Annotated in this window: 33 protein-coding genes and 1 pseudogene (1 of these 34 only partly in view); 11 read left to right on the plus strand and 23 right to left on the minus strand. The window is 73.3% G+C overall.

Features of this window, described 5'->3' with window-relative positions:
* Positions 1-61: 61 nt before the first annotated feature.
* On the minus strand, positions 62-1585 hold the full coding sequence (locus ACXJMZ_RS22900) for a D-alanine--poly(phosphoribitol) ligase (RefSeq protein ID WP_457031953.1): 1524 nt from the start codon (positions 1583-1585) through the stop codon (positions 62-64).
* A gap of 433 nt (positions 1586-2018) precedes the next feature.
* Here ACXJMZ_RS22900 and ACXJMZ_RS22905 point away from each other — a divergent pair, with 433 nt between their 5' ends.
* The 7 genes and pseudogenes from ACXJMZ_RS22905 to ACXJMZ_RS22935 all read left to right on the plus strand — a co-directional run bounded on the left by ACXJMZ_RS22905 (position 2019) and on the right by ACXJMZ_RS22935 (position 27447).
* Positions 2019-17951, plus strand: coding sequence for an SDR family NAD(P)-dependent oxidoreductase (locus ACXJMZ_RS22905; RefSeq protein WP_457031954.1), 15933 nt, complete (start codon positions 2019-2021; stop codon positions 17949-17951).
* 75 nt (positions 17952-18026) lie between these two features.
* Positions 18027-23172: pseudogene (locus ACXJMZ_RS22910) on the plus strand (KR domain-containing protein); the annotation flags it as partial.
* A 3-nt stretch (positions 23173-23175) separates the two neighbouring features.
* Positions 23176-23892: a mycofactocin biosynthesis peptidyl-dipeptidase MftE gene (gene mftE / locus ACXJMZ_RS22915; protein ID WP_457031925.1), complete on the plus strand. Its 717-nt coding sequence runs from the start codon at positions 23176-23178 to the stop codon at positions 23890-23892.
* 420 nt (positions 23893-24312) lie between these two features.
* Positions 24313-24807 carry a hypothetical protein gene (locus ACXJMZ_RS22920; RefSeq protein ID WP_457031926.1) on the plus strand — a complete coding sequence of 165 codons (495 nt, stop codon included), beginning with the start codon at positions 24313-24315 and terminating at the stop codon, positions 24805-24807.
* Positions 24808-24937: 130 nt separating this feature from the next.
* Complete coding sequence (locus tag ACXJMZ_RS22925) at positions 24938-25549, plus strand: class I SAM-dependent methyltransferase (RefSeq protein WP_457031927.1); 612 nt, start codon at positions 24938-24940, stop codon at positions 25547-25549.
* 165 nt (positions 25550-25714) lie between these two features.
* A complete protein-coding gene (locus ACXJMZ_RS22930) occupies positions 25715-26806 on the plus strand; it encodes a histidine kinase (protein WP_457031928.1) in 1092 nt (363 codons plus the stop codon).
* Positions 26794-27447, plus strand: a complete 654-nt coding sequence (locus ACXJMZ_RS22935; protein ID WP_457031929.1) for a response regulator — start codon at positions 26794-26796, stop codon at positions 27445-27447. The genes ACXJMZ_RS22930 and ACXJMZ_RS22935 overlap by 13 nt, the downstream gene beginning before the upstream one ends.
* 123 nt (positions 27448-27570) lie before the next feature.
* On the opposite strand, the gene ACXJMZ_RS22940 is transcribed toward ACXJMZ_RS22935, so the two are convergent.
* Positions 27571-28563 (minus strand): LysR family transcriptional regulator, encoded by a 993-nt coding sequence (locus ACXJMZ_RS22940; protein ID WP_457031930.1) that lies wholly within the window; start codon positions 28561-28563, stop codon positions 27571-27573.
* 160 nt (positions 28564-28723) lie between these two features.
* Between ACXJMZ_RS22940 and ACXJMZ_RS22945 the strand changes: the two genes are divergently transcribed.
* Complete coding sequence (locus ACXJMZ_RS22945; RefSeq protein ID WP_457031931.1) at positions 28724-29170, plus strand: DUF3291 domain-containing protein; 447 nt, start codon at positions 28724-28726, stop codon at positions 29168-29170.
* 46 nt (positions 29171-29216) lie between these two features.
* Here the strand turns inward: ACXJMZ_RS22945 and mftF are convergent, their stop codons facing one another.
* The 13 genes from mftF to ACXJMZ_RS23010 form a co-directional block, all read right to left on the minus strand.
* The gene (gene mftF, locus ACXJMZ_RS22950) at positions 29217-30614 is read right to left on the minus strand and encodes a mycofactocin biosynthesis glycosyltransferase MftF (protein ID WP_457031932.1); all 1398 of its coding nucleotides are present in this window, start codon (positions 30612-30614) and stop codon (positions 29217-29219) included.
* Complete coding sequence (locus tag ACXJMZ_RS22955; protein ID WP_457031933.1) at positions 30611-31411, minus strand: mycofactocin-coupled SDR family oxidoreductase; 801 nt, start codon at positions 31409-31411, stop codon at positions 30611-30613. The genes mftF and ACXJMZ_RS22955 overlap by 4 nt, the downstream gene beginning before the upstream one ends.
* Entirely contained in the window at positions 31405-32214 is an 810-nt protein-coding gene (locus tag ACXJMZ_RS22960; protein ID WP_457031934.1) for a mycofactocin-associated electron transfer flavoprotein beta subunit, read from the minus strand. Before ACXJMZ_RS22960 ends, ACXJMZ_RS22955 begins: the two co-directional genes overlap by 7 nt.
* A gap of 5 nt (positions 32215-32219) precedes the next feature.
* Positions 32220-32528: a ferredoxin family protein gene (locus tag ACXJMZ_RS22965; RefSeq protein WP_057230130.1), complete on the minus strand. Its 309-nt coding sequence runs from the start codon at positions 32526-32528 to the stop codon at positions 32220-32222.
* Entirely contained in the window at positions 32525-33892 is a 1368-nt protein-coding gene (locus tag ACXJMZ_RS22970; RefSeq protein ID WP_457031935.1) for an FAD-dependent oxidoreductase, read from the minus strand. The genes ACXJMZ_RS22965 and ACXJMZ_RS22970 overlap by 4 nt, the downstream gene beginning before the upstream one ends.
* Positions 33885-34838: a mycofactocin-associated electron transfer flavoprotein alpha subunit gene (locus ACXJMZ_RS22975; RefSeq protein WP_457031936.1), complete on the minus strand. Its 954-nt coding sequence runs from the start codon at positions 34836-34838 to the stop codon at positions 33885-33887. The genes ACXJMZ_RS22970 and ACXJMZ_RS22975 overlap by 8 nt, the downstream gene beginning before the upstream one ends.
* Entirely contained in the window at positions 34835-36793 is a 1959-nt protein-coding gene (locus ACXJMZ_RS22980; RefSeq protein ID WP_457031937.1) for a mycofactocin system FadH/OYE family oxidoreductase 2, read from the minus strand. Before ACXJMZ_RS22980 ends, ACXJMZ_RS22975 begins: the two co-directional genes overlap by 4 nt.
* Positions 36790-38739, minus strand: a complete 1950-nt coding sequence (locus ACXJMZ_RS22985; protein WP_457031938.1) for a mycofactocin system FadH/OYE family oxidoreductase 1 — start codon at positions 38737-38739, stop codon at positions 36790-36792. The genes ACXJMZ_RS22980 and ACXJMZ_RS22985 overlap by 4 nt, the downstream gene beginning before the upstream one ends.
* A gap of 2 nt (positions 38740-38741) precedes the next feature.
* Positions 38742-39944, minus strand: coding sequence for a mycofactocin radical SAM maturase (gene mftC / locus ACXJMZ_RS22990; protein WP_457031939.1), 1203 nt, complete (start codon positions 39942-39944; stop codon positions 38742-38744).
* A 30-nt stretch (positions 39945-39974) separates the two neighbouring features.
* Complete coding sequence (gene mftB / locus ACXJMZ_RS22995) at positions 39975-40244, minus strand: mycofactocin biosynthesis chaperone MftB (protein ID WP_200948297.1); 270 nt, start codon at positions 40242-40244, stop codon at positions 39975-39977.
* Between the two features lie 11 nt (positions 40245-40255).
* On the minus strand, positions 40256-40366 hold the full coding sequence (mftA, locus tag ACXJMZ_RS23000) for a mycofactocin precursor MftA (protein WP_457031940.1): 111 nt from the start codon (positions 40364-40366) through the stop codon (positions 40256-40258).
* Between the two features lie 137 nt (positions 40367-40503).
* Positions 40504-41010, minus strand: coding sequence for a flavin reductase family protein (locus tag ACXJMZ_RS23005; RefSeq protein ID WP_457031941.1), 507 nt, complete (start codon positions 41008-41010; stop codon positions 40504-40506).
* A gap of 257 nt (positions 41011-41267) precedes the next feature.
* Positions 41268-41450, minus strand: a complete 183-nt coding sequence (locus ACXJMZ_RS23010; RefSeq protein ID WP_457031942.1) for a hypothetical protein — start codon at positions 41448-41450, stop codon at positions 41268-41270.
* A gap of 236 nt (positions 41451-41686) precedes the next feature.
* On the opposite strand from ACXJMZ_RS23010, the gene ACXJMZ_RS23015 reads away from it, so the two are divergent.
* A complete protein-coding gene (locus tag ACXJMZ_RS23015; RefSeq protein ID WP_457031943.1) occupies positions 41687-42679 on the plus strand; it encodes a LuxR C-terminal-related transcriptional regulator in 993 nt (330 codons plus the stop codon).
* A gap of 22 nt (positions 42680-42701) precedes the next feature.
* Here the strand turns inward: ACXJMZ_RS23015 and ACXJMZ_RS23020 are convergent, their stop codons facing one another.
* From ACXJMZ_RS23020 to ACXJMZ_RS23055, 8 genes are read right to left on the minus strand one after another with little or no spacing between them, the layout of a single operon-like run.
* Positions 42702-43547: a 4'-phosphopantetheinyl transferase family protein gene (locus ACXJMZ_RS23020; RefSeq protein ID WP_457031944.1), complete on the minus strand. Its 846-nt coding sequence runs from the start codon at positions 43545-43547 to the stop codon at positions 42702-42704.
* Positions 43544-43783 (minus strand): phosphopantetheine-binding protein, encoded by a 240-nt coding sequence (locus ACXJMZ_RS23025; protein WP_057230139.1) that lies wholly within the window; start codon positions 43781-43783, stop codon positions 43544-43546. Before ACXJMZ_RS23025 ends, ACXJMZ_RS23020 begins: the two co-directional genes overlap by 4 nt.
* Positions 43767-45683 (minus strand): HAD-IIIC family phosphatase, encoded by a 1917-nt coding sequence (locus ACXJMZ_RS23030; protein ID WP_457031945.1) that lies wholly within the window; start codon positions 45681-45683, stop codon positions 43767-43769. The genes ACXJMZ_RS23025 and ACXJMZ_RS23030 overlap by 17 nt, the downstream gene beginning before the upstream one ends.
* Before the next feature lie 13 nt (positions 45684-45696).
* Positions 45697-46719 (minus strand): 3-oxoacyl-[acyl-carrier-protein] synthase III C-terminal domain-containing protein, encoded by a 1023-nt coding sequence (locus tag ACXJMZ_RS23035; RefSeq protein WP_057230141.1) that lies wholly within the window; start codon positions 46717-46719, stop codon positions 45697-45699.
* Positions 46716-49679 (minus strand): type I polyketide synthase, encoded by a 2964-nt coding sequence (locus ACXJMZ_RS23040; protein WP_457031946.1) that lies wholly within the window; start codon positions 49677-49679, stop codon positions 46716-46718. Before ACXJMZ_RS23040 ends, ACXJMZ_RS23035 begins: the two co-directional genes overlap by 4 nt.
* Positions 49679-50002, minus strand: coding sequence for an acyl carrier protein (locus ACXJMZ_RS23045; protein ID WP_057230143.1), 324 nt, complete (start codon positions 50000-50002; stop codon positions 49679-49681). The genes ACXJMZ_RS23040 and ACXJMZ_RS23045 overlap by 1 nt, the downstream gene beginning before the upstream one ends.
* 29 nt (positions 50003-50031) lie before the next feature.
* Positions 50032-51777 carry an acyl-CoA dehydrogenase family protein gene (locus ACXJMZ_RS23050; protein ID WP_457031947.1) on the minus strand — a complete coding sequence of 582 codons (1746 nt, stop codon included), beginning with the start codon at positions 51775-51777 and terminating at the stop codon, positions 50032-50034.
* Positions 51771-53591, minus strand: a complete 1821-nt coding sequence (locus ACXJMZ_RS23055; protein ID WP_457031948.1) for a fatty acyl-AMP ligase — start codon at positions 53589-53591, stop codon at positions 51771-51773. Before ACXJMZ_RS23055 ends, ACXJMZ_RS23050 begins: the two co-directional genes overlap by 7 nt.
* A gap of 248 nt (positions 53592-53839) precedes the next feature.
* Between ACXJMZ_RS23055 and ACXJMZ_RS23060 the strand changes: the two genes are divergently transcribed.
* Both ACXJMZ_RS23060 and ACXJMZ_RS23065 read left to right on the plus strand, forming a co-directional pair.
* Positions 53840-56578 carry an AAA family ATPase gene (locus ACXJMZ_RS23060; protein WP_457031949.1) on the plus strand — a complete coding sequence of 913 codons (2739 nt, stop codon included), beginning with the start codon at positions 53840-53842 and terminating at the stop codon, positions 56576-56578.
* A 193-nt stretch (positions 56579-56771) separates the two neighbouring features.
* Positions 56772-57671: the 5' portion of a polyprenyl synthetase family protein gene (locus ACXJMZ_RS23065; RefSeq protein WP_457031950.1), read on the plus strand. 57 nt of this gene lie beyond the right edge of the window; 900 of the gene's 957 nt are visible here — the first part of the coding sequence; its start codon is at positions 56772-56774; its stop codon lies beyond the right edge, outside the window.

Below are 57671 nucleotides of genomic sequence, written 5' to 3' on the forward strand. Positions count from 1 at the left end.
ACCTGATACGCCGACGGCCCCGACCTCCCAGGAGGTCGGGGCCGTTCGGGTTGACGTGGCGTCAGACGACGCTGGCCGCCAGCACCTTGCGGTCGATCTTGCCGTTCGGGGTGACCGGGAGGCTGTCCACCACCCGCAGCTCGTGCGGGGTCATGTAGGCCGGCAGGGTCTCCTTGCAGAAGGCCCGGATCTCGTTCTCGCTGATCTGCTCGGCGTCCTTGGCGGTCACCACGAACGCGCCGAGCACCGGCTCCTTGTCGGCGCGCGGCAGCACCAGTGCGGCGGCCGCGGTGATCCCGGGGAACTCCAGGATCCGGCGCTCCACCTCGCCCAGCTCGACCCGGTTGCCGCGGATCTGCACCTGGTTGTCGGCCCGGCCGCAGAAGTACAGCTCGCCGTCGGCGCCTTGGTAGGCGAGGTCGCCGGTGCGCAGCACCAGCTGTCCTGACTTGGGGTTCAGCGGGTCGGGCACCTGGGCCGCCCGGGTGGCCTCCAGGTCGTCCCAGTAGCCGGTGAACATCGACGGGGCGCGCAGGTGGATGTGGCCGACCACGCCGGGCTCGGTGACCGGCACCTGGTCCTCGTCCACGATGGTCATCTCGGCGCCCGGGTAGGCGAAGCCGATCGAGAGCTTCTCCAGGTCGTCCGGGAGCGGGTTGGGCACGTCGGTGAAGGAGGCGGCCATCGACTCGGTGGCGCCGTAGCAGTTGACCAGCCGGGCGGTCGGCCGGGCCCGCTGGAGCAGCCGCAGCTCGGGCAGCGGGAAGTCCTCGCCGCAGAACAGCACGCCTCGCAGCTTCTCCAGCTCGGCCAGCCCGGCGAGTTCGTGCCGCAGCACGCCGCGCCAGATCGACGGCACGCCGTTCACCTGGGTCACCTCGGCCTCGTTCAGGAAGGCCAGAAAGCGCCGTGGCCAGGGCAGCGCGGCGCGCGGCACCGGCACGACGGTGGCACCGCTGCCCAGCGCCAGGCCGATGTCCAGCAGCGAGAAGTCGAACTGCAGCGGCGAGGTGGTGGCCACCCGGTCCTCGGTGCCGACGATGCCGGCCGCCAGCATGCCCCGGTAGAAGGCCACCACGCCGCGGTGGCTCATCACCACGCCCTTGGGCCGTCCGGTGGTGCCCGAGGTGAAGATCATGTACGCCGGGTCGGTGGCGGACGCCTCCCGGCGGTGCCGCACCCGGGCCACCGGCGGGCGCTCCACTGACAGGCCGTTCGGCCCGAACCTGGCGGTGCCGACCTCGGCCGGGATGCCCTGCCGGTCGCCGGTCGGGCTCTGCAGGTGCAGCGCGGGCGCGGTGGTCGAGATGATCGAGTGCAGTCGCTTGTCCGGGGTCTCCGGGCTGACCGGGACGAACGCGACACCGGCCTTGGAGCAGGCCAGCAGCAGCGCGATCGCGTGCCCTGAGGTGTCCGACTCCAGGATCACCCGGTCCCCGATGTCCAGGCCGAGATCCACCAGTGCGGCGGCGTACCTGTCGACCCGGTCGGCGAGTTCCCGGTAGGTGGTGGTGACCAGCCCGCCGACCCCGTCGGATTCGACCACGGCGGGCCGTTCCGGAGCGAATGCGACCGGGGCGAGCATGAATTCATGAATTCGCTCGGCAGGCCGCTGCGCGTAATTCTCGGCACTCAAGTTCACGTGAATCAGTCCCCTGTCGGCTAGAGCTATCCAGGGTTTTGGTACCACGGATGTGCCGCCCCTTGTACACCCGTAATCGCAGTCTGGGGCCCCTAGGGGGCCTTAGGGGCTTGGGCGCGTGTTCGAGTTTCCGTAGTGTGCATTTCTGTGGCTGCCCGTGCGTGGCCTGCCGGCGAAGACGGATAAAGTGGAGCGTATCTCGATGAGCGAGTCTGGGAGTTTCGTTTCCGGTGACGGGCAGACGCCGGTGGACCGGTCCGAGCTGGTCCGTCGACTGGAGGCACTGCCGGTGTCGGAGCAGCGCCGCGTGCTGCTCGACCTGGTGTGTGAGCAGACCCTGGCGGTGCTGCGCAGAGTGCGCCCCGGCACCGACCCGGTGGTCGACGTCGACCGTCCGTTCAAGGAGCAGGGCCTCGACTCACTGGGCCTGGTCGAGGTGCACGCCCGGCTGAACGCGGCCACCAACCTGGCCCTGCCGGTCACGGCGGGCTTCGACCACCCGACCCCCGCGCTGCTCGCCGAGTACCTGCGGGCCGAGGCGCTGGGCCTGCCGGAGGACGCCGGGGTGTCCACCCTGGCGGCGTACGCGGACGACGAGCCGATCGCCATCGTCGGCGTCGGCTGCCGCTTCCCCGGCGAGGTGACCTCGCCCGAGGCGCTCTGGCGGATCGTCAGCGAGGGCCGCACCGTCTCCGGCGACTTCCCGGACGACCGTGGCTGGGACCTCGACAACCTCTTCGACCCGGAGCCTGGCGTACCGGGCCGCAGCTACACCCGCAAGGGTGGATTCCTTTACGACGCAGCCGAGTTCGACGCCGACTTCTTCGGCATCAGCCCGCGCGAGGCACTCACCATGGACCCGCAGCAGCGGGTCACCCTGGAGGCCGCCTGGGAGGCGCTGGAGCACGCGGGCATCGACCCGACCGAGCTCCGCGGCACCCGGGCCGGCGTCTTCCTCGGGGCCGGCGCGCACGAGTACGGCGTCCGCTCGCACGAGAGCCCGGCGGGCCTGGAAGGCTATCTGCTGACCGGCACCTCGCTCTCCATCGCCAGCGGCCGGGTGGCCTACACCCTCGGCCTGGAGGGCCCCGCCCTCACCATCGACACCGCCTGCTCCAGCTCGCTGGTGGCCCTGCACCTGGCCGTCCAGTCGCTGCGCCGGGGCGAGTCCTCGCTCGCGCTGGCCGGTGGCGTGACGCTGATGGGCAGCCCGGCGATCTTCACCGAGTTCAGCCGCCAGCGCGGGCTGGCCGAGGACGGCGTGATCAAGGCCTTCGCCGAGGCCGCCGACGGCACCGCCTTCGGCGAGGGTGTCGGCGTGCTGGTGGTCGAGCGGCTCTCCGACGCCCAGCGGCTCGGCCACCCGGTGCTGGCCGTGGTGCGCGGCACCGGCATCAATCAGGACGGGGCCAGCAACGGCCTCACCGCCCCCAGCGGCGCCGCCCAGCGCCGGGTGATCCGCGACACCCTGGCCACCGCCGGGCTGACGGCCGATCAGGTGGACGCGGTCGAGGCGCACGGCACCGGCACCACGCTCGGCGACCCGATCGAGGCCCAGGCCCTGCTGGCCACCTACGGCAAGGGCCGCTCCGCGGACCGGCCGCTCTGGCTCGGCTCGGTGAAGTCCAACATCGGCCACACCCAGGCCGCCGCAGGCGTGGCGAGCATCGCCAAGGTGATCATGGCGCTGCGGCACGAGGTGCTGCCGCGCACCCTGCACGTGGACGCGCCGTCCAGCAGCGTCGACTGGTCCGCCGGGGAGGTCCGGCTGCTGACCGAGGATCAGGACTGGCCGCGGGACGCCGAGCGCCCCCGCCGGGTCGGTATCTCCTCGTTCGGCGTCAGCGGCACCAACGCGCACGTGATCATCGAGGAGCCGCCGGCCGTCGAGCCCGCCGAGGCGGTCACGGCTGAGGGCATTTCGACCCCCGTGCCGGTCACCGTCAGCGCCAAGAGTGAGCAGGCCCTGCGCGGCCAGGCCGAGCGGCTGCTCGCGCTGGCCGAGGCCGACCAGGAGCTCACCCCGGCCGACCTCGGCCACTCGCTCGCCACCACCCGCGCCACGCTCGCCGAGCGGGCCGTTCTTGTGGTCCAGGACCGCGACGAACTGCTCGCCGGTCTCCGGGCGTTGGCGGCCGACGCGGAGATCCCCGGGCTGTTCCGGGGCACCGCGCCGGCCGGTCGGCTGGCCTTCCTGTTCACCGGCCAGGGCTGCCAGCGGCTGGCGATGGGCCGGCAGCTGTACGAGACCTACCCGGTCTTCGCCCGGGCGCTCGACCAGGCCATCGGCTACCTCGACCTGCAGCTCGAAATCCCGCTCTGGGACGTGCTGTTCGCCGCCGAGGGCTCGCCCGAGGCCGAGCTGCTGCACCAGACCTGCTACGCCCAGGTCGCGCTGTTCGCGGTCGAGGTCGCGCTCTACCGCCTGGTCGAGTCCTGGGGCCTGCGCCCGGACTTCCTGGCCGGCCACTCGGTCGGCGAGATCGCGGCGGCCCACGTGGCGGGGGTGCTCTCGCTGGAGGACGCCGCCACCCTGGTGGCCGCCCGGGGCCGGCTGATGCAGGAACTGCCCACCGGCGGCGCGCTGGTGGCGATCCAGGCGAGCGAGGACGAGATCCTGCCGCTGCTCACCGCCGGGGTCAGCATCGCGGCGGTGAACGGCCCGCGTGCGGTGGTGATCGCGGGCGAGGAGGAGGCGGTCCTGGCGATCGCCGCCCGGTTCGAGCGAACGAAGCGGCTGCGGGTCTCGCACGCCTTCCACTCACCGCTGATGGAGCCGATGCTCGAGGAGTTCGGCCTGATCGCCGGGATCCTCAGCTACTCCGCCCCGCGCATCCCGATCGTCTCCACCGTCACCGGCCGCCCGGCCACCGTCGAGGAGCTGACCTCGCCGGACTACTGGGTGCGCCACGTACGGGAGTCGGTGCGCTTCCACGACGCGGTGGAGAGCCTGGCGGCCAACGGCGTCCGGAGCTTCCTGGAGCTCGGTCCCGACGCGGTGCTGACCGCGATGGGCCAGGACTGCGTGCCCGAGCAGGCCGCCGACGCGGTCTTCGTCGCCGCGCTGCGCGCCGGACGGGACGAGGTCAGGGAGCTGGTCTCCGCGGTCGCCCGGATGCACGCCCGGGGCGGCGCGCTGGACGGCGACACCCCGTACGCGGGCCTGGCGCCGCGCCGGGTCCCGCTGCCCACCTACGCGTTCCAGCACAAGCGTTACTGGCTGACCGCGCCCACGGTCGCCGCCGATGCCGCCGGTCTCGGCCAGGACGTCGTGCAGCACCCGCTGCTGGGCGCGGCGGTCAGCCTGGCCGGTTCGGACACCGTGGTGCTCACCGGTCGGCTCTCGCTGCGGGCCCAGCCCTGGCTGGGCGACCACGTCATCGCGGGCACGGTCCTGCTGCCCGGCACCGCCTTCGTCGAACTGGCGCTGGCCGCCGGCGATCAGGTCGGCTGCGACCTGGTCGAGGAACTCACCCTGGCCGCCCCGCTGGTGATCCCGGCCGAGGGGGATGTCGCGCTCCAGGTGGTGGTCGGCGTCGCCGACGGCACCGGGCGGCGCACCGTCGAGTTCTACTCCCGGACCGAGGACGGTCCGTGGGAGCGGCACGCCGAGGCCGTGCTCGGCTCCGGTGCTCCCCTTCTGGATGCCGCCGAGCTCGCCGTCTGGCCGCCGCAGGGCGCCCAGCCGCTCGACGTCAGCGGTCTGTACGAGCAGATGGCCGGTCAGGGCTACGGCTACGGCCCGGCCTTCCGGGCCGTTCGGGCCGCCTGGCAGCTCGGCGGCGAGGTGTTCGCCGAGGTCGCGCTCGACCAGGAGGTCAAGGCCGACGCGTTCGGCCTGCACCCCGCGCTGCTGGACGCCGCGCTGCACGCCGCCGACCTGGCCGGTCCGGTCCCGGACGGCACCCGGGTGCCGTTCGCCTGGGCCGGGGTCGCGCTGCACTCGGTCGGCGCCTCCGCCGTCCGGGTCCGGATCACCCCCAACGGGACGGACAGCCTGGCGCTGACCATCGCCGACCAGGCCGGCCTGCCGGTCGCCCGGGTCGAGTCACTGGTGCTGCGCCAGGTCTCCGCCGAGCAGCTGGAGGCCGGGCGGGCGGGCCGCCGCGAGCCGCTGTACCGGATCGGCTGGCAGACGCTCGCGCTGCCCACGACCGAGGCTTCCGAAGGCTTCGTCCGCCGTCCGATCGTGGCCACGCCCGAGGGTGAACTCCCGGACGTGGTGAGGCTGGTGACGGCCGATGCGCTGACCGCCGTGCAGGACTGGCTGGCCGACGAGAGCGCCGCCCGGTTGGTGGTGGTCACCCGGAACGCGGTGGTGGCCGGGGACGGCGACCCGATCGACCCGGCCCAGGCCGTGGTCTGGGGCCTGGTCCGCTCGGCCGAGGCCGAGAACCCCGGCCGGTTCGTGCTGGCCGACCTGGACGGCAGCGCCGAGTCCGAGCGCGCGCTGACCGCCGCGCTGGCCTCCGGTGAGACCGAACTCGCGCTGCGCGACGGTGAGTTCCTGGTGCCCCGGGTGGCCGCACTCCCGGCCGAGGCCGAGACCGGCGACTCCCCGTGGGATGCCACCAGTACTGTGCTGATCACCGGCGGCACCGGTGGCCTCGGCGGCCACCTGGCCCGCCACCTGGTCGCCAACCACGGGGTCCGGCACCTGCTGCTGACCAGCCGGCGCGGCCCGGCCGCGCCCGGCGCCGCCGAGCTGTCGGCCGAACTGACCGAGCTGGGCGCCACGGTGACGGTCGCTGCGGTGGACGCCGCCGACCGGGCGGCGCTGGCCGCCGTACTGGCCGAGGTGCCCACCGAGCACCCGCTGACCGCCGTGGTGCACACCGCCGGTGTGGTCGACGACGGCCTGGTCGGCTCGCTCACTCCGGCGCGGATCGACTACGTGATGCGCCCCAAGGTGGACGCCACCTGGAACCTGCACGAGCTGACCGAGGGTCAGGACCTCAAGGCCTTCGTGCTCTACTCCTCGACCGCCACCGCCCTGGACGGCGCGGGGCAGGGCAACTACGCCGCCGCCAACCTGTTCCTGGACGCGCTGGCAGCACGTCGGAAGGCGGCCGGACTGCCCGTCACCTCGCTGGCCTGGGGCCTCTGGCTCGGCGGCGCGGGCATGGGCGCCGGCCTGGACGAGGCCGCCCTCCAGCGGGCCCGCCGGCTCGGAATGGCGGGCCTGCTCCCGCACGAGAACCTGGCGCTGTTCGACCGCGCCCTGAGCACCACCGAGCCCTCCGTCATCCCGGTCCGGATCGACCTGCGGGCGCTCCAGGCCCGCACCGACGGTGTCCCGCAGCTGCTCCGTGGTCTGGTCCGCGCGGTCCCGCGCCGGGCGGCCTCCGCCGCCGGCCGGTCGGGCGACGAGACCCCGCTGGTGCAGCTGCTCGCCGGGCTGGCCGAGGGCGAGCGGGTGGAGACCCTGCTCGACCTGGTCCGCACCCACGCCGCCTCGGTGCTCGGCCACGACAGCGCCGAATCGGTCAGCGCCACCCGGGCGTTCAACGAGCTCGGCTTCGACTCGCTGGCCGCCGTCGAACTGCGCAACCGCCTGAACGCCGCCACCGGCCTGCGGCTGAGCGCCACCCTCACCTTCGACTACCCGAACCCGCGCGCCCTCGCCGAGCACATCGCGAGCAAGGTCACCAGCACCCCCGCCACCGCCCCCCGCCGCGAGCGGGTGGCCGCGGTGGCCGGCGCCGACGACCCGATCGCGATCGTCGGCATGGCCTGCCGCTACCCGGGCGGGGTCACCTCGCCCGAGACCCTGTGGCAGCTGGTGGACGAGGGCCGGGACGTCATCGACCGGTTCCCGGCCGACCGCGGCTGGCCCGCCGACCTGTACGACCCGGAGCCCGGAAAGCCCGGCAAGAGCTCCAGCCGCGAGGGCGCCTTCCTGTACGACGCCGGTCAGTTCGACGCGGACTTCTTCGGCATCAGCCCGCGCGAGGCGCAGGCGATGGACCCGCAGCAGCGACTGCTGCTCGAGGTCTCGTGGGAGACCCTGGAGAGGGCCGGCCTCGACCCGCACGCGCTGCGCGGCAGTGACACCGGCGTCTTCGCCGGGGTGATGTACCACGACTGGGGCCTGCGGATGGGCCCGCTCCCCGAGGAGATCGCCGCCTACCACGGCAACGGCAGCCTGGCGAGCGTGGTCTCCGGACGGGTGGCCTACACGCTCGGCCTGGAGGGTCCGGCGGTCTCCGTCGACACCGCGTGCTCCTCCTCGCTGGTCGCGATGCACTGGGCGATCCAGGCGCTCCGGCAGGGCGAGTGCTCGCTCGCGCTGGCCGGTGGTGTGACCGTGATGTCCACCCCCGACACCTTCGTCGACATGAGCCGCCAGCGCGGCCTGGCCGCCGACGGCCGGTGCAAGTCCTTCGGCGCCGGTGCCGACGGCACGGGCTGGGGCGAGGGAGTCGGCATGCTGCTCCTGGAGCGGCTCTCCGACGCGCAGCGCAACGGCCACCAGGTGCTCGGCCTGATCCGGGGCTCGGCGGTCAACTCCGACGGCGCCTCGAACGGCCTGACGGCGCCGAACGGTCCCTCGCAGCAGCGGGTGATCCAGCAGGCGCTGGCCACGGCCGGCCTGACCACCTCGGACGTCGACGCGGTCGAGGGTCACGGGACCGGTACGACGCTGGGCGACCCGATCGAGGCGGGGGCGCTGCTGGCGACGTACGGCCAGGACCGTCCTGAGGGGCAGCCGCTCTGGCTCGGCTCGCTCAAGTCCAACATGGGCCACACCCAGGCGGCGGCCGGGGTCGGCGGCGTCATCAAGATGGTCGAGGCGATCCGGCACGGCGTCCTGCCGCGCACGCTGCACGCCGAGCAGCGGTCCGAGCAGATCGACTGGGAGGCAGGTGCGGTCGAGCTCCTGACGGAGGCTCGGGCCTGGCCGGAGACCGGCCGGGTGCGGCGGGCGGGCGTCTCGTCCTTCGGCATCAGCGGCACGAACGCGCACGTCATCGTCGAGCAGGCGCCGGAGGTGCAGCAGCCCGTCTCGGCGGTGACCGCGCCGACCGGTGACGCCACGCTGGTGCCGTGGGTGGTCTCCGGGCGGACCGCGCCGGCGCTCCGGGCGCAGGCGGCCGGGCTCCGTTCCTACCTGGAGACCCTGGAGGACGGTGAACTCGCCTCAGCCGCACTGGGGTTGGCCACCGGCCGGGCCGGTCTCGAGCACCGGGCGGTGGCGCTCGGTGCGGACCGTGCGCAGCTGGCCGAGGCGCTCGACGCGCTGGCGGAGGGTGCGGGTGCGGCCGACTTCGTGCGGGAGGGCAAGCTCGCCTTCCTGTTCACGGGTCAGGGGTCGCAGCGGTTGGGGATGGGGCGTGAACTGCACGCTGCTTTCCCGGTGTTCGCTTCGGCTTTCGACGAGGTTTTGGCTGAGCTGGGCGGGTCGCTGCGGGATGTGGTGTGGGGCTCTGATGCTGATGAGCTGAACCGCACCGTGAACACCCAGAGTGCGCTGTTCGCCTTCGAGGTCGCGCTGTTCCGTCTGGTGCAGTCGTGGGGGGTGCGGCCGGACTTCCTGTCGGGTCACTCCGTCGGCGAGATCGCGGCTGCGCATGTGGCAGGCGTGCTGTCGCTCTCCGACGCCGCGAAGCTGGTGTCGGCGCGTGGGCGGCTGATGCAGGCGCTGCCCGCTGGTGGTGCGATGGTGGCGATTCAGGCGACCGAGGCGGAGATCCTGCCGCTGCTGACCGAACAGGTGAGCATCGCGGCCGTCAACGGCCCCCGCTCGGTGGTGGTCTCGGGTGACGAGGCCACGGTGCTGGAGATCGCCTCGGGCTTTGAGCGGACCAAGCGGCTGAGCGTCTCGCACGCGTTCCACTCGCCGTTGATGGATCCGATGCTGGACGAGTTCCGCACGGTGGTCGGCGGGTTGACGTTCAACGAGCCGAAGATCGCGGTGGTGGCCTCGGGTTCATTCACCGACCCCGAGTACTGGGTCAGCCACGTCCGCGACGCGGTCCGCTTCGCCGACAACATCGGCCAGTTGGAGTCGCGCGGCGTCACCACCTTCGTGGAGATCGGCCCCGACGCCATCCTCACCGCAGCCGGCGCTGACTGCGTCAGGGAGGACTCCGAGGCGGCCTTCGTCTCCACGCTGCGCCGCGAGCGCGGCGAGGAGCGCGAGCTGCTGACCGGCCTGGCCCGCGCCCACGCCCGGGGTGTCGCGGTCGACTGGACCGCGCTGCTGCCCGGTGCGCAGCGGGCCCGTACCGATCTGCCGACCTACGCCTTCCAGCGTCAGCGGTACTGGATCGACCTGGTCGGGGTCGGATTCGGTGATCTCGGTTCGGCCGGTCTGGAGGCCGTCGACCACCCGATGCTGAGTGCGGCAGTCGTCTCGCCGGACAACGGCGGTGTGGTGCTGACCGGCAGGCTGTCGATCGACACCCAGGCGTGGATCGGTGACCACGGTGTGCTGGGCAATGTCCTGCTGCCGGGGACCGGCTTCGTCGAACTGGCCGTCCGGGCCGGCGACCAGGTGGACTGCGGCCGGGTGGAGGAACTGACCCTGGAGGCGCCGCTGATCCTGGCCTCCGGCGGGGCGGTTGCTCTCCAGGTGGTGGTCGGTGCCGCCGATGCGGCGGGCACCCGGTCGGTCTCGGTCTACTCCCGCCCCGAGGGCGGTGCCGACCAGGACTGGACCCGGCACGCCAACGGTGTGCTGGCACCCGAGCCGACGGCGCCCGAGTTCGAGCTGACGGCCTGGCCGCCGCCGGGCGCCACCGAGATCGACGTGGCGAACGCGTACGAGCGGCTGGCTGACCGCGGCTACGGCTACGGCCCGGTCTTCCAGGGCCTGAAGGCCGCCTGGCGCCGTGGCGACGATGTGTTCGCCGCCGTCGAACTGCCGGCTGGCTCCCACGCCGAGGCCGCCCGCTTCGGGCTGCACCCGGCGCTGCTGGACACCGCCATGCACGTGGACCTGCTGCTGGACGGCACGGCCGGGGACGAGGGCGAGACGCTGCTCCCGTTCTCCTGGAACGGTGTCTCCCTGCACGCGGCCGGGGCCAACGCGCTCCGGGTGCACATCCGTCGGGTCCGGGGCGCCGAGGTCTCCGCCATCGGTGTCGCCGACACCGCCGGGCAGCTGGTCGCCACCGTCGAGTCGCTGGTCTCCCGCCCGGTCTCCTCCGAGCAACTTGCCGCCAGTCAGGGTAAGTTGAACGAGATCCTGCACCGCGTCGACTGGCAGCGCAGCGCGCCGCCCGCCGCCGCACCCGGCACCCTGCCGACCCTGGCCGAGCTGCTGGACAGCGAGGTCGAGGTCCCGGCGGTGGTGGTCCACCGGATCGCCACGCCCGCCAGCGCTAATGTCCCGGCCGGAGTCCGGGCGGCTGTCGCCGACGCGCTCGGCGCCGTACAGAGCTGGCTGGCCGACGAGCGGTTCGACGGCTCGCGGCTGGTCCTGGTGACCCGAAACGCCGTCGTGGCAGGGGCATCGGGCGTCATCGCACTGGACCAGGCCCCGGTCTGGGGCCTGGTCAGGTCGGCCATCGAGGAGAACCCGGGCCGGTTCGCCCTGCTCGACCTGGACGGCTCCGCCGAGTCCGACCTGGCTCTCACCGTCGCTGCGGCCGCCGGAGAGCCGGAGGCCGCACTGCGGGCCGGGCAGCTCCTGGTGCCCCGACTGGTCCGGGCGGCGGTCGCCGAGCCGGCGCCGGTCTGGGACTCCACCGGCACGGTGCTGATCACCGGTGGGACCACGGGCCTGGGCGCCCTGGTGGCCCGCCACCTGGTCGCCGAACACGGCGTCAGGCACCTGCTGCTGACCAGCCGCCGGGGTGCGGACGCACCCGGTGCGGCCGAGCTGACCGCCGAACTGACCGAGCTGGGCGCCGAGGTGGCGATCGCGGCCGCCGACGTCTCCGACCGGGCGGCGCTGGCCGCCGTACTGGCCGGCATCACCGCCGAGCACCCGCTGACCGGTGTGGTGCACGCCGCCGGGGTGATGGACAACGCGCTCGTCGAGTCGCTGACGGTCGACCAGTTCGACTACGTGCTCCGCCCGAAGGCCGACGCCGCCTGGCACCTGCACGAGCTGACCGAGGGTCAGGCGCTGACCGCCTTCGTCCTGTTCTCCTCCGCCGGTGGCCAGGTGCTGGCCGCCGGGCAGGCCAACTACGCGGCCGCCAACGTCTTCCTGGATGCGCTGGCCACCCACCGCCGGGCGGCGGGCCTGCCCGCCACCGCACTCGCCTTCGGCATGTGGGCCGTCAACACCGGTCTCGGTGACGTCACCGACGCCGACCTGGACCGGATGAACCGCCTCGGACTGCCCGCGCTCACCGCCACCGAGGGCCTGGCGGCCTTCGACGCGGCGGTCGGCACCACCCACCCGCAGCTGGCGGCCCTCCGGATCGACCGGACCGGCGTGCTGGCCCGGGGCGAGGGCATCCCGGCCCTGCTGCGCGGCCTCACCGGCGGCCCGGCCCGGCAGCGGGCGCAGGCCGGCGGCCGACCGGCCGACGGCAATGCGCTGGCGGAGAAGCTGGCCGGACTCAACGAGGCCCAACGCGACCGGCACCTGCTGGAGTTGGTCCGCACCCAGGTCGCCGCCGTGCTCGGCCACGCCGAGCTGGACGCGGTCGGCGCCGACCGGGCCTTCAAGGACCTCGGCTTCGACTCGCTGGCCGCTGTCGAACTGCGGAACTCGCTCGGCGGGGCCACCGGACTGCGGCTGCCCGCCACCCTGGTCTTCGACTTCCCGACCTCGCGCGCGGTGGCCGACTTCCTGAAGACCAAGCTGGCCGGCAGCACCGCACCCAAGGCTCCGGTGGCCCGCCCGGCCGCCCAGGCGGCCGCCGACGAGCCGATCGCGATCGTCTCGATCAGCTGCCGGTTCCCCGGCGGCGTCCGCTCCGCCGAGGATCTCTGGCGGCTGGTGGCCGAAGGGGTGGACGCGGTCTCGGAGTTCCCGACCGACCGCGGCTGGGACATCGAGTCCATCTACGACCCCGAGCCGGGTCTGGCGGGCAAGACCTACGCCCGGACCGGCGGCTTCCTGCACGACTCCAACGAGTTCGACCCGGAGTTCTTCGGCATCATGCCGCGCGAGGCCCTCGCGATGGACCCGCAGCAGCGCCTGCTGCTCCAGGGTGCCTGGGAGGCCTTCGAGTTGGCGGGCATCGACCCGCAGTCGATGCGCGGCAGCCAGACCGGCGTGTACGCCGGTGTGATGTACCACGACTACGGCACCCGCCTCCCGTACGTGCCGGAGGAGCTGACCGGCTACATCGGCAACGGCAGCGCGGCGAGCATCGCCTCGGGCCGGGTCGCCTACACGCTGGGCCTGGAGGGCCCCGCCGTCACGGTGGACACCGCCTGCTCCTCCTCGCTGGTCGCGCTGCACATGGCCGTCCAGGCCCTGCGGGCCGGTGAGATCACCATGGCGATCGCGGGCGGTGTCACCGTGATGCCGACGCCGGAGCTGTTCGTCGACTTCAGCCAGCAGCGCGGGCTCTCCGCCGACGGCCGCTGCAAGGCCTTCTCCGGCGCCGCCGACGGCACCGGCTGGTCCGAAGGGATCGGGCTGCTGCTGGTCGAGCGGCTCTCCGACGCGGAGCGCAACGGGCACCCGGTGCTCGCCGTGATCCGGGGCAGCGCGATCAACCAGGACGGCGCCTCGAACGGGCTGACCGCCCCGAACGGCCCGTCCCAGCAGCGGGTGATCCAGAAGGCGCTGGACGCCTCCGGCCTCTCCGCCGCCGACATCGACCTGGTCGAGGGTCACGGCACCGGCACCCGCCTGGGTGACCCGATCGAGGCGCAGGCGCTGCTCGCGACGTACGGTCAGGACCGGCCGGAAGACCGGCCGCTCTGGCTCGGCTCGATCAAGTCCAACATCGGCCACGCCCAGGCGGCGGCCGGCGTCAGCGGCGTGATCAAGGTGGCGATGGCGGTCCGCAACGGTCTGATGCCGAGGACCCTGCACGTGGACGAGCCCTCGCCGCAGGTGGACTGGACGGCCGGCGACGTACGTCTGCTGACCGAGGCCAGGGAGTGGCCGCAGATCACCGGGCCGCGCCGGGCCGGGGTCTCGTCCTTCGGCCTGAGCGGTACCAACGCGCACCTGATCATCGAGCAGGCCCCCGCGCCCGCCCTGGTGACCGAGGCGCAGGACCGGGACGCGCTCCCGCTGGTGCCGCTGCTGTTCTCCGCGAAGAGCGCGAAGAGCCTGCCCGCCCAGGCGGCCAAGCTGCTGGACCGGATCCTCGGGGACCAGGAGCTGAGCCTGCTGGACGTCGGCTTCTCGCTGGCCACCGGCCGGGCCGACCTGGACCACCGGGCCGTGGTGCTGGCCGGGGACCGCGACTCGGCGGTCGTGGCGCTCACCGCGCTGGCCGAGCAGAGCGGACACCCCACCGCCGTCACCGGCATCGCCGCACCGGGCGGGCTGACCGCCTTCCTGTTCTCCGGCCAGGGCGCCCAGCGCCTCGGCATGGGACGTGAACTGCACGCCGCCTTCCCGGTGTTCGCGTCGGCCTTCGACGCGGCACTGACCGAGCTGGACGCCCACCTGGACCGCCCGCTGCGCGAGGTGGTCTGGGGCGAGGACGCCGAACTGCTCAACCGGACGGTCTACACCCAGACCTCGCTGTTCGCCTACGAGGTCGCACTGTTCCGCCTGGTGGAGTCCTGGGGCCTGCTGCCCGACATCCTGGTCGGCCACTCGGTCGGCGAGCTGGCTGCCGCCCACGTGGCCGGGGTCTTCTCGCTGGCGGACGCGGCCCGGCTGGTGGCCGCCCGGGGCCGGCTGATGCAGCAACTGCCTTCCGACGGTGCGATGGTGGCGATCCAGGCCACCGAGGAGGAGATCCTCCCGCTGCTCACCGACCGGGTCAGCATCGCGGCGGTGAACGCCCCGCGTTCGGTGGTGGTCTCCGGTGACGAGGCCGAGGTCGAGGCGGTGATCGGCCGCTTCGAGGGTCGTAAGACCAACCGGCTGCGGGTCTCGCACGCCTTCCACTCGCCGCTGATGGAGCCGATGCTGGACGAGTTCCGGCAGGTCGCCGAGAGCGTCGCGTACGGCGCCCCGGAGCTCCGGGTGGTCTCCAACCTGACGGGTACGGAGGCGAGTTCGGAGCAGCTCGGCTCGGCCGAGTACTGGGTGCGGCACGTCCGTGAGGCGGTCCGGTTCGCCGACGGGGTCGGCTTCCTGGAGCGCGAGGGCGTCACCCGCTACGTCGAGCTCGGCCCGGACGGCGTGCTGACCGCGCTGGCCGGCGGGACGCTCACCGGCGACGGCCACGTGCTGGCCGCCACCGCCCGCAAGGACCGCACCGGTCCCGAGGCGCTGCTCGCGGCGCTGGCCGAACTCCAGGTGGCCGGCAACGGCCCGGACTGGGCGGCGTTCTTCGCCGGGCACGGTGCCCGGCGGGTCGACCTGCCCAGCTACGCCTTCGAGAAGCGGCACTACTGGCTGGACGTCCCGGCGCTGCCCGGCGGCGATGTCGCCGGGATCGGCCAGACGCCCGCCGAGCACCCGATGCTCAGCGCAGTGGTGGTCTCGCCGGTGGACGGCGGGGTGGTGCTCACCGGCCGACTGGCGATGGACACCCACCCGTGGCTGGCCGACCACAACGTGCTCGGCACCCTGCTGCTGCCCGGCACCGGGTACGTCGAACTGGCGCTGCGAGCCGGTGAGGAGGTCGGCTGCGACCTGGTCGAGGAGCTGACCATCGAGGCGATCATGCCGCTCACCGCGACCGGCGGCACCGCCGTCCAGGTGGTGGTCGGCGCGGCCGACGCCTCGAACCGACGCACGCTGGAGGTCTACTCCCGGTTCGAGAACGCGCCGGACTACGTGGACTGGACCCGGCACGTGTCCGGCTTCCTGGCCCCGTCCGAGGAGACCGCGACGGTCCCCGCCGCCTTCGACGTCACCTACGGCTCCTGGCCGCCGGCCGGCGCCGAGGAGGTCGACATCAGCGACGTCTACGACTACCTGACCAGCCAGGGCTACTACTACGGCCCGCGCTTCCGGGGTCTGAAGGCGGTCTGGCGCCGGGGCGAGGACGTCTTCGCCGAGGTCGCCCTGCCGGACGACGTCCGGGAGGAGGCAGTCGGCTTCCGGGTCCACCCGGCGCTGCTGGACGCGGCGTTGAGCGCGACCGACTTCCTCGGCGGCTACCGCCCGCAGGACATCGGTTCCTCGCACCTGCCGTTCGCCTGGACCGGCGTCTCGCTGCACGCAGGCGGCGCCGCCCGGATGCGGGTGAAGCTCAACTCGACCGGCCCCGACGCGGTCCGGCTCGAGCTCGCCGACTCCACCGGCCTGCCGGTGGCCACCGTCGAGCAGCTGGTGGTCCGGGCCATCACCCCGGACCGGATCGCCGCCGGGGCGGCCGCCTCCACCGGGCTCAAGCAGCACGACTCGCTGTTCCGGATCGGCTGGAGCCACCTGCCGCTCGGTGCGGCGGGCAGCGCGACCGCGGCCGGCCGGGTGATCGTCGGTGACGCCGCCGGACTGGACCTGGACCTGCCGGTGTTCGAGAGCCTGACGGCCCTCGGCAGCGCGGCGGAGTCCGGGACCACGACGCCCGAACTGATCCTGCTGCCGGTCCCGTTGGGTACCGGTGACGTGCCGACCGACGCCCGTGCGGCGCTGGACGGTGTGCTGAGCACCCTTCAGCAGTGGCTGGCCGACGACCGGTTCGCCGACACCCGCCTGATGGTGCTCACCCGGGGCGCGGTCGCGGTCGAGGAGGACGAGCGGATCAACCTCGGCCAGGCCGGCGTCTGGGGCCTGGTCAGGGCCGCCCAGCAGGAGAACCCGGGCCGGATCCTGCTGGTGGACCTGGACAGCGGCAACGTGCCGGTCCAGCTCACCGCCCTGGGCGAGCCCGAGCTGGCGGTACGCGGCGTCGACGTCCGGGTTCCCCGGCTCGCCGGGGTCGCCGAGAGCGGCATTCCGCCGGTCTCCCCGTGGGACCCGGAGGGCACGGTGCTGATCACCGGCGGCACCAGCGGACTGGGCGCCCTGGTGGCCCGTCACCTGGTCGCCGAACACGGCGTCAGGCACCTGCTGCTGACCAGCCGGCGCGGGCTCGCCTCGCCCGAGGCGGCGGCCCTGGCGGCCGAACTGACCGAGGCCGGAGCGGAGGTCACCGTCACGGCGGCCGACGCCGCCGACCGGACGGCGCTGGAGGGCCTGCTGACGGGCATTCCGGCCGCCCACCCGCTGCGCGGCGTGGTGCACGCGGCGGGCGTGATGGACAACGCCCTGGTGGGGTCGCTCAGTTCGGAGCAGCTGGACAACGTACTGCGGCCGAAGCTCGAGGCGGGCTGGCACCTGCACGAGCTGACCAAGGAGCTCGACCTGACGGCGTTCGTGCTGTTCTCCTCCTGCGCCGGGCTGCTGGTCGGCACCGGGCAGGCGAACTACGGCGCGGCCAACCGCTTCGTCGACGCCCTCGCCGTCCACCGCCGGGAGCTGGGCCTGCCCGGCACCTCGCTGGCCTTCGGTCTGTGGACCCAGAAGACCGGCCTGGGCGGCGGCGTCACCGAGGCGGACCTGCACCGGATGAACCGGCTCGGGATGCCCGCGATGACCGGCGAGGAGGGCCTCGCACTGTTCGACGAGGCGCTCGGCCTCACCGAAGAGGCGGTGCTGGTGCCGATCCGGCTGGACGTGCCCGCGCTGGCGGCGGTGGCGGACGAGATCTCGCCGCTCTTCCGCGAGCTGGTGCGCAGTCAGAGCCGGAAGCCCGCCCGTACGACGAAGGCCAAGGTGGCGGCGGTGGAGGCCGAGCCGGCCGGTCAGCTCTCGCTGGAGCAGCGGCTGGCCGGTCTGGGCCGGACCGAGCGGGACCGGTTCCTGCTCGACCTGGTGCGCAACCACGTCGCGGCGGTCCGCCACGACGACCCGGCGGCGATCGACGTCACTCGGGGCTTCACCGAGCTGGGCCTCGACTCGCTGGCCGCGATCGAGCTCCGCAACCGCCTGCAGACCGCGACCGGCCTGCGGCTCCCGGCCACGCTGATGTTCGACTACCCGAACCCCGGTGCGCTGGCCGAGTTCCTGCTCACCGAGCTGCTGCCCGGCATCGACGACAGCGAGCCGGAGGCGCAGCCGCAGTCGGAGCTGGACGAGGGCGAGTTCCGCCGGGCCCTGGGGGCGCTCCCGCTGGCCGCGCTCCGGGAGGCGGGTCTGCTGGACGCGCTGCTGAAGCTGACCGCTCCGGCGTCCGGGGCGGGTGCCCCGGCGGCTGCGGCGGCTCCGGCGGCCGACATCACCACCATGGCCATCGACGACCTGGTGCGGGCCGCGCTCGCAGCCAACTCCAACTGAGACCCGCAGAGCGAAAGGTATCCCCACACCGTGGACGCGTCCGTGGACCAGATAGTCGAGGCACTCCGCAAGTCCATGCTGGACAACGAGCGCCTGCGTCAGCTGAACGGCAGCCTCACCGCGGCGGCCGTCGAACCGATCGCCATCGTCGGGATGGCCTGCCGCTATCCCGGCGGGGTGCAGACCCCGCAGGACCTCTGGCAGCTGGTGGCCGGCGGGGTCGACGCCGTGTCGGACTTCCCCGCCGACCGCGGCTGGGATCTCGACGGGGTGTACGACCCGGAGCCCGGCAAGGCCGGCAAGAGCATCGCCCACGAGGGCGGATTCCTGCACGACGCCGCCGAGTTCGACCCCGGCTTCTTCGGCATCGCGCCGAACGAGGCGCTCACCATCGACCCCCAGCAGCGCCTGCTGCTGGAGACCTCCTGGGAGGCGATCGAGAACGCGGGCGTCGACCCGCTGGCCCTGAAGGGCAGCCGGACCGGCGTCTACGCCGGGGTGATGTACCACGACTACGGCTTCGGCAGCAGCGACGGCAGCCTGGTGACCGGCCGGGTCGCCTACACCCTGGGCCTGGAGGGCCCCGCCGTCACGGTCGACACCGCCTGCTCCTCCTCGCTGGTCGCGCTGCACATGGCGGTCCAGGCACTCCGCTCCGGTGAGGTGTCGCTCGCGCTGGCCGGTGGCGTCACCGTGATGACCAACCCGGACATGTTCGTCTACTTCAGCACCCAGCGCGGGCTGGCCAAGGACGGGCGCTGCAAGTCCTTCTCCGAGCACGCGGACGGCACCGGCTGCTCGGAGGGCACCGGCATGCTGCTGCTGGAGCGGCTCTCCGACGCCCAGCGCAACGGTCACCCCGTGCTCGCGGTGGTGCGCGGCTCGGCGACCAACCAGGACGGCGCCTCCAGCGGCCTGACCACGCCCAACGGCCCCTCCCAGCAGCGCGTCATCCGGGCGGCGCTGGCCAACGCCCAGCTCACGCCCGCCGATGTGGACACCGTCGAGGCGCACGGTACGGGCACCACGCTGGGCGACCCGATCGAGGCCCAGGCGCTGCTCGCCACGTACGGCAAGGGGCGGGCAGCGGACCAGCCGCTCTGGCTCGGCTCGCTGAAGTCGAACCTGGGCCACACCCAGGCGGCTGCCGGGGTCGGCGGCATCATCAAGATGGTCGAGGCGATCCGGCACGGCGTACTGCCCCAGTCGCTGCACTCGGCGGACCGCACCTCCAAGGTGGACTGGGAGGCGGGCGGCGTCGAGTTGCTGACGGAGGCCCGGGCCTGGCCGGAGACCGGGCGGGTGCGCCGGGCCGGCGTCTCCTCCTTCGGGCTGAGCGGTACCAACGCGCACGTGATCATCGAGCAGGCCCCGGCCGTCGAGGCGCAGCCGGAGGTCGCGAAGGCCCAACTGCCGGACGTGCCCTGGGTGTTCTCCGGCCGGACGGTGGACGCGCTGCGCGGCCAGGCGGCCAAGCTGGCCGACCACATCGAGGCCGACCCCGAGCTGGGAATCGCGGACCTGGGCTGGTCGTTGGCCGTCACCCGCTCCGCCCTGGAGCGGCGGGCGGTGGTGGTCGGCGCGGACCGGGCCGAGCTGCTGGCCGGACTGCGGGCCGTCGCCGAGGGAGCCGAGGTGCCGGGGCAGGCCCGGCCGGGTGCGCAGGTGGCGTTCCTGTTCACGGGGCAGGGCTCGCAGCGGTTGGGGATGGGGCGTGAACTGCACGCTGCTTTCCCGGTGTTCGCTTCGGCGTTTGACGAGGTGTTGGCTGAGCTGGGTGGTTCGCTGCGGGATGTGGTCTGGGGCTCGGACGTTGAGCTTCTGAACCGCACGGTGAACACGCAGAGTGCGCTGTTCGCCTTCGAGGTCGCCCTGTTCCGCCTGGTCGAGTCGTGGGGGGTGCGGCCGGACTTCCTGGCCGGGCACTCCGTCGGTGAGATCGCTGCCGCGCACGTGGCGGGCGTGTTGTCGCTCTCTGACGCCGCCAAGCTGGTGTCGGCGCGTGGGCGGCTGATGCAGGAACTGCCTTCGGGTGGTGCGATGGTGGCGATCGAGGCTGCTGAGGAGGATGTCCTGCCGCTGCTGACCGATTTGGTAAGCATTGCGGCGGTGAACGGTCCGCGTTCGGTGGTGGTGTCGGGTGACGAGGCCACGGTGCTGGAGATCGCCGCTCGTTTCGAGCGGACCAAGCGGCTGAGCGTCTCGCACGCGTTCCACTCGCCGCTGATGGACCCGATGCTGGACGAGTTCCGTGCGGTGGTCCAGCAGTTGACCTTCGCCGAGCCGTCGATTCCGGTGGTGGCGTCGGGTTCGTTCACCGACCCCGAGTACTGGGTGAGCCACGTCCGCGACGCGGTCCGGTTCGCCGACAACGTACGGGAGTTGGCCGCCCGGGGCGTGTCCCGCTTCGTGGAGATCGGCCCCGACGGCATCCTGACCGGGCTGGCCCAGCAGAGCGTCGAGTCCGAGGACGCGGTCTTCGTCGCGGCGGCGCGCAAGGACCGGGCGGAGACCACCACGCTGGTGGCCGCGCTCGGCCGCCTGCACTCCGCCGGTGTGGCCGTCAGCTGGTCGGCGTTCTTCGCCGACTCCGGAGCCCACCGGGTGGATCTGCCGACGTACGCCTTCCAGCGCAGCCGCTACTGGGTGGACGCGCTGGCCGGCGGCAGCGCCGACGGTGACGTCACCTCGGTCGGCCAGGAGAGCGTGGAACACCCGCTGCTCGGGGCGGCACTCGCGCTGCCCGACACCGAGGGGCTGGTGCTCACCGGCAGGCTCTCGCTCGACGGTCAGGGCTGGATCGCCGACCACGACGTGCTGGGCAGCATCCTGCTGCCGGGCACCGGCTTCGTCGAGCTGGCGGCCCGGGCCGCCGAGCAGGCCGGGGCCGACCTGGTCGAGGAACTCACCATCCAGGCCCCGCTGATCCTGCCGGAGCGCGGCGGGCTTGCGGTCCAGGTCTCGGTCGGGGCGCCGGATGTGACGGAGCGTCGTTCGCTGCGGATCTACTCGCGGGCCGAGGCCGACGCCCGGGGTCCGTGGACCCTGCACGCCGAGGGCGTGCTCGCCTCCGGTGCCCCGGCCCCGGCGTTCGACTTCGCCGAGTGGCCGCCCGCCGGCTCCACAGCCGTGGATGTCCAGGACCTCTACTCGGTGCTGCTGGGCCAGGGTTACGCCTACGGGCCGGTGTTCCAGGGCGTCCAGGCGGCCTGGAAGCGCGGTGACGAGGTCTTTGCCACGGTCGCCCTGCCCGCCGGGTCGCACGACGAGGCAGCCCGCTTCGGTCTGCACCCCGCCCTGCTGGACGCGTCCATGCATGCGCTCAGCCTCGGCGAGGGCGGTGACGATCAGACCCTGCTGCCGTTCTCCTGGGCCGGGGTCACCCTGCACGCGGTGGGTGCCACCGCCGTGCGGGTCCGGCTGGTGCGGCCGACCGACACCACGATCAGCATCGAGCTGGCGGACACCGAGGGTGCGCCGGTGGCCACGGTCGAGTCGCTGACGTTCCGTCCGGTCACCCCGGAGCAGCTCGGTTCGGGCGCCTCGGCCCAGGCCGGTTCGCTCTTCCAACTGGTCTGGAACCCGCTTCCGTTGACCGCGCTCGGGGCCCCCGACCCGGTGGACTGGGCGAGCCTGGAGCCGGACAACCCGGTGGTGCCGGAGACCGTCCTGCTGGAGATCAGCGCGTCCGCCGTGGACCTGCCCGCCGGGGCCAGGGTGGCGGCCAACCAGGTCCTCGCGGTGGTCCAGGAGTGGCTGGCCGACGAGCGGTACGCCGACTCGCTGCTGGCCGTCGCCACCCACGGCGGGGTCACGGTGGTCGGCGAGCCCGGCGATCTCACCCAGACCCCGGTCTGGGGTCTGGTGCGCGCCGCGCAGGCCGAACACCCGGGCCGTTTCGTCCTGGTGGACATCGACGACCGGGCCGAGTCCCGGATTGCCCTGGCCGGTGCGCTGGCCACCGGTGAGTCCGAACTCGCCATCCGGGCGGGCGAGGTGCTGGTGCCCCGGCTGACTGCGCTGCCGGTCCCGGCCGACGCGGCCGCCCCCTCGCTGGACCCGGCGGGCACGGTCCTGATCACCGGCGGCACCGGCGGTCTGGGCGCGCTGGTGGCCCGGCACCTGGTGACCGAGTACGGCGTCCGGCACCTGCTGCTGACCAGCCGGCGCGGCCGAACTGGTCGCCGAGCTGAACGCGTTGGGCGCCGAGGTGACCGTCGCGGCCGCCGACGTGGCCGAACGGGCGGCGCTGGAAGGGCTGTTGGCCGGCATCCCGGCCGCTCACCCGCTGACCGGCGTGGTGCACGTGGCGGGTGTGGTGCACAACGGCGTGATCGGTTCCTGGACGCCGGAGCTGGTGGACTCCAGCCTCGCTCCCAAGGCCGACGCCGCGTGGTATCTGCACGAGCTGACCGCCGAAATGGACCTCGGACTCTTCGTCCTGTTCTCCTCGGCCGGCGGTCTGGTGCTGGCCCAGGGGCAGGCCGGGTACGCCGCGGCCAACGTGTTCCTGGACGGTCTGGCCGAGCACCGGCGGCTGGCGGGCCTGCGGGCCACCTCGCTGGCCTGGGGCGCCTGGGCGGTGGACACCGGCATGAGCCAGTACCTGGCCGAGGCCGACCTGCTGCGGATGCGCCGCCAGGGCCTGCCGGCCTTCTCGGCCACGGACGGTCTCGCGATGCTCGACTCCGCGCTGCGGGTCACCGACGCGGCCGTGGTGGTCCCGGTGCACGTGGACCCGGTCGCCCTGCGCGCCCGGGCCGACGAACTCCCGGCGCTGCTACGCGGGTTGGTCAAGGCGCCGACCCGGCGGCCGTCCCGCGCCGGGTCCCACCAGGGCGAGGGCCAGACCCTGCCGGAGCAGCTGGCGGGTGTCACCGGTGCCGAGCTCGACCGGGCCGTCCTCCAGGTGGTCAGGACCCACGCCGCCGAGATCCTCGGCCACCCGGGCCCGGAGGCGATCGACCCCGAGCGAGGCTTCCTGGACATCGGGTTCGACTCGCTCAGCGCGCTTGAACTCCGCAACCGGATGGTCACCGCGGCGGGCCGGAACCTGACGCCGATGCTGGTCTTCGACTACCCGTCGGCCAGTGCGCTCGCGGCCTACCTGCGGGAGCTGCTCTTCGAGACCGAGGAGCAGGGCATCGACGAGGACCTGGTGGACGCCAGCACGGACGAGCTGTTCGACATCCTGGACGCCGAACTCGGTATCACCGGCTGACCGTTGACCCCCGAACCGGCCCCGTCCCGCCCTGGCCCGCGCCGGCTGGCCGGGCTGACGTGGCCACAGGCGGCACGGCTGGCACCGTACTCGGTGCTGGCCGTGCCGCTCGGCGCGACCGAACAGCACGGCCCGCACCTGCCGTTCACCGTGGACACCGAGGTGGCCGACGCCCTCTGCTCGCGCTTGGCGGCGGCCCGGGAGTCGGTGGTGCTGGCGCCCGCCCTACCGTACGGGTCGAGCGGCGAGCACGCCGGGTTCCCCGGCACGCTGTCGATCGGGCAGCGGGCGCTGGAGCTGCTGCTGGTCGAACTGGTGCGCTCCGCCGACGACTTCGCCGGAGTGGTGCTGGTCTGCGGGCACGGCGGCAACGCCGCCCCGCTGCACCGCGCTGTGCAGCGGCTTCGGGTGGAGGGCCGCCGGGTGCTGGCCTGGTCCCCGTCCGGACCGCCGGACGACAGCCACGCCGGACGCACCGAGACCTCCGCCATGCTGGCCCTACGCCCCGCCGCCGTCCGCCCCGACCTGGCCGAGCCCGGCAACACCGCCGGTCTGGCCGAGCTGCTCCCCGCCCTCCGCACCGGCGGCCTGGCCGCCGTCACCCCGAACGGCGTCCTGGGCGACCCCACCGGAGCCACCGCTGATGAGGGGCACCGGCTGCTGGACGGCTGGACGACCGCCCTGCTGACGGCGTACGACGCCTGGACCGTCTCGCCCTGACTGCGGGCTGGGATCAGGTCGGCTCTGGGTGCGGGCCGAGGATGGCGGTGCGCGCTGCGGTGGCGAGGACCTGGCGGAGGCCGCGCTCCAGGGCGCCGGTTCCGAGGGCGCGGCCGGCCCGACCGAAGGCGTCCGCCCGCGGCCCTGCGGGTGCCCCGGTCACCGCTAGGTGGAAGGCCAACGGCCAGTCTTCAGGAGTTCTTCGAGGGGCTCTCTCGGCAGATCAGCGGCCGGTTCTGACGGCTGGTCGAACGGCGAGCCGGGCGCGGCGGGCAGCAGGAGCAGCGCGGCGGTCGCCGCATGCGGAAGGTGTACCTGGCATCACCATCAAGTCGGATAGGAGCGCTACTGCCTCGGGCGCGCGCGAACGACATGCTGATGTTGTGCCCGAGGGGCGGGCACGGGAGGGAGTCAGGTGTCATGGCGAGCACTCAGCTGACCGGCGTTCATTCGCTCCGTCTGGTCCGCGTGGACGCCGGTTCGGGCTCCGGTGTCCCGCGGATCCTTCCGAAGGCCGCGGCCGCTTCGACGTTCCCCCTGCTGCTTCGCCTGGCGGGCACGGTCCTCACCGTGCTCGGGTTGGCGATGATTCCCTGGCTGGTCTTCCTGCACACCGGGCTGCCGGCCACCGCTCAGGTCTCGAACTGGGCCTGGACGTGGACGGGTCTGGACAGCTTTCAGGCGCTCGGCCTGCTCTCCACCGGACTGCTCCTCAGGCGCGGCGACTGCCGGGCCTGCCTGACCTCCGCCGCGACCTCGGCCCTGCTGCTGGTCGACGCCTGGTTCGACACCATGACGGCTGCCCCGGGTTCGGACTTCAAGCTGGCGGTGCTGATGGCGGTCTTCGCCGAGTTGCCGCTGGCGGTGGCCTGCACGGTTCTCGCAACCCGGACCTTTCCTCGGCCGGGTCGCTGAGCGGACGAGCTCGTGACGTGATCGGCGCTTGCGGTCCGGTCCGTCTTGGCGCAAGCAGATTGTACACAAACCCAACTGATTGACCATCAGAGATGCTTCGGTGGCCCAATCGGACATTTGGCGAGGAACTATGAGGAATTCGCGGGCATTGATCGGCGCGGGCGCTGCCGCCGCCGTCGCCACCTGGTGGTTCACCGACTCCGCGCCGTACCCGTACTCTCAGCGCTGGCTGCTCGACCTGCCGCTGCCGTTCCTGACTCTGAGGCGTCTGGACCACGTGCTGCAGGCCCGGGAGGGCGAGAGGATCCTGGAGATAGGCCCCGGAACCGGCCTGCAGTCGCTGCACGTCGCACCGCAGCTGGGCCCGAACGGCCAGCTGGACATCGTGGACATCCAGCAGGAGATGCTCGACCACGTGGGCCGCCGGGCCAAGGAGCAGGGCGTCGACAACATCGTGCCGAACTGCGCCGACGCACATGAACTTCCTTTTGCGGATGGCTCGTTCGATGCGGCTTACCTGGTGACGGCGCTGGGCGAGATCCCGGATCCGGCGCGTACGCTGGCCGAGCTGCGCCGGGCACTGAAGCCGTTCGGGCGGCTGGTGGTCGGCGAGTTCTTCGACCGGCATCAGATCCGGCCGTCCTCGCTGATCAACCTGGCGGAGGGAGCCGGGCTGCGGGTCGCCCGGCTGTACGGTCCGCCGTTCGCGTACTACGCGGTGCTGCGTGCGATCGATGCCTGACGCCGCTCGGGCGGTTCCCGCCCGGCCGAACCGTAGGCTGGACGACCGTAGCCGTAGCGCCTCTCTTGTCCGACTGCAGAATCAGCAACGGTGGCACTGGTGCCACCATGGATTCGGGTGCCAGGCTCATGGCAGGCCCTCGTCGAGGTGTCCTAGTGTCGGATCATGATGATTCCACCCGTGCTGAGGCGCTCGGCGCTTCGGGTGCGGCGGGACACCGGCTTCCTGGCCCACCGGGCACTCCTCGGAGTGGACATCCCTCGGCCGACGCCCCCGCCGGAGCGGTGGTCGTGGGCGGCAGTCGCCCGACGGCTTTCGTCGACGCGTATCTGGCGCCAGCTCGGATACCACCTTCTCCTGGGCCCGCTGGTGGCCGCGTTGGAGCTGTCGGTGCTCGCGATGGCGGCCGCGGGCCTGGTGGGCGCCGTAACCTGCGGCTGGGTGTGGGCGCTGCCGGTGGGGGTCCGCCAGGACTGGTTCGGTTACGCGACGCAGGTGCCGTCCTACACGGTGGGCGGCATCGCCCTCCTGTGTGCCGTGCCCTGGACGGCGGGGGCGGTGGCCCGGACGGAGTCGCGATTCGCGTTGGCGCTGCTCGGGCCCAGCCGGGCCCAGCGGCTCCAGGAGCGGGTCGAGTACCTGGCCGGGAGTCGCACCGACCTGATTGAGGCAGTCGACGCCGAGCGCCGCCGGATCGAGCGTGACCTGCACGACGGCACCCAGCAGCGGCTGGTCTCCCTCGCGGTCAACCTGGGCCTGGCCATGGCCACGCGCCCCGACCTGCCGGGTGAGGCCCGCGAGGTGATCGCGGAGGCGCACCTCGAGGCGAAGGAGGCGATCGCCGAACTCAACGATCTGGTACGCGGGTTGCACCCAGCCGTCCTCGAAGACCGAGGGCTGGACGCGGCGTTGTCCGGGTTGGCCGCCCGGGTGCCATTGCCGGTGCGCCTGCGGGTCGATCTTGAGGAGCGGGTGGTGCCCGCTGTGGAGTCGGTCGCGTACTTCGTGATCTCCGAGGCGCTGGCCAACGTGACCAAGCACGCTCGCGCGACACGTGCCGAGGTGACTGTCAGGCGGGTCGGGAAGGTGTTGCGGGTGAATGTCACCGACGACGGACTGGGTGGTGCCGACGCCTCCGCCGGTACGGGGCTGAGCGGGCTGGCCAAGCGGGTCGGCTCCGTCGACGGGATCTTCCGCGTCAGCAGCCCCTTCGGGGGACCGACGACCATCGCGGCGGAGTTGCCGTGCGAGCGGTGATCGCCGAGGACTCGGTGCTGTTGCGGATCGGTCTGGTCAAGGTGCTGGAGATGGGTGGTTTCCAGGTCGCCGCGGAAGTCGGTGACGGGGAAGCGCTGCTGGCGGCAGTGGAGGAGCACCGGCCCGAACTCGCCCTGGTCGACGTCCGGATGCCGCCCGGCTTCACCGACGAAGGGGTGCGCGCCGCGACGGTGATCCGTCGGCGGTGGCCGCGGACGGCGGTGATGCTGCTCTCGCAGTACGTGGAGGAGCGGTACGTGGCCGACCTGCTGGCGACCAACACCAGCGGTGTGGGCTACCTGCTCAAGCAGCGCGTCGCCGATGTGGGGGAGTTCGTGGAGGCGGTGCAACGGGTCGCGGAGGGGGGCACGGCGCTGGATCCGCAGGTCGTCGCCCAGCTGCTGCTGCTGCGACGGGACAGCGACCCGCTGGACCGGCTGACCCCTCGTGAACGGGACGTACTGGGCCTCATGGCCGAGGGGCGCTCCAACGCCGGCATCGCCGAGGCGCTGACGGTCAGCGAGAGTGCGGTGGCCAAGCACATCAACAACATCTTCGCCAAGCTCGACCTGCCGGTGATCGACACGGACCACCGCCGCGTGCTCGCCGTTCTGCGCTTCCTCGGAGCGTCCCAGGCCTGACCGGCCTCTGGCGTCGGCACGGGCGGACAGCCCGGTTCTTCTTTGGCGGGCGGGCGAGAGCCGACGCCTGGGTGGGAGGGAAGACCGTACAGCGTCTGCGACCTGACGGCTCCGAACCCGGGTTCAGTCGCGGGCGGCAGGCTCCCGCCCGTCGGCCTCAGGGGCGGGGGCGGACAGCTCCCCGTGGTGGCCGTGCGGGATGTCAGCGGCGCGGCGGAAGCCGTGGGTGATGCTCCGAGGGCCGCAGCGGTGTGCCGTTTCGGTGAACGCGCGCAGGCGGGGGTTGTCGCGGGCGGTGGGCCAGACGAGTGCCCACTCGGTGAGCGGTGCGTCACGGATCGGCACGTACGTGATACCCGGATGCGTGTAGTACCAGGTGACGTGCTCGTTCAACGGGCTGACGATCTTCCCGGCGGCGATCAGGGCGAGCACTTCGTGGAAGGTCCGGGCCGATGGCCCACGCGGTACCGGGCGCCCCTGCGGAGTGTGCCGGGGCATCATCGCCTCGCCCCAGTAGTCGGGCGCCTCGGGGCCGGGGTCGAAGACCGTGCAGTCGCCGAGGTCCTCCATCGACACCGACTCCCGGTCGGCCCACTCGGATGCGGCCGGCACGCCGAGCACCCGGCCCTCCGTCAGAATGCCGGGGCCTACCGTCAGATCGGGCTCCCGTACCGGCAGCCACATCAGTTGGACGTCGACCTGCCCCGAACGCAGCAGGGCGAACGGGTCGCTGAAGTGGTACTCGGCCACGGAGACTTCGCAGTTGGCGTACCGCTCCACGAACGCGTCGATCACGGCCCGCATCTCGTGGCCCAGAGCACCCATGACGCCCAACCGAAGTGTCCCGCAGACGTCTCCAGCTGCGGCACTGGCCCGGGCGAGCCCGTCGTGGATCTGGTCGTACGCCTGTTGCAGGTCCGCACGCAGCCGGCGTCCGACCGGTGTCAGGGCGACCGTCCGGCTGGTGCGCTCGAACAGGGCGGCACCGACCCGCCGTTCCTGCTTGCTGATCGCCTGACTCACCCGCGCCTGGGAGACGTGCAGCCGTGTCGCGGTGCGGCCGAAGTGCAGCTCCTCCGCCAGCGTCAGGAAGATCTCGATGTCCCGCAGTTCCACGCCCCGCCCCCCGATCGATAACCGCACGGTTATCGGCGCTCCCGCGAAGTCTACGTTGATCCGGACCGGCGCAGGCCCGAGGCTGATGGCCACCGGACATCAGGACGACCCGTGCCGGCCTGCCTGCGCCAACAGCGCGTCACACAAGGAAGTCGATGCCATGCCCACCCTGCCCTGGACCGTCCCCAACCCGCCGGCGAAGAACGCCGATGCACTGATCATGGCGTCACGGTTCGAGGTGCGCAGCCTGAAGGACGTGCCGCGGTTCTTCCTCAACTCGTTGGCGGCGTGGCGCCAAGTCCGGCGCGCACCTGGAGCGTTCGGCGCATCACTGATCGCGCGCCCGCTGCGGCGCACCTTCCTGACCCTGTCCGCGTGGGACAACCGCGCCTCGCTCACGTCCTACCGCGACACCGACCCGCACCGCCGAATCGTCACGGCGATGCGCCCGACGATGAAGCAGTCGACTTTCGTGTTCTGGATGACCTCGGCCGACAGCCTCCCGATCAGCTGGACCGAAGCCGAGCGCCGTCTGGACGAGGAGGCCACCCGGCAGGAAGAGCAGAAGGCATCCCCGGGACGAGAGCCCCGGTCCGGCCACCGGTGATCGCGGCCCAGGGCCCGCCCGAGACGCACCGTCAGGCGACGGTGCGTCAGTCGGCGGGCCGCTGGACCCCGTCGCGACCCGGCCAGTCGGCCAGGTCGGGCAGCAGTGGGGCGACTGTACGGTGCCGTAGTGCGCCCCACCAGACCCCCGCGCCGTAGGCGAGGTCGTCGGCGATCCGGACCACCGTCCAGCGGGGGAGGTCCACCGGGGGGCGGTCGCGGTGCCAGTCGAGGGCGTGCCGGGCGAAGGCGGCGGCGAGCAGCGGGCGGCCCGCCCGGGTCGAGGCCAGCAGGGGGACGGCCACCGGCCACCAGGAGCGGGTGACGGCGTCGGCGAGCAAGCGTCCGGCGCCGAGGTGGCCGCGGGCGGCGAGTTGGAGCGACTCGCGGGCCGGGACGCCGAACGGGGCGAGCTTGCGTGGCAGCAGGGCGGCGGTGCCGGCGGCGATCGCCACCCCGGCCGCCGGGCGGCCGAGGGCGAGTGCGGCCCAGGCCGCCGCGCTCCAGAACGAGACCTTCACCGGGGCGACCGCCCGGCCGTGCCGCAGGGCCAGCGGTGCGGCCGAAGTGCCGTACCCGAAGCGCTGCTTGGTCCAGGCCCGCCAGTTCGGACGGGGCAAGTGCCGCACCACGGAGGCCGGTTCGTACCGGACCAGGCCGGTGCCGGCCGCCAGCCGCCAGATCAGGTCGACGTCTTCGCCGAACCGCATCCGCTCGTCGAAGCCGCCGAGCTCCCGCAGCGCGGAGGTACGCAACACCAGCGCGGCGGACGGCAGATAGCTCACCCGGCTGCCAGGACGCACCACGCCACCGACCGGCCCGAGGTCGAGCGGGGAGCGGGTCTGCTCGTACCGGGCCAGCAGCGAGCGGCCCGGGGCGCTGCGCACCCGGGGGGCGACCGCGACCACGGCCGGGTCCTCGAAGTGCCGGAGCAGCGGCTCCAGCCAGCCGGGCTCGGGGGTGACGTCCGCGTCCAGGAAGGCGACCAGCTCCGTACCGGCCTTCCGCCAGCCGGAGTTGCGGGCGGCGGCGGGGCCACGGGAGTGTTCGTGGCGGACCGCTGCGGCCGGGATCGGAAGCTTCGAACCGTCGTCCACCACCAGCAACTTGGCGGTGTCGGCAACGGCGGCCGCCAGCCCGTCCAGGCCGCCGGGCTGGTCCCGGACCGGGACCACCACCGTGACGTCCTGGGCGGTGAGCCGGGCGGACCGGTGTACCGGATGGGCGATCCCGGCCCGTACCAGCCGGGCGGCGAGGCGGCGGTGGGCGGCGACGGGGGCGACCGGCGCACCGGCCAGCCAGCCGCCGACCAGGTCGGCGGCCTGGGTGGAGAGCCGCAGCACCCGGTAGGGCGAACCGCCCAGCAGGGTCCGGCCGTCCTCCCAGAGCTGCACGCTCTGATCCGCCGTCAGGTGGAGCTGCGTCGAGTTCTGGCGGCCCGTCATGCCGTGAACCCGCCGTCCGCGTGGACCACCGTGCCGGTGACGGCGGAGGAGGAGCGGTCGCAGAGCCAGCAGACGGCGGCGGCCACCTCGGCCGGGTCGAGCAGCCGTTCGGTGAGCTGGTGCTGCGCGAACTCCTCGACGTCGGTGAGGCCGTAGAGCGCGGCGCTGGCGTCCAGCATCGCGGTCCGGGTCGAGCCGGGGGAGACCGCGGTGGCGGTGACGCCGGTGCCCCGCAGGTCGGTGGCCAGGCCGCGGACCAGGCCCACCACGGCGTGCTTGGCGGCGTTGTAGGCGGCCAGGTGCCAGAGGCCGCGATGTCCGGCGGCCGAGGCGAGCGCGACGAACCGGCCGGTACGGGGCTGCGGTCGGCGCAGCAGGGCGGGTACGGCGGCGGCGGCCAGGTTGGCCACGCCGCGGACGCCGATGTCGAGCAGGACGTCCCACTCGGCGTCGGTGGTCTCCCACAGCGGCCGGCCACCCGCGATCACGGCCGCGGCCGCCACCGCCGCGTCCAGGCCGCCGAAGCGCTGCTCGGCCTCCGCGACGGCCGCCCGGAGTGCGGTCACGTCACGGACGTCGGCGACCACCGGGACGACCGACTCGGGCCAGCGGTCGGCGAGTTCGAGCAGTTGCTGCTTGCTGCCCAGCGGGTAGCCGACGCCGGGCAGGTCCTCGCAGACGTCCACGGCGACCACCCGCCAGCCCTGGTCGGCGAGTTGGGTGACGACGGCGGCGCCGATGCCGCGTGCCGCGCCGGTGACCAGGGCGACTCTGGGGGGCAGGTCGGTGTTCAGCACTGGTCGTCCTCCCGGGTGAGGTGAGCGAGGTAGCCGTGCTCTCGGAGGTAGCCGAGCAGTTCGTCCACGGCCTCCACCGGGCCGGCCGGGGTGATCACCCGGGCGGCTGTGCGGGGGCGGTCGGTCTCGGTCAGGGCGCGGATCCGGGCGAGCGGGTCGGCGCCCACGGGGGCGGGCAGGACGAGCGGCCGGGGGCGGTAGGGGCGGGCCGGGCTCAGCCGGACCGGCTGCCGGGGCTCCGGCAGGGCCACCGTGGCGACCGGGATCTCGGCCGTCCGGGCGGCGAGCAGGGCGGGCAGTGCGGCCCGCCGCAGCCGGGCGCTGGTCGGCTCCACCGAGCAGACGGCGGGCAGGGGAACGGTGAGCTGCTCGCGGCGGCGGCCGTCGATCCGTCGGACAGCAGTCAACTCACCGTCTCGTAGGGACAGTTCGGTGAGGCCGAGCGCCTGGGCGGCACCCAGTCGGGCGGCCAGGAAGGCGGGGGTGGCGCCGGTGCCCCGGCCGCTGGAGCGGTCACCGCAGAGCAGCAGGTCGGGTACGAGGCCGAGCCCGGCGACCAGCGCGCGGGCGGTGGCGTCACTGTCGGCGTCGGCCGGACCGTCGATCCGGAGCACCCGCTGCACCCCGCAGGCCAGCGCCTGGCGGAGCACCTCGTCCGCGTCGGCCGGGCCGACGGTGACCGCCAGGGTGCGGCCGCCGATCGCCGCGGCGAGCTGCAGGACATGCTCGAGCGCCGCCCGGTCGGCACCGCCGAGCGGGTCGGTGGGGCTCAACGCGGCTACCACGAGCGGCTGTTCGGCCATGTCGGTCAGCCCTTTCGGAACACGACGCCGAGGCCGCCGTCCGGGTAGGTCCAGGTGATCGCGCCCTCGGCGTCGCAGACCTGGTAGCAGGCGCCGCACTCGAAGCACTGCTCGAAGTTGAACAGGATGCCGCCGTCAGCCCTGGGCACGAACAGCTTGGCCGGGCAGACGTGCAGGCAGGAGCGCACCGTGCAGGAGTCGCAGACCTCGGTGTCGACGGTGATGTGGGCCCGCTCCGAGACCCGGAACTCGGTCCCCTCCATCCGGTCGTCGAAGGAGATCTCGCGGTAGTCCTCGCCAGGCTGACCGGTCATCCGAACGCCCTCATTCCGGTGATCGCGTCGGCCAGCAGCCGTCGCGGACTGACGCCGTGTCGGCGGACCGCCGTGCGCAGCAGCCGCCAAACCCCCGGCTTCGGACGGGGGTTGTCCACCTCGAACAGTCCCTCGGCGAGGTCGCAGATCAGCCCGGGGTACTGCCGCTGCATCCGTTCGGAGAGCACCAGCCCCGGCACCTTGCGCAGTTTCCGGTGATCGGCCAGCACGAACGACCGTTCCAGCGCCCGCCGGTAGCCCGCGAGCCCGGCCTGTGAGGTGTCGCCGGCGCCGATCGCGGCGGCTGCCGCGCGGCCCGCGTACATCCCGGCGCCGATCGCGAAGTTGACGCCCTCCAGCCAGATCCCGGCGGCCAGGCACATCCCGGCGGCGTCGCCGGCCACCAGGAGTCCGTCACCGGCGAGTTCGGGCAGGTGGTCGTAGCCGCCCTCGGGGATCAGGTGCGCCGCGTACTCGACCTGTCGGCCGCCGCGCACCAGCGGGGCGATGGCGGGGTGGGCCTTGAGGTCGGCGAGCAGTTCCTCGGGGCGGACCTTGGCGGCGGCCAGGCCGGGCAGCCCGACCACGACGCCGAGGCTGACCGACTCCAGGTTGGTGTAGAGGAACCCACCGCCAGGGATGCCCCGGGTGCAGCCGAGGATCTCGATGTCCTGGCCGTCCCGCCCGGTCAGTCCGAAGCGCTGCTCGATCACCTCGCGCGGCAGGGCCAGCGTCTCCTTCACCCCGAGCGTGAGGTGGCGGGCGTTGTCCTGCCGGGGGTGCAGCCCGGCCTCCTTGGCGAGGAAGGAGTTGACGCCGTCACAGGCGATCACCACCTGCGCCGTCAGGTCGCCGTCCGGCCGGTCGGTGCGGACGCCGACCACGGTCCCCGCCGTGGTCCGCAGCAGCCCGGTGGCCACCGTGGCGGGCACCAGCACCGCCCCGGCCGCGACGGCGTGGCCGGCCAGCCAGCCGTCCAGGTCGGACCGGTGCGCGGTGGCGCCGTTGTACGGGGCGGTGCCCCAGCGCTGGCTGCGGAAGTCCACGGTGAGGGCCTGATCCGCCGTCATGACCATGGTGGAGCGGCGGGTCACCCAGCGCTCGACCGGCATCTCCTCCCACCACTGCGGCACCAGCTCGTCCAGGATCCGGCCGTAGACCACCCCGCCGTAGACGTTCTTCGAGCCGGGGTACGGGCCGCGCTCCAGCAGCGCCACCGAGCAGCCCGCCCGGGCGGCGGCCAGTGCGGCGGCCGATCCGGCCGGTCCCGCGCCCACCACCAGGACGTCGAAGTCGCGGGCAGGCGGGGGCTGTTGGAGCAGCACGGAGGCCGAGGCAGGCCCCGCGTACGAGGCTTCAGTCACGGGGGGCCTCCGAGGTCAGCCGACTGGCCAGCTCGGCCAGCACGGTCGGGGCGTCGGCGACGACCGCGAGGTCGGCCAGTGCGGTCATCGGGCAGTGCGGGTCGGTGTTCACGCTGACCAGGTGGGCGGGGTGGCCGAGGCCGCCGACGTGCTGGGCGGCGCCGGAGATACCGAAGGCGAGGTAGAGCTCGGGGGCGACCACCACGCCGGTGGTGCCGATCTGGCGCTCCTCACCGGTCCAGCCCGCGTCGGTGACCACCCGGGTGGCGCCGACGGCGGCGCCGAGTGAGGCCCCGACCTTCTCCAGCAGGGCGATCGCGGCCGGGCCGGTCAGCTCGCCGGTGCCGAGACCGGCGCCCGCCGCGACGATCCGGGTGGCCTGGTCGAGCTGCTCCTGCCCGGGCGGTGCGGTGAGCAGCGCGCACTGCTCGGCGTCCGGACTCACCGGCCCGTCCGGCGCCGGGAGTTCGATGATCTCGGGGGCCTCCGGCAGTGGCTGGGCGCCGCGCAGGCCGGGCTCCAGGGTGGCGACGAACGGGCCGAGCACGGCGGCGTCCACCAGCGTCCGGCCGTCCGCCCCGATCAGGTCGGCGCCGCCGCTGTGCACCGCGAGGGCGCTGGCCAGCAGCGGCCGGTCCAGTGTGACGGCCAGCCGGGGCGCCAGGTCGCGCCCGTCCGGGGAGGCGGGCAGCAGGACGATCGGACGGTCGGTCAGCAGCGGGGCCAGCGCGGTGGCCAGCAGGCCGGGCGGCCGGGTGCCGGTCTCCACGGTCCAGACCCGGGTGGCGGTGGTCAGCAGGCCGGCTGCCGCCTTGGTGTCCTCCCCGGCCAGCAGCGCCAGGCCGCCCGCTTCGGCGACCGTCTCGTCCGCCCCGGGCGGCAGCTCGCCGCCCCGGACCAGCAGGACGGCGATCGGCTCGGTGCCCTTTACCTCGGTGCCGTTCACAGCGCGCTCCCCACTCGGTGTCCCTCGATCACGGCGGCGTGCGCCCGGCGCGGGGCCAGGCAGTCGCCGACCCGGTGGACCTCGAACGGCGCGTCCCGCAGCGCCTGCCAGAGCTCGTCCTCCGGGGTCTGGTGCACTGCGCAGACCACCCAGTCCACCTCGGCGGTGGTCATCGCGCCGGTGGTGTGGGTGAGGATGTCCAGCTGCACCCGCTCGCCGTCCGGCGCGGTCCTGGCCGACGTCACCACCTCGTCGGTGGTCTGCCGGATGCCCTTGGCCTCGGCCCGGACGGTGAAGGTCTCCAGGTCGAGGGTGATGCCGAGGTCCTGGCCGACCACCATGCCAGGGGTCGAGATCCGGACCCGGCAGCCCCGGTCGGCGAGCAACTCGGCGACCGAGGTGGCCTGGTGGAAGCCCAGCTCGTCGACCACCAGCACCTCCCCCTCGGGGGCGGCCCGGCCGGTCAGCACGTCGCGGACGTCCACCACCCGGGCCAGGTCGCCCGCCCAGTACGGTGGTTGCGGCCGGGCGCCGGTGGCCAGCACGACCACGTTCGGCTGCTCGGCGGCCAGTGACTCCATGGTGGCCTCCTGGCCGGTCCTGATCTCGACGTCGAGCCGACGGCACTCGGCGGCCAAGTTCCGTACCACGTCCAGGAATTCGGCCCGGACCGGCACACTCGCCGCCTCGGCCACCTGCCCGCCGGTGGCGGGCTCGCGCTCGTAGAGGGTGACCAGGTGCCCGCGCCGGGCCGCGCTGGCGGCCGCCTGAAGTCCGGCCGGACCGCCGCCGACCACCAGGACCCGGCGGCCGCGCCGCCCCGGCATCGGCAGCGGCACCGCCTCCCGCCCGGCCCGGGGGTTCTCGATGCAGCCGAGCCAGCGGTTCAGCCCCATCCGGCCCACGCACTCCTGGTTGCAGGACAGGCAGCTGCGGATGTCGGAGGCGTGGCCGGAGCGGGCCTTGGCGAGGAAGTCGGGGTCGGCGATCTGGCCCCGGACCACGCCGACCAGGTCGCAGTGGCCCTCGGCCAGGGCCCGTTCGGCCTGCGCCGGGTCCTTGATCCGGCCCACCCCGATCACCGGCAGCTTGACCGCGCGGCGGATCGCGTTGGAGATGAAGAGTGCGTACCCGGCCGGTACCGCCATCGACGCCTCGATCAGGTACAGCGTCGAAGTGGCCACCCCGATCGAGGTGTTGATGTAGTCGACCTGGCCGGTGGCCTCGACCATCCGGGCCACCTCGACCGCCTCGTCCAGGGTGATGCCGCCCTTGATCAGCTCGTCGCCGCAGAGCCGGACCCCGAGCGCCCGGTCCGGACCGATCGCCGCCCGGACGGCCGCCACCAGCTCCAGCAGCAGCCGGGCCCGGTGGGCCAGCGGGCCGCCGTACCCGTCGGTGCGCAGGTTGGTCGCGGGGGAGAGGAAGCCGCGCACGATCGAGGAGTGCGAGCACTGCAGCTCGACCCCGTCGAAGCCGCCTGCCACGCAGTTCGCGGCCACCGTGGCGTACCCGGCGACCACCTCGGCGATCTCGGCCTCGTCGACCGCCTTCGGCACCTCGCGGAACAGCGGGTCGGGGACGGCGCTCGGTGCCCAGACCGGCAGCCGGGAGTACATCGAGGAGGCCTGCCCGCCGTTGTGGTTGAGCTGGGCCAGGATCGGCACGCCGTGCGCGTGCACCGCCTCGGTGATCCGCCGGTACCCGGCAACCGCCTCCGGGTGGAAGCCGTGGATCAGCTTCTCGTACGGCCAGTCGGTCGGGTGGGTGGAGTGCTCCTCGGTGATGATCATCCCGGCGCCGCCGGCCGCCCGGGCGGCGTAGTACGCGGCGTGCTGCTCGCTCGGCAGGCCGTCCTCGGCGTAGTTGGTCAGGTGGGCGGAGAAGACCACGCGGTTGGCCAGGGTCAGCGGGCCGACCCGGAGCGGGGTGAAGAGATGGCGGTAGGCGGTCATCGGTGGGCCCCTTCACTACCGGCCGCCAGCCGGAGTGCGGCCCGGCGGCCCTCCAGTACGGCCTGGTAGACCGTGCGCGGAGCCACGCAGTCCCCGGCCACGGGCAGCTCGGGGTGGTCCGGGCGCAGCGACCGCTCCGGCAGCCGGTGCCCGCAGTCGACCAGCACCGCGCAGTCGGCACGCTCCTTGCGGCCGGTCACCACGTCCTCCAGCAGGGCGTAGCCGTCGTGCAGTTCGAGTACGGTCCGGCGCTTGTACAGGGTCACCCCGGCCTGCTGGAGCCGGGTGTTGGCCGCGGCCAGGTCGCCGGTCAGGGCCAGCTGGGTGCCGACCACCTGATCCTGCGTCACGATCGCGGTGGGCCGCCCGGCCGCCGCCAGCAGCTCGGTGACCGCGACCCCGACGGCGTCCCCGATCGGGTCGAACACCAGCACCGGTCCCGGCGGCAGGGACTGCGCCGTCGGGTCGGCGGCCAGCTCGGCCGGGCGGACCACGGTGCCGCCCAGCCGGTCGAAGCCGTGCGGCCCCGGCACCGAGCCGGTGGCCAGCAGGACCTCTCGCCCGGCCGCCCGGGCCGTGCCGAGCTGCTCCCCGGTGAGCCGGGTGCCGGTCCGCAGGGTCACGCCGAGCCGTGCGTTCTCCGCCGTCAGCCAGTCGGCCAGCAGGCCGAGCCGCTCGCGGCCGGGCAGTGCGCCCGTCGTCCGCAGTGCGCCGCCCAGTTCCGCCGACTGCTCGGTGACTTCCACCGTGTGGCCGCGCAGGGCGAGCACCCGGGCGGCCTCCAGGCCGGCCGGACCGCCGCCGACCACCAGCACGTCGAGCGGCCGGGCGTCCCGGCCCTGCACCGGCCGGTCCTCGGTCTCGTGGCCGGCGGCGGGTTCACCGACGCAGCTGATGATCGGGTTCCGGTTGTCCCGGACCCGGCAGCGCTGGTTGCACAGCACGCAGGGCCGGATCCGTTCCGGGTGCCCGGCCCGCAGCAGCGCGACCAGCTCGGGTTCGGCGATCTGCGCCCTGGTCATCTCGACCAGGTCGGCGGCCCCGTCGTCCAGCGCCCACTGGGCCTGGCCGACCTCGACCACCGAGCCCTGCAGGGCGACCGGTACGACGCCGTGCACGGCGGTCCTGACGGTGCGGCAGAGGTCGAGGTTGAAGCCGGGCGGGGTGTGGCCGTCCGGCCGGGTGGCGGAGAGGTTCATCGCGGAGCCCCGGACCACCACCAGATAGTCCGTCAGCGGGGCGAGCCCGACCGCCAGTTCGGCCCCCTGCTCGGCGGTGATCCCGGCCCAGGGGGCGAGTTCGTCGCAGCACAGCCGCAGGCCCATTACTCGCCCGGGGCCGATCGCGGCCCTGGTCGCGGTCAGCACCTCGCGCAGCAGCCGGGCGCGGTCGGTGCCGTGGTCGTCGGAGCGCAGGTTGGTCAGGCCGGACAGGAACTGCCGGAGCAGGCTGTGCTGTCCGGCGTCGATCTCCACCCCGTCCAGACCGGCGTCGGCCGCCAGCCGCGCTGCGGCCGCGAAATCCGCTACCAACACGCCGAGTTCGGCGGGCTCCAGCTCGGCCGGCAGCTCCCGGCTGACCACGTCGGCCACCCGGGACGGGGCCCGCAGTGCGGCCTGCGAGTACGCGGAGGAGCCCTGCCCGCCCGCGTGCCCGAGCCCGGCGAGCACCAGCGTCCCGTACGGGCGGCAGGCCTCGGCCACCGCCTGCCAGCCGGCCGGGCAGTCGGCGGCCAGCGGGGCCCGCTCGTACGGCCAGTCGTCGGCGGCCACGCTCGCGGTCTCGGTGACGATCAGTCCGGCGCCACCGGCGGCCCGGCGCAGGTAGTAGGCGACATGGCGGTCGGAGAGCGCCCGGCGGTGGCCGAGGTTGGTCTCGTGCGGACCGAACAGCACCCGGCTGGGTGCGGTCCGGCCGGCCAGCGTGATCGGGTCGGTGAGCAGCATGGCTACCGCCCGGCGGCGGCGAGGCCGGCCAACGGACTGGTGTCGCAGGCCCGGTCGGGCAGACCGGCGGCCGGGGGAGCCCAGCCGATCTGCACCGGCACCGGCCCCGGGCCGCGGCCCCGGCGCGAGTGGTCGCCGCTGGGCCGGGGGATGCTGCCGGGGCCGAGCGCGGCCAGCGCGGTCTCGCCGTGGCCCTTGACGCACTCGGGGTCCGGCGCGTCCATCGGCAGGCCGGTGAAGAACTTCGCGGCCATGCAGCCGCCCCGGCAGGAGTCGAAGGCGGAGCAGGAGCCGCAGGCGCCCGCGCTCTGCGGGCCGCGCAGCTCGGCGAAGAGCGGAGCGTTGCGCCAGACCTCGGCGAAGCCGCCGGGCGAACGTACGTTCCCAGCCAGGAACTGGTCGTGGATCGCGAACGGGCAGGCGTAGACGTCGCCGACCGGGTCGATCAGGCAGACCACCCGGCCGGCCCCGCAGAGGTTGAGGCCGGGCAGCGGGGTCGAGCCCAGCGCGTTGAGGTGGAAGAACGAGTCCCCGGTGAGCACCCGCTCACCGTTGGCCACCAGCCAGTGGTAGAGCGTGCGCTGCTGCTCGGCGGTGGGGTGGAGTTCGTTCCAGACCTCGGCGCCGCGACCGGCCGGGCGGAGCCGGGTGAGCCGCAGTTGCGCACCGTAACGCTCCGCGATTTCGGCGAAGTCGTCCAGTTGGTCACAATTTTGACGTGTCATCACCACACTCAGTTTGAAGTCCCGGAAGCCCGCTTGGGCGAGGTTGTCCATCGCGGTCACCGCGGTCCGGTACGAGCCGGGGCCGCGTACCGCGTCGTTGACCTCCGCCGTGGCACCGTCGATCGAGATCTGTACGTCCACATAGTCACTGCGGGCGAGCAGCCGGGCCCGTTCCGGCGTGATCTTGATTCCGTTGGTGGAGAACTTGACCCCGACTTGACGCTCAGTGGCGTAGTCCACCAGCTCCCAGAAATCCGGCCGGACGGTCGGCTCGCCGCCGCCGATGTTCACGTAGAACACCTGCATGCGCTGCAATTCGTCCAGGACGGAGCGGCACTCGGCGGTGCTCAGCTCCCGGGGGTCGCGCCGCCCGGAGGAGGAGAGGCAGTGCACGCAGGCGAGGTTGCAGGCGTAGGTGAGCTCCCAGGTGAGGCAGATGGGGGCGTCCAGCCCGTGCTGGAACTGGTCGACGAGCTTCATCCGGGTACTCCCTGGTGAGTGGGTGATCTCTCAGCGCGGCTGGATCGTTCCGGCCTCGGCCAGCCCGGCGAGAGCCGTGAGATAGGCCCGCCGCTGCTCGGCCGGCACGCCCGCCTGATCCAGTGCCCCGTGGACGTCCGGATGGGAGATCAGTGCACGTACCGTTTTGACCAGCTCAAGAGACTTGAGAAAGGACAGTCGGCGGGTCGAGAAGTCATAGGCGAGAGCCCCGAAAGGCTCGGGTCGCAGCGAGACACTCGGTGCGCAGCGGTACGGAAGGTCCGGATCGAATGACGACACTGTTCCTCGAATCAGTAGACGCCGCACATGCCGTCGATGGAGATCTCCTCGACCAGGAGATCCTCCTCCGGAAGGAAGTCGGACTCGTCGTCCTCGGAGGGGTCCGGCAGGAATTGCGCCATGGCTTTCTCCTTCGCATGGAGCGGGTCCGGATATCCGGCCCTGGTGTTCACGCTAATCGCGCGGGCGGTGTGGTCGGCACCCCTGTCCGGTGCCTTAGGGGTGTCCTCCGGGGTGCCCTCCGGGTCGGCTGCGGCGCTCACTCCGGCAGGGCGTGGAAGCCCCGGCGAAAATAGACCGCAGGGACTGTTTTGCGCATCCGTGCCTCGCGCACCCGGCCGACCAGGATGGTGTGGTCGCCGCCCGGATGGCGGGCATATGCGTCGCACTCCAGCGTCACTGCCGCCGAGTCCAGTACCGGCTGCCCCTTCTCGTTCGGCCGGAAGTCGCTGTTCGAGAACTTGTCCACGCCCCGGGTGGCGAACCGGACCGCGAGCTCGGCGTGCTCCGGCGTGAGCACGTGGATCACCCAGGACTCCGCCGCCAGGAACGCGGGGTGGCACTGGGCGTTGTCGGCGAGGCAGACCAACACCAGGGCGGGGTCGGCCGACAGCGAGCAGAACGAGCTCGCGGTGAAGCCCCACCACCGCCCCTGGCGGTCCGTGGTGGTCACGATGGTGACCCCGCTGGGGAAGGCGGCCAGCGCCTCCCGGAACGTGGTCGGTGCTGCTGCGTTCGGTGCGGTGGCGGTCGCCACGGTGGTCATCCGAGACCTCCCTCGTCTGCGGCCGGACAGCGGCCGAGCTCGACGTTAGGGGCGGCGGTGATCGAGCACGCCCCCTAGCCGACCCCCTGCGGACCCCTGCTGTTCGACCGGTCCCGGACAGCAGACTGCCCGGACCGGCGCTCGCGCGCCCGGCCCGGGCAGGTGGTGCAAGGTGCTCACATGTGTGCGGTCGGCCACCGCCCCCGGGGCCGTCCACTCACCGCTTCCGTACGGATCCGCGGTGTCTGGCGGGTTGGTTACGGCCAGCCGTCGTCGTCCCCGCCGGGGCGGGGAGCGGAGCTCGCGGTGGGCGTGGTCGTCGGGGCGGGAGTGGCGCCGGCGTCGGACAGTGTGATCACTCCACGGGGTCCGTCCGCGAAGGAGGCGACGGTGGGCAGGGCCGCCACGACTGCGGCGAGCAGGATGCCCTGGATGGCCATTTTTGTCCTCTTGGAAAGCAACATTACATCCCCCATACAGAGACTGACTGGCTAGTTGCTCAAACTCGCCGCCTTCCGGGTCGGTGCTCTCGGTGGCGACACCGCATAGGCTGCCGAGAGCCGCATGCTTGTGCCAAGCGGAACCCGATGGCGTAAAGTTGCTTGGCAACAACTTCGCAGGGTTGGGGGGAGCTCGGATGGGCGAGGGGGTGCACGGATACTTGGATTTCGCGGAGTTGGATGATCTGAGTGCTGCTGCCTATGGCCATGCCGTCGAGTTAGGGCGATTCGACAAGAACGATATCGCCGAGCGGCTTTCGGTCGGTGAGTCCGAGCTCGTCCGGATCGAGCAGGTGCTGCGACTGCTGAAGCTCCTCCAGCCGATGCCCGGACACCCGTCGGTGCTGGTCCCGGTGGGGCCGGACGTCGCGGCGGCGGATCTGGTCGGTGGGGCCGAGAACCAGATCCGCGACCTTCAGCAGGCCGTGACGGACGTCCGCTCCAAGCTGTTGTCGTTGACCCCTCTCTACTTCGAGGGCCGCCGGCTGCGGAACCGGCTGGAGGCCTTCGACGTGATCAGCGACCCCAGTGTGATCCGGTCGATGATCGACAGTCTGGGCAAGAGCTGTCGCCACGAGCTGCTCGCCATGCACCCGGGTGGACCGCGTCCGGCGTTCGTGCTGGCGTCCGCCCGTGACTCGAACAGCCGGATGCTGGAGCGCGGGGTACGGGTCAAGACCATCTACCAGCACACGGCCCGCGGTGACCTCGCGACCAAGTCGTTCGTCCGGGACGTGACCGCGCTGGGTGCGGAGTTCCGGACCGCCGACGAGCTGGTGGACCGGGTCCTGATCTACGACCGGGAGACCGTGGTGCTGGCCCGGCACACCGGGGCGGACGGGACCCCGACCGCCGCGATCGTCCGGGAGTCCACCCTGGTGGGGTTCGTCTGCAAGGTCTTCGAGTACATCTGGGACGGGGCCACGCCGTTCAACCCGGAGACCGCGAAGGCCGAGGCCATCACGGACGACCTCAAGCAGTCGGTGCTGCGGCTGATGGCCAAGGGCTACAAGGACGAGATGGTGGCGCGCCGGCTGGGCATGTCGGTGCGCACCTGCCGCCGGCACATCTCCGAGATCACCGAGGAGCTGGAGGCGACCAGCCGGTTCCAGGCCGGCTTCAACGTGGCGATGTCCGGCATCCTGGACCAGTTCAAGGACGAGTTCTGACGCCGGGTCGGCCGACCCGGCGTCAGCCACCGTCACCCAGCGCGTCGGTGATCGCCTCCACGGTGTCCCGGTCGAGCATGCTGGTCAGCTCGGCGTCGTCCAGCTCGCCGAACCCCGCGTCGTAGACGGCGGCACTGATCCGGTAGCCGTTGTCCAGCAGGAAGGTCCGGAACGCCCACTCCTCCCCGGTGCCGGGGCTGCCGTCGGGGCGGTGCACCCGGACCGGCTTGCCGTCCGGGCCGAAGCCGAACTCGGTGAAGCTGAACTGCATGCCCTGGCCGATCGCCTTGCTGTACGCCTCCTTGAGCGTCCAGAGCCGGACCAGGCTCGGGTTGCGGTCGTGCTCGGGCAGCGCGGCCAGCGACACCAGCTCGTACGGTGTGCAGACGTGCCGGCCCAGTCCGCGGCCGTACATCGGCCGGTCCGCCCGCTCGGCGTCGACCCCGATCAGGCCCCGGGTGGTGAGGCCGACCAGCAGCAGGTCGTCGGTGTGGCTCAGGCTGATGTCCACCTGGTCGCAGCCGCGCAGGTACGGCCGCCCGGTCGGCCCGTAGCCCAGCTCCAGGGTGTCCGGGTCGGCCCGCAGCACTGCGGCGCCGGCCCGCTTGAGCAGCACCCGGGAGGCGGCGTACCGGTCGCGGACCGAGGGGTGGGCGAGGTCGAGGTAGCGGGACCAGTCGCGGCCGAGCACCGCGCGCAGTTCGTGCGCGGCGGGCAGGTCGGGCTGGAGGTCGCCGAGTTCGGCGTAGACCAGGGCGGTGCCGTGCCGGGCCAGGTCGGCCCGGACCAGGTCCCAGGTCTTGTCGCCGATGACCTCGACGGGCTCGCCGAGTGGTGGCCCGGTAGGGGTGGCTCCGGGGCGGGTCATGCTGCTTCCTCCAGGACTGCGTAGATCTCCCGGAGGTTTCGGGCCGCCAGGACGGTGGGGACGGGGAGCCGGCGCCCGCTRCCGGATTCCAGCAGGGTGACCAGTCGGAGCAGGTTCATCGAGTCCCAGCCCGGCAGCGCTGCCAGCTCGGTCTCCGCGTCCTGGTCGGTCAGCTCCAGATCGAGTTCCGTGCGGACCAGGCGGAGGAATCCGTCGAGGCTATCGAGCCCAGGCATCTGTCGGCCATCCTAGATCAAGTGTGACGTGGACATGAAGAGGGGGCTGCGGTGTGAACTCCAGCCCGTGCCGGAAGAGCACCCCGTCCTCGGTCCGCGCGGTCTCGGTGAACCCGAGCTCCGGGTAGAAGAGTTCCGCGCGGTGGTTCTTGGCCGTCGGCGTGAAGCGGGCGTGCACGGCCGGTAGCCCGGCCGCCCGACTCTCCGTCAACAGGGCGGCCAGCGTGGCCTGTTCGATGCCCCGGGTCAGCACCCGGCAGCTCAGCCAGACGTTCTCCAGCAGCAGCCCGTCCGGGGTGTGCCGGCCGAGCAGGGCGCCGACCAGGCCGTTGCTGCCGAACCGGTCGGCGGCTCTGATCGCCAGCAGCAGCCGGCCGGGGTCCTCGGCCACGGCGGCCGGGTCGCCCGGCTGCAGCCGCAGTCCGGTCAGGTTGAACTGGTTGGTCCGCTGGGTGAGTTGGACCAGTCGGGGGTACTCGTGCGGCTCCGGCGGACCGAGCCGGACGCTGACCCCGAGCTGGTGCAGGAAGTCGGCGTGCGAGCCGCTGTGCTCGCGCAGCCGGTGCCGCTCGCCCTCCAGCCGGTACTGCTCCGGTCTGGCCCGGTCCTCGTCGGTCAGCCGGAGCACGTCGAACCACCCGTCCGCCAGCAGCCGTTCGCCGTGCAGCGCGGGCTCGCCGTCCAGCGGCAGCACGGCGACCTCGGGCAGGCCGAACCGGACCTGGGCGCGCTCGCCCGGCGAGTCGTCGGCGAACACCAGCGAGTCGGTGCCGATCCCCAACTCCTGGGAGATGGCGGCCAGATGGCCGTCCTTCGGCAGCCAGTCGGCGTGCACCCGGGCGAAGTCCGGCTCCCGCAGCACCAGGTCGGGGTGCGAGCGGAGCGTCTCCAGGACGGGCTCGAGGTCGTTCTTGCTGCTCACCGCGAGCAGCACGCCCTGCGACGCGAGCTGGCGGACGGTGCGCTGGAAGGCGCCGAAGGCCTCGCCGCGCAGGGTGTCCGCGGCGGCGATGCCGTCCGGGCCGTCCTCGCCCAGCACGCCGTCCCAGAGCGTGTTGTCCAGGTCGAGCACCAGGCACTTGCGGGTCAGCCCGGTCAGCGACCTGGTCAGATGGCCCACCTCGCGGGCGTACCCGGCCAGCACCGGTGCGGTGAAGCGGACTTGGGCGTAGCAGGCCAGCCTGGCGTCCTCGACCGGGCCGGTGGCGGCGGTCAGCGGGTCCAGGTCGAGCACCACCAGCGAGCGGTGCCGCTCGGTCAGCCGGAGCAGCCGGGCGTTGAACTCCCGCCAGACGGCGCCGAGCCGGGCCCGGGAGGCGTGGTCGACCAGCTGGCCGGTGTGCCGGCGCAGCAGTGGCAGGGTGTTCAGCACCAGCAGGCCGGGGGCGATCCGCTCGTGCTCGGCCACCAGCCAGCTGATCCGTTCCAGCACCCGGTCGGCGGCCTCGGCCAGCTCCTCCACCCGCCAGGGGGAGGGCAGTTCGGTGAACACCGTCTCGGCGTCCAGCAGGCAGAGCGAGAGGTCGGGCCGCTCCAGCAGCAGCTGGCCGCCCGGATCGGTGAGATCGCGCAGCCAGCCGCCGTGCTCGCCGATCAGCGGACGCAACAGCAGGCCGTGCCGGGCCAGTTCGGCGGTGAGCGGGTCGACCAGACCGGCCACGGTGGACTGGCCGGTGATCGCGACGGTGACCACCTGGGTGGCGGGGTGGTGGTGCAGCACCTCGTCCGGGTCGAGCCCGGCGAGCAGCCGCCCGGCCCGGCCCAGCAGGGCGTCCCGGTCGGCCGGTTCGGCCTCGTCCAGCAGCTCGGCCAGCAGGGCCGGGATGCGGTGGTGGGCCGCGGCCAGCTCCCCGACGGCCCGCAGGCCGCGCAGTCGTTCGATCGGTGTGGTGGTGGTCATCTCCGGCCGCCTCTCAGACCTTCTCCAGGGCGAAGCCCGCCTTGATCCACTTGCTGGACTCCACGGTCACCGCAAGCGCCCGCTGACCCGACCTCAGATCCGGTAGCAGCCGGGCCAGTTGAAGAAACGGCAGGGCGTTGCCGGTATTCCCGGTCTCGCCCACGCAGCTGACCTCGTGCACGCCGGGGACGGCCAGCCGCTCCACGATCCGGGTGGTCATCCGCTCGGAGAGCTGCGGGGGCAGCAGGTGGTCCAGGTCCTCGACCTGCCAGCCGACCTGCTCCAGCAGCTCCCAGAAGATCTCCACGGCCATCACCGGGACCTGTTCCTCGATCGCCTTGTAGTCCTCGCGCAGCAGTGGCCGGTCCTGGTCGCGGTCGGTCAGCCCGTACCAGTCCACGGTCTGGCCGGCCGGGCGGCCCAGGCCGGTCAGGCTGTTCAGCACGCCCCGGACGGCGACCTGCTCGCCGAGCGGCTCGGCGGTCAGCACGGCGGCGCCCGCACCGTCGCCGAACAGCAGGTAGTTGACCAGCTCGTCGGTCGGGATCCGGGCCAGGTCGCGGTTGAAGTCCAGGTGACGGTGGGTCACGTCGCCCCCGACCACCAGACCGGCCCGGCGGCCCGAGGCGATCAGGGTCCGGCCGAGATCGAGTGCCTGGACGGCGCCGGAGCAGCCGGCCTGGAGCTGGTAGACCGGCAGGTAGTCGAGGCCGAGCCGGTCGGCCACCTGGCTGGCGGTGGTCGGCAGCAGGGTGTCGGGGGTGGTGGTGGAGAGGATCAGGAACTCGATGTCGGGCGCCTCCAGGGCGGCCGACTCCAGCGCCTCGGCGGCGGCCTGCGCGCAGAGGTCGGCCAGCGACCAGCGGACCTCGCCGGTGCCGAGGTCGCGGCCGAAGTAGCGCGACCTGGTACCGACGAAGATGTCGATCCACTCCTCGCTGACCCCGAGCAGCTTGCCGAGCACGGCGTTGTCCACCGGGTCCCCGGGCAGTGCGGTGCCGACCGAGGCGAGGTAGGCGGTGGCGGCCTCGGTCATGACACCCTCGCCAGGGCCAGTTCGCGCAGGAAGTCGGCCAGCGAGCCCACCGAGCGGAGTGCGGGCAGCAGCTGACGGATCGACACCTCGCCGAGGTGCGGCAGTGCCTCCTGCACGACGTCCTTGAGCTGCATGATCATCACGGAGTCGAATCCCAGGTCCTCGTAGAAGCGGGTCGAAGCCAGCACCCGGTCCGGCCGGTACTGGCCGACGGTGACCACGGCGTCGATCACGGCGGCCAGCACCGGGTCCTCGGTCTGCCGGACCGGTGCGGGAGCGGGCACCGGAGCCACGGTCGGCTCGACCGGCGCCGGGGTGGTGGCCCGGTCGGCCCGGCGGCTCCAGTACCGGTTCTCGGCGGAGAACACGTACGGGCGCAGCCGCTCGACGGTGCGGTACTCGGCCGGGTAGAGCGCGTCCCACTCCGGGTCCAGGCCGGCCCGGTAGAGCGTGGCGGCCAACTCGGCGAGCTGCCGGCCGTCCGCCTCGGGTCCTGGCACGGGGTGCAGGTGCTCGGTGCCGGGGGCGAGCCCGGCCCGGCGGGCCAGCGGGAGCAGGGTGGGCCGGGGGCCGATCTCGACCAGGTGGGTCGGTGCGACCTCGGTGGCCAGCGCGGTCAGCGCGGCGCCGAACAGCACCGGCTCGGTGGCCTGGCCGGCCCAGTACGCGGCGTCCAGGGGCTCGTCGTGCAGCAGCCGGCCGTAGCGGGTGGAGGCCATCGGCAGCCGGGGCGCGGCCGGCCGCAGCCCGTCGGCCAGTTCGCGCAGGCCGGTGGCGACCGGGGCCATCCGCGCGGAGTGGAAGGCCCGGGTGACGTCCAGCCGCCGGGTGCGCAGACCGCGTCCGGCCAGCCGCAGCGCGGCCCGGTCCAGCGCGTCCAGCGGGCCGGAGAGCACGCTGTCGGCGGGGGAGTTGACCGCCGCCAGGGCCAGGGTGGGCTCGGCCGCCAGCAGCTCGGCCAGCGCCTCGGGGCCGGCCCCGACCGCGAGCATGCCGCCGCCGGCCGGCAGGTTCCGCATCAACTCGGCGCGGGTGGCGACCAGTTCGGCGGCCTGGTCCAGGTCGAGCGCCCCGGCCGCGACCGCGGCCGCGTACTCGCCCAGGCTGTGGCCGAGCACGGCAGCGGGGTGGACACCGAGCTCGCCGAGCGTGCGGGTCAGCGCGTAGCCGACCGCGAAGAGTGCGGTCTGCGCGTCGCCGGTGTCGTACCAGGACCCGGCGCCCGAATCGTCGCCGCGCAGGATCAACTCCCGGGTGGAGCGGCCGGTGTGGCGGGTGAGCGCGGCGTCCGCCTCGCCCAGGAAGTGCCGGTAGGCGGCCGAGTCCCGGTACAGCCCGGCGGTCATCGCCGGGTACTGGCTGCCCTGGCCGGTGTAGACGAAGGCCACCACCGGCCTGGTCCAGGAGCGGTGCGCGGGGGTGCCCGCGTCGATGCCGTGGGTGGCGGCCTGCCGCAGCCGCTCGGCGAGTTCGGTGGTGTCCCGGGCGGCGACCGCGTAGCGGTAGGGCAGCCCGGTCTTCACCCGGTTGCTGCTGAAACCGAGCGAGGCCGCACCGCCGCGCGGCCGTTTGGCGAACGCCTCGGCCTGGTCGGCCAGGTTGCGGCGGAGCGCGTCCGGGGTGTCGCCGGTGACGGTGAACACGCCGACCGGCTCGGTCTCCCCGGCCGGGCGGGCGGCCCGGCGCGGGGTGCGGGGCGGCCCGGCCAGCACCATGTGGGCGTTGGTGCCGCCCATGCCGATGCTGCTCACCCCGGCCAGGATCTCCCCGGCGGGCAGCCGCATCGGGGACTTGAGCAGCCGCAACCCGCGCTCTGCCAGCCGGAGTTGGGCGTTCTCCCGGTCGGCGTGCCGGCTGGCGGGGACGATCCGGTGGTGCAGCGCCAGCGCCACCTTGATCAGCCCGGCGATCCCGGCCGCGCCCTCGGTGTGCCCGATGTTGCCCTTCACCGAGCCCACCGCACAGGTCTTCTTCCGGGGCACCGCGTGCACCCCGCCGAGCGCCGCGCACTCGATCGCGTCGCCGAGCGCGGTGCCGGTGCCGTGCGCCTCGACGAAGGTGATCCTGTCGGCGGTCACCCCGGCCCGGCGGTAGGCGGCCTCCAGCACCTTCTGCTGGGACCACCGGTTGGGCGCGGTGACGCCGTTGCTGCGGCCGTCCTGGTTGACCGCTGAACCCCGGATCACCGCGTAGATCCGCTGGCCGTCGGCGACCGCGTCCTCGAGCCGGCGCAGCACCACCAGGCCGAGCCCGTCGCTGCGCCCGATCCCGTCGGCGTCCGCGCTGAACGGCTTGCACCGCCCGTCCGGCGAGCCCAGGCCGAGCTGGCTGTACATCAGACCGAGCGCGGGGGTGAGCACCAGGTTCACCCCGCCGGCCAGCGCGGTGTCGCACTCCCCGGCCAGCAGCGCGTTGGCGGCCAGGTGCACCGCGACCAGCGAGGAGGAGCAGGCGGTGTCCACCGCCAGGCTCGGCCCGGTCAGGTTGAGGTGGTACGAGATCCGGTTCGCGGTCATCCCGGCGGCGCTGCCCGCGCCGAGCTGCGGGGTGACCCGGGACGGGTCGCCCATCCGCAGCCGGCCCCACTCGCCGCCCATCACGCCGACGAACACCCCGGTGTCGGTGCCGGCCAGCGCGCCGGGCGCCTGCCCGGAGTCCTCCAGCGCCCGCCAGGCGCACTGCAGCAGCAGCCGCTGCTGCGGGTCCATCGCGGCCGCCTCGCGCGGGGAGAGCGCGAAGAAGTCGTTGTCGAAGCCGTCCGCGCCCGCGACGAAGCCGCCCCGGTTGATCCCGGCCCGCGCCGACTCCGGGACGGTGTCCGGGAGTTCGTCGGCCTCCCAGCGCTGCGGCGGCACCTCGCCGACGCTCTCCCCGCCCCGCATCAGCAGGTCCCAGTACGCCTCGGCGTCGGGTGCGCCGGGGAAGGCGCAGTCCAGGCCGACGATCGCGATCCCGCCCATCAGAACCGGTCCTCCGGTGACTCGGGGGCTCCGCCCCGGCTGCGCCCGGCGGCCGCGGGGATGGCCACCGTGAGGTAGCCGACCAGGCTGTCCAGGGTCGGGTGGTCCCAGAGCAGGGTGGGCTCGACCAGCAGCCCGAACTCGTCCTCCAGGTCACCGCAGAGGCTCAGTGCGCCGACCGAGTCCAGGCCGTACTCGGCCAGCGGGACGGTGGGGTCGATGGTGAGCGGGTCGCGGTGCTGGTAGAGCGAGACGCGCTCGAGCAGCCAGTCACGGGCGGCGGTGGCGGGGTCGGCCGTCTGCCAGGTGGCGGGAGTGGGCATGGCAGGTCTCCTTCGGGGTCTGCGGCCGGTCAGCCGGGGAGGGGCGTGTTGTAAAGGTCGTAGCTGCGCCGGTCGCTGAACCGCAGTTGCACCTCGTGCAGCAGGCGGGTGTCGCACTCCGGCGGCAGGTCGGCGACCTGGGTGCCGAGCCGCCGGGCCAGCCGGTGCAGTGCCGCCGCCGCCCAGCTCGGATCGGCCAGGAACGGGTCCGCGCCGTCCCGGTTGTGCCACCAGACCCCGAGCACGGCGGCCGCCGCGAGCAGCAGCGCGTACCGGTCGACCAGGGCGAAGCAGGCCGCCCCGCTGGGCGAGGTGCGTTCGGCCGGGTCCAGCGCCAGCACCCGCTGCCGCAGGTCCGCCAGCTCCTCGGTGAGCTGCCCGGCCAGGGTGCGCAGTGCCCGCTCGACCGGGGTCCGGCCGTCGATCTGCGCGGCGATGGCGACCAGCGAGCCGCTCAGGCTGTCCCGCCCGGTGGCCAGGCTGAGTGCCTCGTTGCGCAGCGGCGGCAGTTCGCCGCCGAGCCGGAACAGCGCGGCGGGCGCCTCCGGTTCGACCAGCCAGGACCTGGCGGCCAGCCGGGGCAGCTGCGGGATGACGGTGGCCTGGCAGGCGACCGTCCCGGCGTGGCCGAGGCTGAGCACCGGTACGTCCCTGACGTGCTTCTGGAAGATCCCGAAGTTGCCGTCCCGGGTGTAGACCCGGGCGCCGAGCACGATCGACAGGTCGTGCATGGTGTCGTTGAGCACCCGGGGCATCAGGTACTTCAGGGCCGCCGAGTACACGCTGGTCTGCTCCGGCAGCAGGTGCAGCGCGCGGGTCGCGGCGACCGAAAGGCTGTCGAAGAGCAGCAGGTTGACGAAGGCTCCGGTCATCGCCCGGTCGGTGCGGACCGGGTCCAGCCAGGACGACTCGGCGTGCTCGGCGCCCCGGTCGTGGTCGAACTGGACGGCCGTGCGCAGGCTGGTGTCCACCGCAGCGAGCGCCGCGGCCGCGATCACCGTCCGGCTGATCTGGAAGGACCGCAGCGCCAGCGTGACGCCACCGCCGACCGGACCGAGCAGGGCGCTCTCCGGGACCGGGCAGTCGCGGAAGTCGATCCCGGTCCACCGGCAGCCACGCAGCCCGACCGCCAGGTGCCGGGGCCCGATGGTGGCCTTCCCGGCGGGCAGCCGGGTCGGGTCCAGCAGCAGGACGGACTGGCTGCGGCTGCCGCCGGTCCGGTCGGTCTCGCAGAACAGCACCAGGGCGGCCGCCCGGTCCAGGTTGTTGATCATCGGCTTGGTGCCGTTGAGCAGAAAGGTTTCGTCTTGGGCCTGCGCGGTCACTCCGCTGCGGACGTAGTCGTTGCTGTGCGCCGTCTGGTGCTGGGCGATGGCCGCCTTCGCGCCGCCGAGCAGCTGGTCCGCGAGCCGGCGCTGCTGCTCCTCGGTACCGGCCAGCCAGACGTCGGACGCGGCCATGAAGGTGTGCATCCCGTAGCCCATACCGAGCCCGACGTCCCGGCGGAACACCGGGCGCATCACCCGCACCAGGGTCTCCATCGAGTCCAGCCGGCCACCGAGCCGGACCGGTACGTACTCGGCGTTCAGGCCCGCCCGGTCCAGCAGTTCCTCCCCGGCCGCGAACGGCACCGCCGTCCGGTCGGCGGCCAGCAGGGCGCCGTAGCCGCTCGGGTTGGCCGGGTCGGTCGGGTCGCCGAGCAGTTCCTCGAGCGCGGCGATCCTGGCCTCGGCCGGCCCGGTCAACGGCCCGGCCAGCGTGCCGGTGCTCACCATGGCCGGCCCTGTCCGGCCGGCTCGGCCTCCAGCAGGTCCTCGCCCAGCAGCGCGTCGGTGGCCCGCACCTTGGCCCGGACCGCCGGGTCCAACACCTCGGCCTCGCCGCGCAGTTCGGTGTCCAGGAAGAGCTTGCGCATCAGGTTGCGCTGCACCTTCCCGCTGGTGGTGCGGCGGACCGCGCCGGGGCGGACCAGCAGCACGTTGCCGACCGGGATGCTGAACTCCCGGCTCAGCTCGGTCTGGATCTCCCGCACCAGTGCCCGCAGGTCGAGACCGGCCGGCAGGCCGCCCCGGGCCGCCCGGAGCTCGTGCACCACCACCAGCTGCTCGCGCTCGATGTCCACCGAGAAGGCCGCGCCGACCCCGCCGCCGAGTGCCGGGCTGAGGCCGCGGGTCGCCCACTCGATGTCCTGCGGGTAGATGTTGCGGCCGTTGAGGATGATCACTTCCTTGCTGCGACCGGTGATGTAGAGCTCGCCCTTGTGCAGGAAGCCGAGGTCACCGGTGCGCAGGAAACCGCGCTCGCCGTTCTCCAGACCGGCCCCGAACACCGCCGCGGTCTCGGCCGGACGCTGCCAGTAGCCCTGGGCCACGCTGTCGCCGCGCAGCCAGATCTCGCCGACCGCACCCTCCGGCAGCTCCAGGCCGACCACCGGCTCGACGATCCGCAGGTCGTAGTCGAGCACCTGACCACTGCTCACCAGGGTCCGGGTCGGCTGGTCGGCGACCGGCTCGGCCACCTGGTCCAGCTCCAACGCGGCGGCGTCCACCGGCAGTTCGGCGAACGGGGTGAGCGGCACCCCGCCGGAGACCACCAGGGTGGCCTCGGCGAGCCCGTAGCAGGGGTACAGCGCCTCGGCCCGCAGCCCGGCGGGGGCGAACCGCTCGGCGAAGGCCCGGAGCGTGTCGGCTCGCACCGGCTCGGCACCGTTCAGTGCCAACCGCCAGTGCGAGAGGTCGAGTTCGGCGATCTGCTGGTCGGTGACCCGGCGCAGGCAGAGGTCGTAGCAGAAGTTCGGGCCGCCGCCCGCGGTGACCCGGTACTCGTCGATCGCCTGCAGCCAGCGGGCCGGCCGGCGGACGAACGAGGTCGGCGACATCTGGACGGACATGCTGCCGAGGAAGAGCGGGTGCAGCAGGTGGGCGATGAAGCCCATGTCGTGGAAGTGCGGCAGCCAGCCGCCGAACCGGTCCTCGGAGCTGGTGCGGAAGACGTTCTGCAGGGCGCTCTGATTGGCCAGCAGATTGCGGTGCGAGACCATCACGCCGCGCGGCTCGGAGACCGACCCCGAGGTGTACTGCAGGAAGGCCAGGTCCTCCGGCCCGCCGCTGCGGTCCCGCCAGGCGTCGGCGTCGCCGAGCCCGGGGACGTCGCTGGCCAGGCAGGCCACGTTGCGCCGGCCGGTACGGGACAGCCAGAGCGCGATGTCCGGCGCGCTCGCGGTCTCGGTCAGCACCAGTCGGGCGCCGGTGTCCTGGATCACTGCTGAGGTACGGTCGATCCGGGTGCCCCGGCCCTCACCGCCCGGCAGCGGCACCGGTACGGCCACCGCCCCGGCGTACAGGCAGGCCACGAAGGCCTTCAGGAACTCGGTGGTGGAGGAGTAGAGCAGCAGGACCGGTTTGCCCTCGGCGCCCTGGAGTTGGAGCAGCGAGGCGATGCGTCGGGCCTCCCGGTCCAGCTCACCGTAGGTCAGCCGGTCGGCCCTGGCACCGTCCACGGTGTCCTGCAGGAAGACGTGGACGTCGTGGTCGGCCAGGGCGGCGGTGCGCGCGCGGACCAGATCGGTGAAGGTGTCGAAGCCAGACATGGGTTCCCCTCGCATCAGCTGTGGACGCTTCGGCGGGGCCCGGACGACGGGCCCGACATACCGTCAGATCATCCGGTCGACAGCTAAAGCCCCGCTTGCGCGGGCGAGAGTTGTTGCCGTGCAACTTCCGGTCACCGAGGGCGGGCCACCGCCGTGCTTAGACTGGATTCCGGTTCGAAGTTGACTACATTCCCGCCGTTCGGCCGAATTCTCGGCGCTGTTTGTCATGCGGGAAAACGGGGGATCCAATGACGCTGATCGACCGTGAAGCAGAACTCGCCGCAATGGATTCAGCACTGGCCGGCACCGCCGCCGGCCAGGCCAGGATCGTCCTGGTCGAAGGGGCGGTGGGGTGCGGGAAGAGTGAACTCGCCGATGCCGTCGCGGACCGCGCCGAGGCGGCCGGAGCCACCGTGCTGCGGGCCCTGGGATCGGCGGCCGAGCGCGAGCTCCCGCTGGGAATCCTGCGCCAGCTGATCGCCTGCACACCACCCGGTGTGCTGCCCGAGCTCACCGGAGAGCCGGGCCGTGCCAACGTCGGTGCGATGCAGGCGTTCTCGGCCGCCGCCTGCGAACTTGCTGCGATGGCACCGGTGGTGATCGTGGTGGACGACGTGCACCACGCCGACGAGCAGTCCTGCGGCTACCTGCTGCACCTGGCCCGCACCACCCGCTGGGCGCGCATCCTGCTGGTGCTCACCGAGTCGGTGCACGAGCGCGGTGACGACCCGGTGTTCGGCACCGAGCTGCTCCGCCGTCCGAACTTCCAGCGGATCAGGCTGGAGCGGCTGAACGGCGCGGCGGTGGCCCGGCTGGTCTCCGAGCAGCTCGGCCCGGACGCGGCCGAGCGGCTGGCCGGCCGGTTCGCCGAGGCCACCGGCGGCAACCCGCTGCTGGTGCGCGCGATGGTCGAGGAGCACCGGGTCACCGGGGCGCAGGAGCCCGAGGTCGGCGGCGCGTACGCGCAGGCCGTGCTCACCTGCCTCTACCGGTGCGGCCCGGCGGTCCGCGAACTCGCCGAGGTACTGGCCGTGTTGGACGACCTCGCCACCGCCGAACGCGCCGCCCGGCTGCTCGACCTGCCGCTGGCCACCGTGAACCGCGGCGTCCAGGCGCTCAGCGCGGCCGGCATCCTGGACGGCGCCCGGTTCCGCTACCCCGCCGCCCGGGCCGCCGTGCTCGAGTGGACCGACGACAGCGCGCGCACCGAGCTGCACCGCCGGGCCGCCGAACTCGCCCACCGGACCGGCGTGCCTGCCTCCTCGGTGGCCGCCCAGCTGCTCGCCGCCGACCGCACCGACCTGCCCTGGGCGGTGCCGGTGCTGCACGAGGCGGCCGAACAGCTGCTGGCCGACGGTGCGGCCGAACGGGCCTGTGCCTGCCTGGAGCTGGCCGACCGGAGCGGCGCCGACGACGAACAGCGCGCCCAGTTCCGCACCATGCTGGCCGCGATCGCCGCGCGCTCCGACCCGGGCGCCGCCGAACGGCACCTGGCCGGCCCGTTGGACCTGCTCAGGGCCGGCTCGCTGGCTCCGGCCCGACTGGCCGCGCTGGCCCGGCTGCTGGCCACCCAGGGCCGGATCGACGAGGCGGCCGAGGTGCTGGAGCGGATCACCGCCCAGGACCCGGCGGCCCAGGACGGTGCCACCCGGGACGGTGCCACCAGGCCTGGCCAGGGCGGCCGTTGGGCCGACCCGCTGGACGGCCTGTCCGCCTTCCCGCGCTGGACCGCCGCTCCGCCGGTGGAGCCGGGCGGGGTGCCGAGGCCGATCCGGGCCGCCTCGCCGACCACGCTGTGGACCATCCCCGAGTACGCCGTCGACGGGTCGTCAGGAGCGGCCGCCGAGCTGTTCCTGCGCGGCGCGACGCTCTCCGAGGCCACCGTGGCCCCGATCGGCCAGGCCGTCCGGGCGCTGCTACTCACCGAGGGCCCGGCCCGGGCGATGCCCTGGTGCCACCTGTACACCGAGGCGGCGATCCGGGCCGGCGCCCCCGGCTGGCAGGCGGCGTTCACCGCGCTGGGGGCCGAAGTCCTGCTGCGGCAGGGCGATCTGACCGGAGCGGAGAGCCGGGCGGCGGCCGCGATGGACCTGCTGCCGGAGCGCGGCGGCAGCGTCTTCGCGGCCGGAGTCTCGGCCACCCTGATCCGGGCCAGCACCGCGATGGGCCGGCACGACGCGGCCGCCCGCGAGCTGGCGAGACCGCTGCCGGAGGGGCTGGCGGGCAGCTTCCAGGGGCTGGCCCACCTGCGTGCGCGTGGTCAGTACCACCTGGCCACCAACCGGTTCCACGCCGCGCTCGGCGACTTCCTGCAGATCGGCCGCACCATGCGCCGGTGGGGTCTTGACCGGCCGCTGCTGCTGCCCTGGCGGATCGGCGCCGCCGAGGCGCTGATCCAGCTCGGCGAGGCGCACCAGGCGGCCCGCTTCATCACCGACCAGCTCGGCTCCAAGGACGCCGCGCACCCGTGGGTGCACGGCATCTCGCTCCGGCTGAAGGCCGCCCTGAGCGAGCCCAAGGAGCGGCAGGTGCTGCTCGCCCGTGCGGTGGACGAGCTGCGCACGGTCGGCGACACGTACGAACTGGTGCTGGCGATGGCCGACTTCGGGCAGGTGCTGAAGGAGACCGGCGACAGCAACCGGGCCAACATGGTGAACCGGCGGGCCTGGCACCTGGCCGACGAGTGCGGGGCGCACGCCCTGCGCGAGCGGATCCTGCCCGGCCACACCGCGACGCCCGGCGCACCGGAGGGCGGCCGGACCGACGTCGGGTACGCCGAACTCGACGCCCGGCTCAGCGAGTCGGAGAAGCGGGTGGCGATGCTCGCGGTGCACGGGCACACCAACCGGGAGATCGCGATGAAGCTCTACATCACGATCAGCACGGTCGAGCAGCATCTCACCCGGGTCTACCGGAAGTTGAACATCACCCGTCGGCAGCAGCTGCCGGTGGACCTGCACCTGCTCGGAGCCGCCGAGCACGCGTGACGCACGGTCAGGAGCCGGCCAGTGACAAGAGGATGGCAAGAAACTGTCGCGTCCATGCCAGGCATGGCCTGGATGGGACGGTTCCCGGCCCTGAGGTTGGGAAGTGTGTTCTCCGGGGCCGGATCGCATTGTGGGCGGGCCGCCCGTTCGAGAGGCTTGGTGACAGACCCGAGCCGATCCAGGGAGGCACACCATGGCAACGCCGTTCCAGCTGTCCGACCCGGCCGTGCCCGAACTGCTCCGGGCCCGGATGCTGGACCGGGTGGAGGAACGGCTGCGTGGCCTGCTGGCCGCCGAGCACTCCGCCACCCGGGTCGCCGACCCCAGGGCCGTCACCCCGATCCGGGCGCTGGCCGACCAGGTGACCGCGGGCGGTGAACGGACCAGGGCCACCCTGCTGCTGACCGGCTACCTGGCGGCCGGCGGCAGCCCGGCCGGCTCCCAGGTGATCGACGTGGCGGCCGCCCTGGAGCTGCTCGACACCTGCCACCTGATCCGGGGCGACGTACGCGACAACGTCCCGCTCCGGCGGGGCATCCCGACCCCGCACGTCGGCCACGCCGCCGAGCACGAGCGGAACGGCTGGCGCGGCGAGCCCCGCCGGTTCGGCGAGGCCACCGCCACGCTGGCCGGTGACCTCGCGGTGGCCTACGCCGACCGCCTGGTGGGCGGGCTGCCGGGCGAGGCCCGGGCGATCTGGGACCAGCTGCGGATCGCCCGGGTGCTCGGCGCGCACGCCGAGGCGGCCACCAGGACCGAGTACCTGGACGACCCCTGGCCGCTGGGCTGTCTGGAGGGCTGTACCCCCGGCTGCGCGGCCGGCTGGTACGCGGTCCGGGAGCCGTTGCTGCTCGGCGCCGCGCTGGCCGGGCGCCCCGACCTGGCGGACGAGTACGCCGACTACGCCGGCCGGCTGCACGCGGCCTGGCGGCTGCGCGGCTTCCTGGACAGCGGGGCGGCGAGCGACTGGCACGCCCGGATGCTCTGCGAGATCCTGCTCGGCCGGGAGGAGAAGGACCGTACCGAGGACCTCATCATGCGGCTGGTGAACGAGGCCGACCTGGCGGTGGCCGAAGCACCGCTGCGATCCGGT

Source organism: Kitasatospora sp. P5_F3 (genome assembly GCF_054049135.1).

Excerpts from the sequence above, each read along its gene's own strand:
- mftF (WP_457031932.1), bottom strand. The coding sequence starts at position 30,614 with ATGACGGGCCGCCAGAACTCGACGCAGCTCCACCTGACGGCGGATCAG.
- ACXJMZ_RS22900 (WP_457031953.1), bottom strand. The coding sequence starts at position 1,585 with ATGCTCGCCCCGGTCGCATTCGCTCCGGAACGGCCCGCCGTGGTCGAA.
- mftC (WP_457031939.1), bottom strand. The coding sequence starts at position 39,944 with ATGAAGCTCGTCGACCAGTTCCAGCACGGGCTGGACGCCCCCATCTGC.
- ACXJMZ_RS22985 (WP_457031938.1), bottom strand. The coding sequence starts at position 38,739 with ATGCTGCTCACCGACCCGATCACGCTGGCCGGCCGGACCGCACCCAGC.
- ACXJMZ_RS22925 (WP_457031927.1), top strand. The coding sequence starts at position 24,938 with ATGAGGAATTCGCGGGCATTGATCGGCGCGGGCGCTGCCGCCGCCGTC.
- ACXJMZ_RS22965 (WP_057230130.1), bottom strand. The coding sequence starts at position 32,528 with ATGACCGGTCAGCCTGGCGAGGACTACCGCGAGATCTCCTTCGACGAC.
- ACXJMZ_RS23050 (WP_457031947.1), bottom strand. The coding sequence starts at position 51,777 with ATGGTGAGCACCGGCACGCTGGCCGGGCCGTTGACCGGGCCGGCCGAG.
- ACXJMZ_RS23055 (WP_457031948.1), bottom strand. The coding sequence starts at position 53,591 with ATGTCTGGCTTCGACACCTTCACCGATCTGGTCCGCGCGCGCACCGCC.
- ACXJMZ_RS23060 (WP_457031949.1), top strand. The coding sequence starts at position 53,840 with ATGACGCTGATCGACCGTGAAGCAGAACTCGCCGCAATGGATTCAGCA.
- ACXJMZ_RS23030 (WP_457031945.1), bottom strand. The coding sequence starts at position 45,683 with ATGACCACCACCACACCGATCGAACGACTGCGCGGCCTGCGGGCCGTC.
- mftA (WP_457031940.1), bottom strand. The coding sequence starts at position 40,366 with ATGGCGCAATTCCTGCCGGACCCCTCCGAGGACGACGAGTCCGACTTC.
- ACXJMZ_RS22945 (WP_457031931.1), top strand. The coding sequence starts at position 28,724 with ATGCCCACCCTGCCCTGGACCGTCCCCAACCCGCCGGCGAAGAACGCC.
- ACXJMZ_RS22930 (WP_457031928.1), top strand. The coding sequence starts at position 25,715 with ATGATGATTCCACCCGTGCTGAGGCGCTCGGCGCTTCGGGTGCGGCGG.
- ACXJMZ_RS23010 (WP_457031942.1), bottom strand. The coding sequence starts at position 41,450 with ATGGCCATCCAGGGCATCCTGCTCGCCGCAGTCGTGGCGGCCCTGCCC.
- ACXJMZ_RS23035 (WP_057230141.1), bottom strand. The coding sequence starts at position 46,719 with ATGACCGAGGCCGCCACCGCCTACCTCGCCTCGGTCGGCACCGCACTG.
- ACXJMZ_RS22980 (WP_457031937.1), bottom strand. The coding sequence starts at position 36,793 with ATGACCGCCTACCGCCATCTCTTCACCCCGCTCCGGGTCGGCCCGCTG.
- ACXJMZ_RS23020 (WP_457031944.1), bottom strand. The coding sequence starts at position 43,547 with ATGACCCGCCCCGGAGCCACCCCTACCGGGCCACCACTCGGCGAGCCC.
- ACXJMZ_RS22960 (WP_457031934.1), bottom strand. The coding sequence starts at position 32,214 with ATGGCCGAACAGCCGCTCGTGGTAGCCGCGTTGAGCCCCACCGACCCG.
- ACXJMZ_RS23005 (WP_457031941.1), bottom strand. The coding sequence starts at position 41,010 with ATGACCACCGTGGCGACCGCCACCGCACCGAACGCAGCAGCACCGACC.
- ACXJMZ_RS23040 (WP_457031946.1), bottom strand. The coding sequence starts at position 49,679 with ATGGGCGGGATCGCGATCGTCGGCCTGGACTGCGCCTTCCCCGGCGCA.
- ACXJMZ_RS22920 (WP_457031926.1), top strand. The coding sequence starts at position 24,313 with ATGGCGAGCACTCAGCTGACCGGCGTTCATTCGCTCCGTCTGGTCCGC.
- ACXJMZ_RS23045 (WP_057230143.1), bottom strand. The coding sequence starts at position 50,002 with ATGCCCACTCCCGCCACCTGGCAGACGGCCGACCCCGCCACCGCCGCC.